At 53.3% G+C, this 57671-nt stretch carries 43 protein-coding genes (2 of these 43 cut by a window edge); 25 read left to right on the top strand and 18 right to left on the bottom strand.

Going from position 1 to position 57671, the window contains the following annotated elements; genetic code table 11:
* From QET40_RS04935 to QET40_RS04915, 5 genes are all read right to left on the bottom strand, one after another.
* Positions 1-9774: the 5' end (the start) of a hypothetical protein gene (locus QET40_RS04935; protein WP_280126058.1), read on the bottom strand. 22692 nt of this gene lie to the left of the window's left edge; the window shows 9774 of its 32466 coding nt (coding positions 1-9774); the start codon lies at positions 9772-9774; the stop codon falls past the left edge of the window.
* Positions 9775-10584: 810 nt separating this feature from the next.
* A complete protein-coding gene (locus QET40_RS04930) occupies positions 10585-11067 on the bottom strand; it encodes a GNAT family N-acetyltransferase (protein ID WP_280126057.1) in 483 nt (160 codons plus the stop codon).
* Between the two features lie 80 nt (positions 11068-11147).
* Complete coding sequence (locus QET40_RS04925) at positions 11148-12779, bottom strand: hypothetical protein (RefSeq protein WP_280126056.1); 1632 nt, start codon at positions 12777-12779, stop codon at positions 11148-11150.
* 190 nt (positions 12780-12969) lie between these two features.
* On the bottom strand, positions 12970-14043 hold the full coding sequence (locus tag QET40_RS04920) for a polysaccharide deacetylase family protein (RefSeq protein WP_280126055.1): 1074 nt from the start codon (positions 14041-14043) through the stop codon (positions 12970-12972).
* Between the two features lie 78 nt (positions 14044-14121).
* On the bottom strand, positions 14122-14850 hold the full coding sequence (locus QET40_RS04915; RefSeq protein ID WP_280126054.1) for an outer membrane lipoprotein-sorting protein: 729 nt from the start codon (positions 14848-14850) through the stop codon (positions 14122-14124).
* A 139-nt stretch (positions 14851-14989) separates the two neighbouring features.
* On the opposite strand from QET40_RS04915, the gene hemB reads away from it, so the two are divergent.
* From hemB to QET40_RS04880, 7 genes are all read left to right on the top strand, one after another.
* A complete protein-coding gene (hemB, locus tag QET40_RS04910) occupies positions 14990-15991 on the top strand; it encodes a porphobilinogen synthase (protein WP_280126053.1) in 1002 nt (333 codons plus the stop codon).
* 87 nt (positions 15992-16078) lie between these two features.
* Positions 16079-17062, top strand: a complete 984-nt coding sequence (locus QET40_RS04905) for a hypothetical protein (RefSeq protein WP_280126052.1) — start codon at positions 16079-16081, stop codon at positions 17060-17062.
* Between the two features lie 106 nt (positions 17063-17168).
* Positions 17169-18119 carry a hypothetical protein gene (locus tag QET40_RS04900; protein ID WP_280126051.1) on the top strand — a complete coding sequence of 317 codons (951 nt, stop codon included), beginning with the start codon at positions 17169-17171 and terminating at the stop codon, positions 18117-18119.
* A gap of 100 nt (positions 18120-18219) precedes the next feature.
* Positions 18220-21315, top strand: coding sequence for a hypothetical protein (locus tag QET40_RS04895; protein ID WP_280126050.1), 3096 nt, complete (start codon positions 18220-18222; stop codon positions 21313-21315).
* The gene (locus QET40_RS04890; RefSeq protein WP_280126049.1) at positions 21312-22379 is read left to right on the top strand and encodes a terpene cyclase/mutase family protein; all 1068 of its coding nucleotides are present in this window, start codon (positions 21312-21314) and stop codon (positions 22377-22379) included. The genes QET40_RS04895 and QET40_RS04890 overlap by 4 nt, the downstream gene beginning before the upstream one ends.
* On the top strand, positions 22369-23766 hold the full coding sequence (locus QET40_RS04885; RefSeq protein WP_280126048.1) for a hypothetical protein: 1398 nt from the start codon (positions 22369-22371) through the stop codon (positions 23764-23766). Before QET40_RS04890 ends, QET40_RS04885 begins: the two co-directional genes overlap by 11 nt.
* The gene (locus QET40_RS04880) at positions 23763-25196 is read left to right on the top strand and encodes a hypothetical protein (RefSeq protein WP_280126047.1); all 1434 of its coding nucleotides are present in this window, start codon (positions 23763-23765) and stop codon (positions 25194-25196) included. The genes QET40_RS04885 and QET40_RS04880 overlap by 4 nt, the downstream gene beginning before the upstream one ends.
* Before the next feature lie 60 nt (positions 25197-25256).
* On the opposite strand, the gene QET40_RS04875 is transcribed toward QET40_RS04880, so the two are convergent.
* Complete coding sequence (locus tag QET40_RS04875) at positions 25257-25730, bottom strand: hypothetical protein (protein WP_280126046.1); 474 nt, start codon at positions 25728-25730, stop codon at positions 25257-25259.
* A gap of 40 nt (positions 25731-25770) precedes the next feature.
* Entirely contained in the window at positions 25771-26316 is a 546-nt protein-coding gene (sufT, locus tag QET40_RS04870; RefSeq protein WP_280126045.1) for a putative Fe-S cluster assembly protein SufT, read from the bottom strand.
* A 158-nt stretch (positions 26317-26474) separates the two neighbouring features.
* On the opposite strand from sufT, the gene QET40_RS04865 reads away from it, so the two are divergent.
* From QET40_RS04865 to QET40_RS04845, 5 genes are all read left to right on the top strand, one after another.
* On the top strand, positions 26475-27254 hold the full coding sequence (locus tag QET40_RS04865) for a hypothetical protein (RefSeq protein ID WP_280126044.1): 780 nt from the start codon (positions 26475-26477) through the stop codon (positions 27252-27254).
* A gap of 105 nt (positions 27255-27359) precedes the next feature.
* Complete coding sequence (locus QET40_RS04860) at positions 27360-27722, top strand: anti-sigma factor antagonist (protein ID WP_280126043.1); 363 nt, start codon at positions 27360-27362, stop codon at positions 27720-27722.
* Positions 27723-27728: 6 nt separating this feature from the next.
* The gene (locus QET40_RS04855; RefSeq protein ID WP_280126042.1) at positions 27729-29705 is read left to right on the top strand and encodes a SpoIIE family protein phosphatase; all 1977 of its coding nucleotides are present in this window, start codon (positions 27729-27731) and stop codon (positions 29703-29705) included.
* Positions 29706-29857: 152 nt separating this feature from the next.
* A complete protein-coding gene (locus QET40_RS04850) occupies positions 29858-30211 on the top strand; it encodes an ATP-binding protein (protein WP_280126041.1) in 354 nt (117 codons plus the stop codon).
* Positions 30212-30235: 24 nt separating this feature from the next.
* Entirely contained in the window at positions 30236-30604 is a 369-nt protein-coding gene (locus QET40_RS04845; protein ID WP_280126040.1) for an STAS domain-containing protein, read from the top strand.
* A 114-nt stretch (positions 30605-30718) separates the two neighbouring features.
* On the opposite strand, the gene QET40_RS04840 is transcribed toward QET40_RS04845, so the two are convergent.
* Complete coding sequence (locus QET40_RS04840) at positions 30719-32026, bottom strand: hypothetical protein (protein WP_280126039.1); 1308 nt, start codon at positions 32024-32026, stop codon at positions 30719-30721.
* A gap of 20 nt (positions 32027-32046) precedes the next feature.
* Positions 32047-32640, bottom strand: coding sequence for a Holliday junction branch migration protein RuvA (gene ruvA / locus QET40_RS04835; RefSeq protein ID WP_280126038.1), 594 nt, complete (start codon positions 32638-32640; stop codon positions 32047-32049).
* 157 nt (positions 32641-32797) lie between these two features.
* Between ruvA and QET40_RS04830 the strand changes: the two genes are divergently transcribed.
* From QET40_RS04830 to QET40_RS04815, 4 genes are read left to right on the top strand one after another with little or no spacing between them, the layout of a single operon-like run.
* A complete protein-coding gene (locus QET40_RS04830) occupies positions 32798-33703 on the top strand; it encodes a ParB/RepB/Spo0J family partition protein (protein WP_280126037.1) in 906 nt (301 codons plus the stop codon).
* 26 nt (positions 33704-33729) lie between these two features.
* Entirely contained in the window at positions 33730-34692 is a 963-nt protein-coding gene (locus QET40_RS04825; RefSeq protein ID WP_280126036.1) for a M28 family metallopeptidase, read from the top strand.
* 22 nt (positions 34693-34714) lie between these two features.
* The gene (locus QET40_RS04820; RefSeq protein WP_280126035.1) at positions 34715-36706 is read left to right on the top strand and encodes a BatA domain-containing protein; all 1992 of its coding nucleotides are present in this window, start codon (positions 34715-34717) and stop codon (positions 36704-36706) included.
* Positions 36703-38913: a hypothetical protein gene (locus QET40_RS04815; RefSeq protein ID WP_280126034.1), complete on the top strand. Its 2211-nt coding sequence runs from the start codon at positions 36703-36705 to the stop codon at positions 38911-38913. The genes QET40_RS04820 and QET40_RS04815 overlap by 4 nt, the downstream gene beginning before the upstream one ends.
* A 41-nt stretch (positions 38914-38954) precedes the next feature.
* On the opposite strand, the gene QET40_RS04810 is transcribed toward QET40_RS04815, so the two are convergent.
* Positions 38955-39992 (bottom strand): hypothetical protein, encoded by a 1038-nt coding sequence (locus tag QET40_RS04810; RefSeq protein WP_280126033.1) that lies wholly within the window; start codon positions 39990-39992, stop codon positions 38955-38957.
* Positions 39993-40156: 164 nt separating this feature from the next.
* Here QET40_RS04810 and QET40_RS04805 point away from each other — a divergent pair, with 164 nt between their 5' ends.
* Positions 40157-41236, top strand: a complete 1080-nt coding sequence (locus QET40_RS04805) for a M42 family metallopeptidase (RefSeq protein WP_280126032.1) — start codon at positions 40157-40159, stop codon at positions 41234-41236.
* Positions 41237-41368: 132 nt separating this feature from the next.
* Here the strand turns inward: QET40_RS04805 and QET40_RS04800 are convergent, their stop codons facing one another.
* From QET40_RS04800 to QET40_RS04785, 4 genes are all read right to left on the bottom strand, one after another.
* Positions 41369-43639 (bottom strand): hypothetical protein, encoded by a 2271-nt coding sequence (locus QET40_RS04800; RefSeq protein WP_280126031.1) that lies wholly within the window; start codon positions 43637-43639, stop codon positions 41369-41371.
* 85 nt (positions 43640-43724) lie between these two features.
* Positions 43725-46157, bottom strand: coding sequence for a penicillin-binding transpeptidase domain-containing protein (locus QET40_RS04795; protein ID WP_280126030.1), 2433 nt, complete (start codon positions 46155-46157; stop codon positions 43725-43727).
* A gap of 62 nt (positions 46158-46219) precedes the next feature.
* Positions 46220-46846, bottom strand: coding sequence for a L,D-transpeptidase (locus QET40_RS04790; protein ID WP_280126029.1), 627 nt, complete (start codon positions 46844-46846; stop codon positions 46220-46222).
* Positions 46847-46956: 110 nt separating this feature from the next.
* Complete coding sequence (locus QET40_RS04785; RefSeq protein ID WP_280126028.1) at positions 46957-47409, bottom strand: DoxX family protein; 453 nt, start codon at positions 47407-47409, stop codon at positions 46957-46959.
* A gap of 132 nt (positions 47410-47541) precedes the next feature.
* On the opposite strand from QET40_RS04785, the gene QET40_RS04780 reads away from it, so the two are divergent.
* Positions 47542-48213, top strand: coding sequence for a ubiquinone/menaquinone biosynthesis methyltransferase (locus QET40_RS04780; RefSeq protein WP_280126027.1), 672 nt, complete (start codon positions 47542-47544; stop codon positions 48211-48213).
* Positions 48210-49715, top strand: coding sequence for an MATE family efflux transporter (locus tag QET40_RS04775; protein ID WP_280126026.1), 1506 nt, complete (start codon positions 48210-48212; stop codon positions 49713-49715). The genes QET40_RS04780 and QET40_RS04775 overlap by 4 nt, the downstream gene beginning before the upstream one ends.
* A gap of 48 nt (positions 49716-49763) precedes the next feature.
* Here the strand turns inward: QET40_RS04775 and QET40_RS04770 are convergent, their stop codons facing one another.
* From QET40_RS04770 to QET40_RS04760, 3 genes are all read right to left on the bottom strand, one after another.
* The gene (locus QET40_RS04770; RefSeq protein WP_280126025.1) at positions 49764-50162 is read right to left on the bottom strand and encodes a hypothetical protein; all 399 of its coding nucleotides are present in this window, start codon (positions 50160-50162) and stop codon (positions 49764-49766) included.
* A gap of 87 nt (positions 50163-50249) precedes the next feature.
* A complete protein-coding gene (locus tag QET40_RS04765) occupies positions 50250-50507 on the bottom strand; it encodes a hypothetical protein (RefSeq protein ID WP_280126024.1) in 258 nt (85 codons plus the stop codon).
* 145 nt (positions 50508-50652) lie between these two features.
* The gene (locus QET40_RS04760; RefSeq protein WP_280126023.1) at positions 50653-51030 is read right to left on the bottom strand and encodes a hypothetical protein; all 378 of its coding nucleotides are present in this window, start codon (positions 51028-51030) and stop codon (positions 50653-50655) included.
* Between the two features lie 96 nt (positions 51031-51126).
* On the opposite strand from QET40_RS04760, the gene QET40_RS04755 reads away from it, so the two are divergent.
* The 3 genes from QET40_RS04755 (at position 51127) to rplT (ending at position 54111) form a co-directional block, all read left to right on the top strand.
* Positions 51127-53265, top strand: coding sequence for an excinuclease ABC subunit UvrB (locus QET40_RS04755; RefSeq protein WP_280126022.1), 2139 nt, complete (start codon positions 51127-51129; stop codon positions 53263-53265).
* Between the two features lie 98 nt (positions 53266-53363).
* Entirely contained in the window at positions 53364-53573 is a 210-nt protein-coding gene (gene rpmI, locus QET40_RS04750; protein WP_280126021.1) for a 50S ribosomal protein L35, read from the top strand.
* Positions 53574-53727: 154 nt separating this feature from the next.
* The gene (gene rplT / locus QET40_RS04745) at positions 53728-54111 is read left to right on the top strand and encodes a 50S ribosomal protein L20 (protein WP_280126020.1); all 384 of its coding nucleotides are present in this window, start codon (positions 53728-53730) and stop codon (positions 54109-54111) included.
* Between the two features lie 214 nt (positions 54112-54325).
* Here the strand turns inward: rplT and lnt are convergent, their stop codons facing one another.
* Positions 54326-56248: an apolipoprotein N-acyltransferase gene (lnt, locus tag QET40_RS04740; RefSeq protein WP_280126019.1), complete on the bottom strand. Its 1923-nt coding sequence runs from the start codon at positions 56246-56248 to the stop codon at positions 54326-54328.
* 147 nt (positions 56249-56395) lie between these two features.
* Here lnt and QET40_RS04735 point away from each other — a divergent pair, with 147 nt between their 5' ends.
* From QET40_RS04735 to QET40_RS04725, 3 genes are all read left to right on the top strand, one after another.
* On the top strand, positions 56396-56629 hold the full coding sequence (locus QET40_RS04735) for a ferredoxin (protein ID WP_280126018.1): 234 nt from the start codon (positions 56396-56398) through the stop codon (positions 56627-56629).
* 80 nt (positions 56630-56709) lie between these two features.
* A complete protein-coding gene (locus QET40_RS04730; protein ID WP_280126017.1) occupies positions 56710-57138 on the top strand; it encodes a DciA family protein in 429 nt (142 codons plus the stop codon).
* Positions 57139-57236: 98 nt separating this feature from the next.
* Positions 57237-57671 carry the beginning of a tetratricopeptide repeat protein gene (locus tag QET40_RS04725; RefSeq protein ID WP_280126016.1) on the top strand. It continues 2256 nt past the right edge of the window, so only the first 435 of its 2691 coding nucleotides appear in the window; its start codon is at positions 57237-57239; the stop codon falls past the right edge of the window.

The raw sequence follows: 57671 nt of genomic DNA, 5'->3' as shown, positions 1-57671 counted from the left end.
AGACGTATCGCCGATAAATAGAGAACCGCCCTGAATGTACACGCCCTGGTCACTGCCGGATCCCAGGGTTATAACTCCCGTCATCGTCGTATCGCCGGAATTAAGAACGATTTTACTGGCCTTCTCCGACATCGTCAGATTATCCAAACTCAGGAAACCGATTCCATTGTGGTAGATTCCCCCATCTTTAATCGTCGTATCGTTAATGACAGCGGTCGCCGTATCATTCAAGACCAGGTTATCGGTAACAAACGCAACCGTGGCATGATCCAGATCAATGAATGATTTGGAATTGGCAATGATTCCCCCCAGGGAGACTACCGCCCCATCCGTCACGCTTAGTGAAGCCGAACCCATTGCGATATCAATCGATGGCTTCATGCTTAATACGCCGGACAGGATCATCGTGGTTTGTTCTCCCTCAATAGAAATCTGAGACCCCAAGGCAGAATAATCCCCGAACCCCGCAAAATAGGAACCGGATGAGATATTCAAATTGCCGCTTTGCTGGGTAACATTACCATTAACCAACATGTAGGAACTCCCGGACACAGACACATCACCTCCGAAAGAAGCCCCATCGACTAACAAATGCGACTTATTCTCAACCGTGACATTGCCGCTTCCCATGGTCAGCGTGCCATAAGAAGAAAGTCTGGACTCCTGTTGCAAAACCAGGTTTCCGGAAGTCATGGAGATCCCCTTGGCTTCCAATAACGAATTATGCAACAACTTCAGGGAAGATTCTTTCCCCATCGTAATCTGCCCCAGAGATCCGTAATCGTTGCCTCCGGAACCGGTACCGGGATCGAACACGAAGCTGCTCTGATCCGCAACTTTCGTTGAAGTAACGATAGCAAATTTGTTACCGGCGCCAAAGGTTACCGATTGGCAACCGACAGGCTGCCAATCGAACGTTGCTGCCTGGAACGTGTTTCCTGAAATACTTCCGTCTGAAGCAAGACCAGTATTAATGGCACCACGGAACAACAGGATAAGGCCGGAGGCATTCATCTCCATGTCCTTCAACTTGACAACTTCTCCCAATGCTGTCGTTCCATTGACAGCCCCCAGAATGATGTTGCCTATGCCGCGGGAGGAAATCGACGAATTTTCCAACGAAACTTGGCCGAACAAATGTACGGATCCGTTGGCACTCAACACGGCCTTATTCTTCAGCGTCGTATCGCCAAAGGTCTGGATCTTGCTCACGTTCAACTCGGAATTGTCAATCGACACATTGAAATAGCCGCCATCGACAACATCTGCACGGACGGTCTGTGCAATGTCGTTCAGGTTGACCAGTGACAAAGTAGGATAGGAGCCGCCCGCAGGAGTCAGAATGGACGACGACACGTTACCCAGATTGTATGCCTGTTTTCCAAGCAAGGCCATTACTTTGGCTTTCTTGGCTTCGTCAGAGCCCAAGGCATCCCATTCTCCCGCACTCAGACTGTTCTTCAGCCAGCCGCCCCAGACGCTTTCGTCATTGAGCCCTTCCAGATATAAATCGCCACCAAGAAGCAATCGGCTATTCAGCGAAACGCCGGCATTCGTCAGGACTGCCTTCCCATTGACATACCAGTCCGACGCCGATACGGAAGAACCGCTCGAAAGATACAAATTCCCCGTATTAGACACGGAAGAAGAAGCAGAAATAGTCACTTCATCCAATCTGAAATCACCGCCTGTCGCAAGATAGATACTGCCCAGGGATGCCGTCATGGAACCCGAGAAATAGGTATTGTCATCCCAATCTGTACTGCCGACAGTCAAATCTCCCATACCGACAAAAACCTCACCGCCCGTCTTTTTGCCATTCTGCCGCAAGACATCAATAGTCAGATGCCCTTTACTCAGGGAAAGGACGGAATCTCCGGACAGCGTCAATTCGCCGATGTGGCTGTTTTTATTCGCAATGGTGAGGATGGATCCCAGTCGCTTCGCAGCTGAATCATCCGCCAGAATGACTTTGCCAATCGTCTCCATGGAGTCGAATGTCAACGTACTGGCATCATTCAGAGTAATCCTTCCCTGCATGCCTGTTCCCGTATCCGTTCCCTGGACATCCAGGGCCGACGCGGTCGCCCCGTCATTCAAGACGAGTTCCCCCGAGTTAAGGGTCAAGCGCCCGAGGACATGGCTTGCTCCTCCGTTAAGAGTCAATCTTCTAGAAGTTCCCTGCCAGACGATGCCCGCATTGACGGGAGCCTTGATCGTCACACCTCCGTCATAAATCACGGCATCGGCATTCAAGTTCCACAACTGGGCACTAACGGAAGATCCGCTCCCCAGGAACATGAAGGCGTTATTCGTAAACTGCCGTGTTGCCGCAAACGTATTGGCAACGTTCTTGCCGGACGGATTTGTCTGATCAGCCCCATCTCCGATCACGGTGTTGACGAAAATATCACCCAAAAGTTTCAGGTTGTCTTTGCCGGACTGGATCAAGTTGTTATTAAACTCCTTAATGTCCAAAGATTGATCGAATGTGATATCCCCCTGTGCCAGCAGGGAGTTGCCGGACAGGACGCGTTCGTCTACAAGAATTCCCGAATCCGGAATACCGGAAAGCAGCATGCTCCCGGCTTTGGAATAAAACGTATTGCCAGAGACGTTTCTGACATCCAGGCGCAGCGCCATATCGCCCTGGGATGTCAATGTATTGTCGGTCACTCCATGAACCAAGGGTTCACCTCCGCTTCCCTCTGCAAGCTCACCCTGGAAACGGTAGGTAAAGTCAAGAGTTCCCGCCGATGAAGTCAGGATGTTGCCCGAAGCCGTAACATGCGTATTCAGAACGACCACCATGTCTCCCTTGGATGTCAGCGTATTGTCGAGGAATCCCAGAAGAGTTTCTCCATAGCTCTTCGTACCTCCGGAATGGTAGAAGAACCTCATGCCCCCCATCGCCGAGGTAAAGGTATTCTCCATGGCAAGCACGTTTGTCGACAATTCGATATCCATGTCTCCCCAGGAGGAAAACGTATTGTACCTAAATCCCGCACCGTGGATCTCCTTCTCTTCAAGAGACTCGCCCTTGAAGGACAAAGCTCCCTGCTGGGAAGTCAATTCGTTGCTGTCGAACCCGTTCTTGAAGCTCATGTCGAGCTTCATGTCATCACGGGAGGTCAGAGTATTGCTGTCGAATTTCGATTCATCCTCAAAACTCCGTCCGGCAAAGGACATGCCGCCGTTCAGAACGGTAAAGACATTGCCCTTGCTAATGATGCTGTTTTGGGTCAGGTCAACGGTGCCCCCGACCGTACCGCCTACAAATTCAAGATCCAGATTCATGCCCGTATTGGCCGTCAGGACATTGCCGTAAAAGCGGACATCGGATTGATCAACGGAAGTCTTGCTGCCATTCCAGGAAATGCCCTGGGTCTTGCCGGTGATTTCAATTTTGCCCGTCTTGGAAACGAGCGAGGAATCCTGCATGGCAAACCATCCTCCATCCCAGACGGCTTCATCGGCCGGTTTATCCTCGGGACGCTGGTAACGGGAAGCATAGATATTGCCCGTCATTTCCAGGGAACTGCCGGTAAGCGTCAGACGCGAGAAATCGGATCCATTGCCTCTGTCCGGATTCATGGCGCCGGTCATCGACAGGTTGCTGCCGTCGATCAGCAGAGTCCCGCCGTTGACGATATTACCCGTGTGCCCGGCCTGGGAAACCATATCGGCCAAAACGATGACGGAATTGTAGGCCGTGCGACCTTCGTCGGGAGATTCTTTCCCAACATGTTCGGTGACAATGTTGCCGAACACGTCTCCGTGAACCGTGCTCAGGAAACCGCCGCCGATATCGGTTACTTCACCGTCGACAATCGTGATCGTCGCCCTTGATGTCAGATTGCCATACGTACCGACGTCACCCATGAAGACGGCATGCGCCGACACGTTGACGTTGTCGTACAAGCTGTTCCCGGCGGACAAGTCATGCACGGTACCTCCATAAACATTCAAGGTATCAATGTCGACGGCCGCACTGCTCATGTCGAGTACGCCCGCACCGTTTTTGCTCATCGTGCCTCCGGTAACATTGCCCGTCAGGGTCAGGTTATCGACAGTGTTGACAGTTACCGGGCTGGCCGAGAAGTCGATGTTCTTGCTCGTCGTAATGGTTCCGGTAGCATTGGGAATATTGCTGATGAGTTCCAGCGCCTCACCCGTCGTACTCTTGACGAACAGGGTGCCTTGCGTCCCGATGGCATTGTCGGCGCCCAGTTGCAGCTTGCCGGCAGTCCAGGTAATGTCCGCCGTATAGTCGGCGTCCGTACCATTCAGGGTTTTGTTGAAAATTTTCGTACCGCCGCCCTCCATCAACAGGGACATGTCGCCGCGAAGTTCTCCATTCAGAGTAAACGTCGTATCGTTGGAAACACTGATAATCCCGGATGCCAGCACGATCATGTTGTGATCGTTCGCCGTGTCCGTACTGATCGTCAACTTGCGCGAGACATTCGCGTTATTCTGGGCCTGGTTGCTTTCCTCGAACAGCAGGTCTCCTTTGTAATTTCCGCTCACGATCGTCAAGTCGCCGAAACGGATACTGACTTCGTGGGGAATGGTACCTGATGAATAGCCGTTAGCATAAAGCTTGCCGAGCGTCACCATGGAATCCCCTTCGATGATGACCTTTTTAACGGAGTCGTTGATTTGGGATACGTCGGGATCAGAAACAGGAGGGTTATCAACAATTGTCAACTGCCCGCTCGTGTACGTCAGAGAAGTAGACGCAAAAAATTGAAGGGCATCAGCTGGCGTAGAATTGGTAATGCTCAGGTCGCCGTCAACCGTCACAGTCTTGCCTGTATCTCCGATTACCGTCACGGCATTGAGAATCACGTTGCCGTGGATCAAGCCCCCTCCCTGGACATCAAGGGTAATGTTGTTCGTATTAAAATCGGAACTGGTTCCTGCCGAATAGACATCGCCGAGAATATTACCTCCGGCCAGCGTCAGATAGGAATTGTTATTCATCTCGACGGAACCGGCCCAGGTATTGTTTTGATAAACGTACAACCGCCCTTCCTTGTTCAAGGTAATCGTACCCTTGCGGTCGCCCTTCGTATCAAGATAAACGGGATTCGTTCCGTCGGAACTGCCTAAATAGACATCTCCGTTCTGGATGGACATGCCTGTCATGTACAGGGGGGCCAAGACTGTCCCCTTTTCGGAACCGCTGTTAAGCAATTCAAAACGGACGCGATTTTTGGTACCGCCAATCGTCGCATCGGAATTGCCGGAGACCTTCACTTCTCCCAACTCTCCGCTGATTTGCTCAAAGAGGGCCTTTCCGTCACCGCTGATTTTTGTAGATCCCGATACGTGAACCTCCGTATTTTTAACCAGGTTGACTGCCCCTCCCGCATCGTAGCCGGTAAGGATTTCCCAGTTGGGAGTCGTCAGGCTCCCTCCCGTCATCGAGTTGGACAGGGATGTGAAACGCACCGTGTCACCGGAGACGATGCTTCCGGCTGTCATATCCAGGCCGCCTTCAAAATACACCGATTGGGAGGACTGGATATCGCCTTTCGTCGTCACCTTACCCTTGAACTGGATCGTGCCGGCTGAATTGAGGAAATTGCCTGTCCCGATGTTCGATGTCGTATCGACATACATGCCCGGGTTTCCGGCAGACAGGACATTCTGCAGACCATCGTTGTTTTTCAGGTCAATGGCAAATACACGGAACTGCTGTGTGGCTCTTACGGAATTCCCGGCCCCGTCAACCGTCAATGTCCCCAATGTTCCCGGGGTTGCGTCGTAAATGAAAATATTGTTAGCCGAAACGTTAATGTTGTTTCCCTTCAGGGAAACATCACCATACACGCGCAAATCGCTTCCCGCAGTCACCTTCGTTGCAACGGTTCCGCTTGACACTCCGTTGATCACCACATTGTGAATGCTGTTGACGTCGCCGACCTGGAGGTTTCTTCCCGCACTAACGGTAGAGCCCTCGTTGACAAGAAGCCCTCCATTGGCCATGGTCATGTTATAAACAGACGACAATTTCGCCCCGTTTCCGCTGACTTGGGCGGCATACTTAACTCCGCCATCTTCCTGGAAGGAAGTAATATTCAGGGCGTTTCTGGAGGAGAAAGTCGTGTTATCCCCTTTCAGAACAATACTCTTAACTGTCACGGAATCCCCCGTTGAGGCATTGCCGGCGGTCAATGTCCCGCCGTCGCTGCCCGTCACGTTTTGAGCCGTCATGGCTCCCTTGACGACGATCTCTCCCTGGTAATCCAAGTCCCCTTTGACAGTCAGGTGGGATCTATCCCTGGTAGCAGCCGGCCAGGGAGTTATCCCGTCTTCCTTGTAGATAGTGGCTTCTTGGGAAGTCAGAGTACTGCCTTTGGCAACGTTGAGCCCCCCTTCCACCGCAATGCCGGCCCCCTGGAAGGAAATCGTATTGTGATTGGCAGCATTTTTATCACCCAGAGTCAAGTCTCCATCAACCGTCACCACACCCCAGGCATTGACCTTCAACTGATCGGCATCCAGTGCTGTCGCGGATTTCAGGAAAAGGTTTCCATAACTCTCCACCGTATTCCGGCTGCCGTTGACCGTCAGTGAGCCTATCGTCATGTCGGTCTGATCCGGTTTGTTACCGCCTTCGGGATAGTCTTCCGGTTTTGGATTGTTGCTGTAAGTATAGTTCTTCTGCGTGGAAAGCAACGTGGAATTACCGTTCAGGGTCACACTCGCAGCCTCAATACCGCTGGCGGAACTGAAAAGAGAATCCGTCAACGTCACATTCCCGGCTTTGACTGGGGAAGCCGTATGATCGGCATCCGTTTTGTCCGTCAGGATCAAATCCGTGAAGGAAAGGGTCATATCGCTCCCGGAAGTCCCTGTCCCCAAAAGTTTTGAAGAGACAAGCATCACGCGTTCCCCTGTTTGCCCCGAAGTGGTCAGGGTACCACCGATGGAAATATTGCCCGTCCCCGTCCATTCCTGAGTAATCTCATCATACGTAGCGGCAATCAATTTGCCATTGGCTTCCAAATTGGCATCCCCCGTAATAACGATGTCTTTTTCCAAGGACTGAATCGTCCCGGTGTTAGCCTTCAAATCGCCAGTTACAATAATCGTGCCATTGGCCTGAATCGTCCCGGCATTGGCCAGCTCACCCGTCGAAATGCTTCCAGTACCATCCTCAGTTGACAAGGCTTCAAGAAGCCCTCCATCCTTCACATCCACGGCACCGGTAATAGTAATATTCCCCGCAGTAGATTCAACAAGTCCTGACGAAGTAAGAGACTCAAAATGAATGTATTTGCCAACACTCACGCTGGACGTCTCATCTACGGAAACAGCTCCCGCCGTCAAGGAGGAGGAAACATTCAGAGCAGATCCCGTCATTTCGAGCGTTCCCATCGTAGAAGTATCGCTACTACCGGTAAGGCTCATGTCGGCATTCGTCAGAGAAATGGTCTTGGCAGTATCACCCTGAAGCTGCCGGGTTGTAATCGTGACCGGTTTTCCGGCCGATCCATTGGCTGTCAAATCGCCCCCCAAGGAAATCGTGCCATTTGTTGCAAGAAGTGAACTTCCAGCATTCAGGGTGACATCACCGTTCAGAGTAATTGAACCGGAAGAGGATTTGATAGTGCCGGAATTAGTAACGGCTTCGTCAATAATCAGACTCTTTTGTCCATCCAGTATACTGGCATTCTTTATAACCTCAACCGTTCCCTTAATCCAAAGACTTTCTGTGGCGGTAAGATTGGAGGTTAAGTCAACATTCCCTCCAACCGTTATATCTTTGGCAGTAAGCATATGCCCCCCAGTGTAATTGCCGGCAACGTCAACGGTAACCGTACCCCAGTTACTAAATGAATTGAGAGTCATGTCACCACCAACTGTCAACGTGGAATTGGTTCCTAAATTCAATTTGGCATTGTTATCCAGAACCTCCAAATTGCCAGCCGTTTCCAACGATCCAAAAGAAGCCGTTCCGGAACCTTTCTCCAAAACGAGGGACTTCAGTTTGACATCAGCTTTTTTAACATTAAAGACGGCTCCTGATCCTTCTCTCAGGATCAAATCCATGCCGCTCCAATCATTGGCAGCCGTGTCTCCAAGAATAATTTTGGTACCGTTCAATTGAAGCGTTCCGGGAGTCGTCGTCCATGTCAAAGAATTGGCAGAAATGGTTCCGCCTCCGATCTCTCCTCCCGTATTCGCCAGAGAACCAATAGTTAGGTTCCGGGAAGCGCTGATATTGAAAGTATTCCCGGCCAATGTCACAGCTCCGGTCAAAGATATGTTGCTGGCCTTCAGAATACCGGATACCTCTGTAGCGCCGCTCAACGTCATATTTCCGGAATCAGACGACAAAGAGCCGGAGATATTGGACGATCCGGTCACAGTTACATCACTCGTCGTGACAACCGTCCCTCCGACGACCAAGCTATCACCATTCACAGCCAGGCTTTTAGCCCACATGCTTCCATTGAGGACGGCGTTGCCGCCGGTAATGACATTGCGTCCAGCTGAACTTCCCCGGACATCCCATGTTGTCCCGGCATTAAGTGTCAATCCGTTTGCAATCGTGATATCCGCACCATTACCTGTTGTCGTTAAATAGGCGGAGGAATTCAACGAAAGGGAATTCAGGGCTATGGCTTCCAAAGAGGAAAGGGTCAACTTCGTACCATTGAGGGAAAGGTCAGAGGAACCGGAGCCCCCATTGAATGAAGCAGCCGTGATGGTACCGGCGCCTAGTGTCCAGGATTGAGTGTTCAGAGTTCCGGTCAAATTCATACGGGAACCGGTAACAGTCTCCAGGGTATGCACAGTCAGGGAATCTGCGGTCAAACTCCCGTTTCTTCCCATATTGAGAGATTGGGCAACGACACTCTGCCCATTTGCATTCAAGGTCCCGGAAAGCTCAATGGTCCCATTGGAAGCCGTCACGGTTCCACCAGCCGTCACGGTTCCGGCGATTGCCATGCCGCCGTTCGTCGAAGTCAGAGTTCCCTTGCTGGTCAAACTTGTCCCGGACCCCGCACTAATATCGCCCTCCGAAGTAACGGCTCCAGCTGTCAAAGCTCCGTTGCCGGTAATGGCCAATGAATTGACGGACAGGTTCCCCTCCAGGGACAAATTCGTCCCGTCGACAACCATGTCGCTGTCTCCCATCCCTCCGTTGAAAGATTGGGCCAGAATAGTCCCTCCTGAACTCAGTGTCCACGATTGCGTCGTCAATCCCCCCGACAAAGTAATCGTTCCCGCATTCGACAATGCACCCGACACGTCCAAGTTGGTTCCTGTCAATGTGGAGGATGCCCCCAATGTAAAATCGCCCCCCACCTTTACATTGCCAGTAGACACAAGATTTCCGGTTGCCGTCATCGCATCAGTGACTTCCAGACCATCAAAGGTCAAGGTCTTCCCTGCCGCTGTAACCGATACAGATTCAAACACTGAACCTGCCGTCGCAATATTCCAGTCAAGCGCACTCGTCAACGTAAACGAACCATAAGTGGCTTTTTGACCAAAAATCACTTCCTGCAATCCTGTCCTCTCTTCGAGAGAGGACGGATCCTGATCTCCGAATACAAGATTGTCGTGCGGAAGCAAATCCTGCCGGTGCGGGCTATCCGGAATGTCCGGACTAGGATTCCACCAATTTTCAACAAAGGAACCGCCGTTTTCACCGTACCACGACAGGGTGGCAGACTGGACAGTGTAGGAGAAAACCGCAAGAAAACTGGACAGCAACGCAGTTCTTAAGGGGAGGGGAAGGCGAATTTTCATAAATCTGACTAGTTAGAAGGTACCGCACGTAGTCTGACGGTTTTAACATCCGCTAATTATTTGTTTTGTAATTAATTTATTTAAATTGCCTATTTTTATAAATTTTCCAATTTTTCAACGTCTGTTAAAATTTATTTTCAAAACACGCAAAACAAAAGATTAAAATTAAATACAATGCATCCGATAAATGGACACAATATATTATATATCAATTTATTATGAAAATATAAAATAGAGAAAAGGGCGAGATTCGATTAAATCAATGCATCAATCAATAAAACATACACGAAAAAACAACACAAACGTTTGTTTATAATGCCTAAATCCATCGCTTTTACTAGCCCGTGGTTGAGTTAGATAGAAAGAGAGAAGGGCGTTTTTCATAAAAACATCAAACTAAATGTGTCTTGCCGGGTTGTTTATCCTTGTCAACGGATGTTAAATCCGCTAGTTACAAACAATATATCCGATATTTTTATTATCTTAAATTTACAAGAAACATTTCTCTATTCATTATAAAAATATCATCATCCTATTAAAGGGCTTATATTTGCAGAAAAAACTCTTATGAAAAAGACGACAGAAATGAAAATTCACTGCAGTTATTTGTCATATGATGGATTTAACATCAAAAACAATACATATTTATGGGCATTCATAAAATACCCACATTTCCGCATCGGACAAAAGGAGAATTCCGATCAGTTAAATCTAATATCCATCATGAAGTTGGATATTTATTAGCCAGGACACCATATCACAACTTCTTCTGGATTCTCTCATGATTTCCACGAGAAAGGGAAGCCGTTCCTACAATTCCGGATCAGGCAGAATATCGATATAGATACCGGGAGTACTGCCTTCCACCGGAACTGCACCGACGGTTTTGGCATAAAACTCCGCCGGACCAACACCTCCGATAAAGGCGTAGGCAAACCCCATGTCCCTCAGGGCACCGAGGGCAGTCACCAGAAGGGCTTTGCCAAGTCCACTCCTGCGTACGGAAGGATCGGTTCCCATGGGGCCAAGGAAACCGCGAGCCGTTACATCGTAGCATGCGAAGCCGACAATCCGGCTGTCGCACGTGGCAATGAAGCATGAAACGGGTTGACGTCCGAAAGCGACCTTCGTTTCGCTGACCCACTTGGGGCTGAACGTCCTTCCGACCCAGTCGGTCACGATATGGCGTTCGTAGGCGCCCGGACGACGGATCAGAATCCCCTGCCCCTTCAGTTCGTTGATCGAGGAGGAAACGTCAGGAAGGTCGTAAAGGCGAACCAGCATGTCAAACATGGAATGATGCTATACGGTTCACCGCCTGCCGTGAATCCCAAAATGACAAACTCGCGGAAAAACATGCGCCCGGCACCACCCTATCTGGGCTGTCGCATGGCGGTCAGTTTGTAGAAAAGCTGGTTGTGCTCGGCGAGGAGAGGGGTGATCTGGTCGGCGCTGACAGCCACCTGTCCCCGGATATCGGTGTAGAGCTTGCGATAGTCCACCAGCCCTCCCATGGTCGCGAGAAACAGGGGTTCCTTCAAACCGCTGACAATGGCCAGGTGCATGTCTCCGGCAGCATCCTCCAATTGGCGGATCAGGCGGATTTTCACGAAGATGAGAGCCAGGGAGGACAGAACCCAGAGGACGGCGGCACAACCGACCAGGACGAATCCCGCGGAGGATTCCCCGAGTCCTCCGAGAATGCCTCCGGCGGCGATCAGCAGGAAAATGATGAAAAGTTGCTTGTACATCCACTTTTCCTGCCCGGCATACAATTTCGACAGACAGGACTTCAATCCGAAATCATTGAGAGGCTGGTAAACGGCACGTCCCAGGCGACGGCGATAGGTGTCCAGACTTGTCTGGAGGCGTTCTGCCGGGAAATCTCCGATGTCGCACTCCATCTGGTCCTGAACGCGGGGACGGATGGAATTCCAGTGCTGGGTGCAGGCCGTCAGGAACTCGCGGTTGTAGTACTCCTGGCGTTCTTCGATGCTGTGGGAAATTTGTTTGTAAAACCAGTTGTCAATGCCCGCGGCCATGTGGCCCAGGCAACGGACGCGGTTCAGGGAAAGGACATAGCCAAGCTGTCTGGCCGTTTTGCGGGCCAAGCGCGGAACAAACTCCTGAACGAGAGTAGACATGGCTTCCAGACGTGTGGGAAGGATGCGGGCCATCTGGTTGCAAACGGAGTCGATTTCGCTCTCGATCCTGGCCAGGAACCCCGAGTCCATACGCAGGAGGCGATCCTGGTTGCGCAAGACCTGTTTCTGTTCTTCCAACAAGGATGCCGTTGCGGCGATCACCCGGGCGTTCATGCCGAGGGAAGCCATCCTGACGGCCAAAATGTGGTTGACGCGCCGGGTCAGGGCATCGGCTCCGTATCCTTTCTGGCTCCCCCCTCCGCAGACGGGAAAGAGAGGTGGTTCCGTATCAAGATAACGGCGGCAGTCCTCGCGGACAATGTCTTTGACGTTCTGGATCTGGTCGAAACTACACTCGTCGGGATGTGTCACGGCAATGATCATCCGGGTGTAGTATTCGGGGGGGAACCGGGAGATGAAATCCCACGCATTCCGGGAATACGGCATTGTGGCGGAAATCACCATGATGATGACATCCGATCCTTGGAGAGCCTCCTGCAGGAGATCCCCTTCCTTGTCGAAATCGCGAATGCTCGTATCAATAAATTCGACATCACGCAGCTGAGGCAGAGGATAGTAGGCGGCCTCCTCCCCCTGGGCAAGTTCTCCCGAAGCATGAACGTCGAACCTCCAGCGAAGGACGGGAACGCCGCGCGACATCCTCCCGAACGTATCCTCTTTGGGAGAAACCATCAGGTCCAGTACGGACGACTTGCCGGCACAGGTATCCCCGATCACGGCAACGGCCGGAATGCGTTCCGCCGCCCGCAGCGCATCTCGCAACGGCTCTTCCGCCGGGAAAATACAGTCGTCCCCCAGTTTGCTGGAAAAATCAAGGGCGCACTCAGCGATGTTGCGCACGTGATAGGATAAGGCATGTTGTCCCTGTTTCAGCATAGGTCGGCGCGGAATGTCTGGAACCCTGCAGCATAAAAAAGAGCTCTTTGAGAACCACCTCAAGAGCTCTTGTGTGATGCTTAAGGCATTTTAACCATTTCACCGGCGCTTGTCTATGCCAAAACCGGGAAAAAAGGGCAACGCCAAGCGAAGATTATTGCTGAGGTACAGCACCGGAAGTTCCCGGAGTCACGGCAGGTTCGTCCGCATTTTCGGCGGAAACGGGAGCGACGGCAGGTTGCCGGGGAGCATCTTCCTGCTGCATTGAGGGTTCCGTGACCGGTTGTTCATGGATAGACGGAACAACTGCGGGAGCAACGACAGGAGCCGGAGCCGCCGGTATGACGGGGACAGACGGGGCAGGTGCGGATACACCCGCCGAATTGGCATAGCGCTGGCCGATGGAGATCAGTTCGGAAACAGTCACCAGGCGGAACCCCCGGTTTTGCAGGCCACGCACAATGCCTTCCACGGCATCTACGGTGGACGCGTGGATGTCATGCACGAGGATGATCGATCCGGGCTTGGCACCATTGACAGCACGGGAAATTACCGTGGAGACTCCGGGCTTGCGCCAGTCGTTGGTGTCGACATCCCAGAGGATCGTCTTGTAGCCGAAGCGTTCATGCATCCATGTATAAAGCCCGGCATTGACAGCTCCGTAAGGAGGACGCATCAGCTTGGGGGAGGAGCCGGTCGCCTTGCGGATCGCCTCGTCGGTTTTTTGAAGCTGGGCTTCGCAGAGCGGACGCGATGTCTTGGTCATGCAAATGTGGTTCCATGTGTGGGATGCCGGTTCATGGCCTTCGCGAGCCATGCGGCTGACGATGCCGGGGTAGCGATTGACGTTAACTCCCTGCATAAAGAAGGTACCCTTGGCGTTGTAGCGATTGAGGATATCCAGAACACGCGGAGTCAGTGTCCCGTGAGGCCCGTCGTCAAAAGTCAGGGCGACGACTTTTTCCGGAACATTCACGCGGGAAATGCGCACTCCGGGCACCTTGGGAGCCTGAGGGGCAAACGTCGTGTTTTTGGCAACGACGGGGAATTGCTGGCTATTCCCGGTCCGATTCTTCGAAACAGGAAGCCTGTGAGCAGGCGTTATCTTGGAAGCTGGGATGGATTCCGTTGCAGGCGTTACATGAGCTTCGGGTGAAGTCCCTTTTTGGGAGGAGCAGGAAGACAACACCAAGGCAGCCGCAAGAACAGTGAAAAACGTATATTTCATGACAAATTGGGGTGAACTTGTTTACCTTCACTGAGGGGACATGTCACGCCGTAATTGATATTTATTCAAAAAAGCCGATCATTCCGGAGAGTTCATATCGATATAATTAACGGAGACCGTTTTCCGTGAATCGTTCGTGTCGCGAACCTCAACTTTCATTTGTTTGAAAAACCAGGATCCGTCCTTCAGTTTCATCACGGACGTCAGCAGGAAACGCTTGGCCAACTCCCCTCGGGCATCAATGCCGTCGATCTGCCACATTCCGCCGTTTTCTTTATCAACCCACACGCGCACCCAGGCGTACTGACCGAGGGAGGGAGTCGGGTTCTTGAGTTGGACGATCCAGCAAAGACGTCCTTTGACGGTGGATGTCGCTTCGCTCTCCTGAAGAATCCGGGCTCCAGGCCAGTACAGGAAACGCATGGATAAATCCTCGTAGGTAATGTCCGTTTCAGGAATGGGAGTCGAATACATCGCCTTGGGGAGAGCCACCATTTTGCCGTCCTTCTGGTATTGGAGTTCCTGCCCTTTCTCCTTGAATTTGAGATCGAAGCGTTCCCATACGTTGTTTTGGAAATACTGGAAGCACATCAGTTCGCCTCGCAAACTGATGTTGAAAGGTATCTTCACGCTACGCCGGCGAATCTGCCCCTTGATATCCTTGTTCTTCTGGAGGGTCGCAGTCTGACGGAGGCTTTTCATCAAAGCGTCTGCATTGGGTTCCTGCGCATCGGCGGGACCGCATAACAACGCACCGGCACACACCGCCAGAGCCAATCGGCTGCATTTGATCATCAAGGCATTCATATCTGCTCCGTGACATACATGCACGAATGCCTGCGGAAAACACCAAAATGAGTCACCCGGCAAGATTCTTTCCGGAGGTCAATTCCATGGAGCCTCACTTTATTCTTCACTCGCGGGAGGAGCATCGCATAATGGAGGCATGTTCAACCTACCCATCAGGCCGCGCCGGAACAGAAAAAGCGCCGCCATACGCGACCTCGTCGCGGAAACGCATCTTTCCCCTTCTCAATTCATTCTGCCCGTCTTCATTCATGAATCCGACGAAGACGTCCCGATTGAGTCCCTGCCCGGCTGCACCCGCTGGAGCATCCCAGGACTCGTCGAGGAAGCTAAACGGCTCATGGATCTCGGCATTACATCCGTAGATATTTTCCCGGCCGTGCCCGATTCCAAAAAGACGCCCGGAGCGGAGGAGGCTTACAACCCCGACGGTCTCGTCCCGCGGGCTATTGTCGCCCTCAAGGATGCCCTGCCCGATCTGGTCGTCAACACGGACGTCGCTCTCGATCCGTACAACACCGACGGTCACGACGGCATTGTCCAGTTCTACCCCGACGGCAGTTATGAAATCCTCAACGATCCCACCATCGAGGTTCTCTGCCGCCAGGCGCTCTGCTTCGCCGAAGCCGGGGCGGACGTCATCTCCCCAAGCGACATGATGGATGGGCGCGTAGCCGCCATCCGCTCCGCACTCGATTACGAACACTTGGAAGACGTCTCCATCATGGCCTATACCGCCAAATATGCCAGCGCCATGTACGGTCCTTTCCGCGGGGCTCTTGAGAGCGCTCCCAAAAGCGGTGACAAAAAGACCTATCAAATGGATCCGCGCAACCTCCGGGAAGCACTGCGCGAAGCCGCACTCGACGAAGCGGAAGGAGCGGACATCCTCATGGTGAAACCCGCCACGATGTACCTCGACGTCCTCCATGCCATGCGCCAGACGACTACCCTCCCCCTGGCCGCCTATCATGTCAGTGGAGAATACCTCATGCTGAAAGCCGCCGCCGCCTCCGGCTGGATCGACGAACAGGCCGCCGTGCTGGAAACTCTCACGAGCATCCGCCGCGCCGGTGCCGACATGATCCTGACCTACTACGCCGCCCAGGCCGCCGCATGGCTCCAAGGACGCAGCCTGTAAAAAAATGAGGGTGTTTATTCGCAAGAAAAAGCTTGTATGGAGCTCTCATTGTGTGATGATGCCAGACACGAGACCATTCTATTGCTTATGAAATATAGCCGCATCAGTTTGCTTGCCGCCGCATTTTTTGCAACGGGCCTTCTGGCTTCCGGCGCACCGGAAGATACCTATGCCGAAGCGGATTCGCTCATTTGCCTTTCCAAGATGCTGGAGGGTAAAAAAGCCTACGCCGACGCCCATAAAAACATCACCCAGGCCATCCAGACCCTCGGATCCCTCAAGTCCTCCAGCCCGAACTGGAAACCGGACTGGGTGGAACGCAAACTCGCCACAGCCCGGGAAGCAGAGGAAAGGCTGGCTCCGCTGGCCAAGGAAAATCCGTCCTCCACAGCCGATCTCTGGAAAGGAGCCGATTATTCCGTCCCCCCCGCACCTCCCAGCAAACTCAGCAATGTGGAAGAATCCCTCAAGCCGACGATGAATGCCGCGCTGGGATACAGGGCTCCCGTAGAAGTCATGGAAGGCAGCCCTCACGCCGCCTATGTCGAGTCTGACCCGCATTATGCCCAGTACCAGAAGAACCTGCGCATCCAAAGCCGCAGCCGCCAGAAATCGTTGCGAGTGGCGGCACCGGCCGACAGTCAGTCCGCAGAGTTGGATCGCATCCGCCAACAACAGGAAGCCCTGGCCCGCCAAAGGCAGGTCATCTCACAGAAACAGGCCGCTTCCAATCCCGCCATTCGCAGCCGCTTCGCTCCAGCGCCCGTAGACAACGCCGCCAACCAGGCACGTCTTCAGGCCCTTGCCGCAGAACAGGCAAAACTTCAGGAGAAGGAACGCCAGTTGGAACAGGAACGCCGCCAGGCTGCCATTGACGCCGAACGCCGGCAGCGCGAGGCAAACCAGCGCCAGGAAGCTATTCGTCAGCAACAGGCTATCGATGCCCAGCGCAGGCAGCAGCAAATTCAGCAACAAATGCAACAGAAGGCCCGGCAGCAACAGGCTAGTCCCTCTCCCAAGCCCGCACCGGCACCCACGGAAGGAAGGCGTTCCCGGTTCCGTATCGGCTAATCCACCGCTTTCTGAAAATACCAGCATTTCCATTGCCCCGTCCAGCCACGGGGCAATTTGCTATCAAGCCCGGCATCCATCCAGCCCACAGCACATTCCATCGACCATGAATGCACACGCAGGACTTTTCCCGTCAATCCTTCTTGCCGCCCTGTCCATAACGATTTCCCTTCCTTCGGCAGCCATCGCCCAACAGGAACAAAAAATCGAAACGCAATCTCCGAAACAGGCCCGGAAAGCCATCGAACTTTTCCTGAAACGAACCGCTCTGAGGATCATCGAAATGGAGTGGACTTTCGGGTATGAAAACAGAACGCCCACGGAATCCGACCGCGCTCGCGTTATGCTCTCCGGAGGAATATCCGACTGCCCGCCCGACTTCCAGGAAGCCTGGATCAAGCAGACCCGCCACCCCGGCAGAAATTACGCCGCTCCTCTCCTGCGCCAGTACGGAATCTCCATGGCGGAACTCAGGAACGAACTGTCCCGGGAATTGCGAAGAATTGACTCGCGCGTCCGCCCTCCCATCCCCCTGTACGACGATGAGGAAAAACCGGAACGTTTCGATCCGATGACCTGCGGGCCTCGCGATGCCATCCTCGCCGCCGTCGCCAAGCTGGATGCCAAACTCTCCGGAATCGATCCCGCTCAAGCGGCCGTCTGGAAACAGGCAATCCACGACGTCATGATCGAGTTCATGCTTTCCTACATGGAAACCGCCGTCTGCATGAATGCGGCCGGCATTCCCCGGGACGACGTTTCCAGAATGTTCAACGCTATTAATGTACAAGCTTGTCCCGAAGACTTTCGGAAAGCCTGGGCGCACGACATCCCCTACTTCTGCAACGGACAATTCAATTCTCCGGAACTCCGTCTCTCCCCGGTATGCAAGAAATACGGTGTCGATGAAGCAGCCATCCTCACCTACATCCGGAAAAAAATGCAGGAATGGGATATCACGACACCGACCGCCGCCACACAACCACGCTTCCGCGATGACATGAAGGATCTCCGGAATAACATCCTCGCCGGACGTAAACCTGCCGGTGGAAAATGACAAAATTCCCCCCTCTCTCCTTGCGGCAGCGCTCCATGCCACGGCAGATGCGACGCACTCCGTTCATCCCGCAAGAGGACGAAGTAAGGATATTCCGTTCATGACACCGCCGCCAACAGGAGACATTCCCGAATCCCTGATTGCACAAATCCGGGAGTTCCGCATGCGCCTGTTCCGTACGAGGGCTTGCGAAGCTCTGGTCGTCTGCCCGACTATTGCGGCGGCCTGTTATCTGGTTTTCTTCCTGTCCGACCGTCTCTGGGACACGCCGGGTATCCTGGCGTGGGCATGTATTCTGCCCGTTTTCCCAGGGATTCCCCTCTATCTCTTTGCCTGGTGGTTAAAATGGTTTCGCACGGAGAGGACGCCACGCCAGCTGGCATTTCTGCTAGCCCGCAGCAATCCCGCCCTAGGGGATCGTCTTCTGGGAGTCATCGACCTGGCATCGTCCACGCCGGACGAGACGGTTTCCCCCCGTCTGAGACAGGCCGCCATCGTCCAGAACGCCCAAGAACTGGCTGGAAAGGATTTTTTCTCCGGTCGTCCGCGAAAATCCGTTATCACACGGGTATTCCTTCCTGTTTTTCTGATTGTAATTGCAGGTTCCGTATTTTTAGCCTTCCCGGATGCTGCCGGGAACGCGTGGCGCCGATGGGCAAACCCGTTTCATCCACCGGAACGTTTCACCTTTACCGTCCTGGAGCCACTCCGAACCCGCCTCATCGTCGCCCAGGGAGAATCCTGGCCCATGGAGTTCCTCCTCTCCTCGGCCTCATCTCACAGGCCGGAAACGGCTCACTTCCGATTGGACGGCGGAACATGGAATGAAATCGGCCTTTCTCCGGACAAAACGGGGTACCGCTTCACTCTTCCCCCCCTGTATCAGGCAACACGCATGGAATTCTCCGCCGGAGATACTCTTCACCGCCTGAAAATCATCCCGCAGCCAAGACCGGGCATGGAACGAGCCGAGGCAGAAATCACCCCACCCTCCTACACAGGCCGCCCGCCTTACCGGGAACCGATGAAAGCCGGGGCCATTCCTGTACCGGAAGGAAGTACAGCCGACATCCGTGCCACGGCCACACGCCCCCTGCTCCGGGCATCGTCCTCGCCGGACGACCGTCCCATCCGCATTGAAGGAAAAACGGTTACTATCTCCGGAATCTCCATGGAACGTGAGCCGCAGGAATGGGAATTGTCCTGGACGGATACGGACGGTCTGCAAACATCCTCTCCACGCCATCTGACGCTGACCCCGGTCGAAGACCGCCCTCCTCGTGTCCTCCTACACGAAGATCTTGACAATAAATATATTCTGGAAAATACATCCATCCAAATATCCATTGAAGCCACGGATGATTACGGCATCCGGGAAACAGGTATCTCATGGGTCGGAGAACAGTCCCTCGGCCAGTCGTCATCCCCCGGAACCTCGACGGAAAGAATCCTCAAACCGGGTTCCCCGACCACAACAAGCATCACGGAACACATGGTTTTCCGGGCTAAAGATTTAGGCATTTCACCCCAGCGCGTCGTCATCCGCGCCTTTGCCTCGGACTACTCCCCTCATGGGAAACGCGTCTATTCCGACCCGTTCATTCTGTACATCCTGACCCCGGAACGCCATGCGGAAATGATCCGGCATTCACTGGAACGCCTCATCGGCGCCCTGGAAGAATTGTCCCGTTCCATGGATTCCATCGGAGACGAGACCAAGAGCATCCTCCTAGCCGACCGGAAATCTGATAACAAGGATCTCCGGGAGAAAATCCCCGAACTCGTCCAACAGGAACAGACGAACAGGCGCCAACTCTCCGACCTCCTCCGCCAGGGTGAAGCCATCTTCCGCGAAGCTACACTTAACACGCAAATCGATCCGGACGGTATGAAGCGCCTGATGGATTCCATCCGGCAAATGTCCCCGCTCCCTGCCGGTACCATGCGCAATGCCCAGAAATACTTCGAACAAGCCGCGGAAACCGTTTCTCCACAGGAAATGGAATCCACTCTAAAACAGGCAGATAGAGAACACGAACAGGCTGTCGAAGCCATCAAAACCGCTATTGCCTCAATGAACGCTGCCACCAAAAGCATGGAGGCCGGCACCTTCGTCGCACGCCTCCGACATTTATCGAAGCAAGAGGAATCCGTCAGCCGCTCACTCGCCTCCTACCTCCAGACTACCGTAGGACTTCTTCCCGACGAACTCCCGCCCGCAGCCAAACGCAACATGGAAGCTATTGATGCCCTCCAGAAGGCCACGACACGCAACCTGGGCTGGATGCTGGAAGATCTGGCCTCCTACCGCCAGCGGGCCACCCACCCCATCTACGGAGACTTATACGAAATCATGCAGAATTCGGAAATCGTCCGTCGCATGGAAAACGTATCGGAATACATTGCATCCTCCCAGTCCGGCGTCGGGATCGAACATGCTCTCCTCCTTTCCCGGGCTCTGGAACACTGGGCCCGTCTTCTGGATGACAGTAAAAAAACATCCCATGCAACAGGCGGAGGCAGCGGCATGGCCGGCTCCGGTGGGGGAGAAATCTCCCAATCGGCCTTTGAGCTCACACTCAAGCTCATGTTCATGATCCGCTCCCAGCAGGATATACGCCTGAGAACGCGAGCCATGGAAGAAGAACGGAGGGAACATCCCGACCAGTCTCGGGATACCTCCGGCCTGGCCCGTGAACAGGATGAACTCCAGGCAGATACGATGGACATCATTTCCGAACAAACCGACCGCAACGTCATCGCCCTGCTGGAACAATGCCGCCATGCCATGAACGATGCCGTCGACGAACTCGAAGCCAACCGAACGGGAGGCCCCGCCATCGCTGCACAAACGGAGGTCATTGAGTTGATTTACCAGGCAGCCCTCCGCATGAACGGCGGAGACAACAGGCAGGAGGAAAATGCCGGAACTTCCACCCTCATGGATATGATACGCCAAATGCTTGGTCTTGAAACCGATTCCGTGCATAAAAAGACGTCCCCCTCATCATCTCCCGGTGCAGGAACGGGCAGTTCCGGTACATCGCCGGAAGGGAATACGCCGATGCCGGACGACGATCAGGCACCTGTTCACAAAACTAGAAGTGTTCCAAAGTCAACCGGCTCCGGAGCCGCCGACATGCCCGAAGAATTCCGGAAAGCCCTGGACGCTTATAACAAAACGCTGCAAGAATGAAGCCCTCCAACTTCCAACACGGTCACATTCGGAAAGCACGGTTCGTCCGGTGCTTCCTTCTGCTGATGTTGTCCGGGCTTGGCGCGCTTCCGTCCACAGGAAGCCCCCGGGAGCAAGACGGACAGGAAAGAACCTTCACTCGCCTGACTCGAACGGACGATACCATCCCCCCTCAAGTAGAGTATATGTACGTCAAGGCTCTCGACTTCCTCAAACGAGAACAAAAGGAAAACGGCACCTTCGACGGCACCTACGGAGACGACCCTGCCGCTGCAGCTTTTTGTCTCATGGCTGTTTTGGCACACGGGGAAGACCCAGTTTCCGGGCCATACTCCGAGCTGGTACAGCGATCCCTGGATTTCATTCTCTCCAGCCAATCGTCCGAAAACGGCATGATCGGATCCACCATGTATTCCCACGGTTTCGCCACTCTGGCTTTAGCGGAAGCCTACGGAGCCATTCCAGACGATCGTCTGGGACCTTCCCTGCAAAAAGCCGTCGAATTGTCTCTGAAAGCCCAGTCCGTCAACCCTCTGGGAGCCTGGCGCTACGATCCCACCAGTACGGACGCCGATACGAGCGTCACCGGGTGTATCCTCGTTTCTCTCCACGCCGCAGCCAATGCAGGCATTGAAGTCCCACACAAAGCCTTGGACAAAGGATTACAGTTCATGGCTTCCTGCCGGGATTCCAAAGGGATTTACGGCTATACCTCTCCCGGCAGCGGCAGTATCGCCGTCTCGGCGATCGGATTGCTGACTCAGGCTCTTGCCAAAAAGCATGAAGAGCCTTCCTTCCAAGCCACCCTGGCCTTCCTGAAATCGAAACTCCAGACGAGGGAAGATACCTACCCCTACTACATGGAATACTACATGGCCCAAGCCCTCTTCCATGCCGACGAAGAAATATGGCGGGCCTGGAACCGCCGCAATTTCCGTCTCATGGCCGCTTCCCAGGCACCGGACGGATCCTGGTCCGGAATGCGTTCCCCGGGATATTCGACGGCATTCGCCCTGCTCTCTCTGGCAGTCAACTACCGCTTCCTGCCCATTTATGAAAAATAGGCTTTCATTCCCCATTCTGTTCACCTGTACAGCCTCCACCCTGGCATCCGCCGTTCAGGTGGATGTGATGATGGAAGACGGATTCAAGGCATCCGGGGAATTGATAGCCCTGGACGCCCCTCAAGATTCACTCACGATCCTCCCCACCGGCAACGGAAAAACGCTTTGGGACATCAAGTTGTCCCAGATTCACTCCATCCACATGGAACAACCCCGGAAGAACACGCAAGACAAATACCCGGATATTATCGTCCTGCGCGGAGGATGGAGGGAAATCCTCCCTGCTTCCTTGAAATCCATCGAGCACGGGAAAGCCGTCTTTACCAGTCCCTACCGCCATGGAACCTCCGTTATTCCCAAGAATCTCATTCGGGCTATCAAACTGAACGACCCTAAACTTTTTCCCATCCTGGCCGATCTTCCGTCTTTCGATATCTTCTGGATCCCATCCTATCAAAAAAGCCTTCAGGAACAACAGATGCAATGCCTCGAAAAGGCCAATCCCAATCATCAACCGGGTTCCAGCCTTGTCTTGCCTTCCGGCACGGAATGGGGCAAAAACATGGATCTCAACGCTGCTTCGTTCGATTTACGGATTGACGTTTCCATTCCTCTTGCCGGGTCAGGCAGCGGCAGGAAAGACCGTCTGGTCCTCTTCTTCGGAGGGGACGGCACGCGTTCACCCATGAGCAACCCCTCCGGTCTCTACCTCCATACCGATGGAGTTGCCTGGAAGCTCTCTTACAGCGACTCTCCGCTAACTTCCCATACGATCAATTCCCTTCCCATCCCCAAACCAGGTTCCCGTCATCGTCTTTTCCTGAGCGTTACGGAAACGCCCCGGGGCACCTCGTTCAGTCTCTCGGCGGACGGTCATACCCCGCGTCGCACTGTCGTGCCCTGGGTGGCTCCGTCCGGTACTTGGTTCACGTTCGCCATCCCTCAAGGTCAAGTGGAACTCTACGGACTAAGGTTGTTCAACAAGTGGGACATCGCCTCCAACATCCTGCCTTCAGACAACACCCGGGAAGACAAAATCAATACAACGGACGGCAAGACCATCGTCGGAGACATCACTTCCTACCAAGACAGAACCAACGTCGTCACCATCAAAACGCCTCAACGCCCGATGGAAATTCCGTCTGAATACACCTCACTGATGGTCTTTTCCAATGCCGATATATCCTCTCCTTCGGACAAAGACACTGAAGGACGCGACTCCGTCGTTCTCCAAAACGGAGGCCGTTTATACGGTTCCATCCGTTCTCTGAACAAGGGCATCCTGATCCTGGATCATCCCATCCTGGGCACCCTCACGATACCCGGACAGGACATCAACCGCCTGGATTTCTTCAATCAGGAACCTCCTACCCGCTCCACGCCATGACCTCCGCTCTCCGATTGCTTGTTTCGGCTGCAGCCATGCTGGCGGCAGTCATCCTTCCCGCACATGCGGCGGCAGGTAAAGCCATCGTCTTCTTCCGAAACGGCTCCACAATCCCCGCCATACTCGACAGGACGGAAACTCCCCGCAGCGGCGGCTCACCGTCCATCATCCTCAACTCTCCGGTTCTCAATGCCCCCATTTCCACCCTTCCCTCGGAGCTCAAGGAAGTCATCCTGCCGGACAATGCAAAAAAAGGAGAGGGCCAGTGCATGATCAGGCTCTTCTCCAACGAACAGATCTCTGGAGAAATCAACACAGTTTCCTCCTCCGGTACAACTATCCGTCCCCTCTGGGGAGAGGATATCAGCCTCCCCTCCGAAGCCATAGCCTACATGAATATCAACAATCCCGGATCCCTGCTCTATTCGGGAACGGAGGATATCTCAGGTTGGAGCGGCTTCACACCTCCTTTCCCGACACCGCCGCGTTCGTGGTCATCCTACAGGGGCACCTTCCTTTCCATGCCTCCGGGAGGCATCATTGCACGTGATGTCAAGCTTCCCCCTGCCATCCATATTTCCATGGTCGTGCAAGGCAATCCGTTTGTCCGCTTCCTGATGCACATATGGAAGGATGTCAAAGCACCAACCGCCGATAAAAACGGTTCCTATGTGGACTTCTACCTGCTCAACGACGTTTTTCAAATTACGGAAATCGTCCGTTCCTCCATCAATACAGTTGCCAACGACCCCATCTCCCAGAACCGGGAGGAAGATGATCGGAAGGCGCAAACTCCCGTCGCCCTGGATCTCTTTGCCGACAGGAAAGCAGGTTATTACTGCTTCTACGTCAACAAAAAACTCGTTAAACAATGTACGACGGAAGAAATCTCCCCCGGAGACGAAAGCGCCCCATCGGGAGAAGCCCCTTCCGAGTACGGTACCGGATTGTCCCTGGAATCCTTCGATTCGGTCCTGCTCATCAGTTCCCTGCGCATCACGCAATGGAACGGCAAATACCCAGGAGACGAACTCCTGCCACCGGAAGAAAGACTGCCCATTCCACGCCCCGGAACTCAGGACAACGACATGGCTCTTCTCGTCAACGGCGATGTGCTGAGGGGCAACATCCGGCAACTCTCCGGCAAGGAACTCCTCATCCAATCCGACCTCTACAAAATTAAAGTGCCTCTGGATAAAATCATCCAACTGCGCATGCAGACCAAACCGGACCGGACAGAAAACGCCTATACGATTGCAGGCAAACCTATCTTTTACTTAACGGACGGTTCGATCCTTCGTGGCGAACTAGAGAAAATAGAAAACGGTTCCTGGACAATTTCCAGTCTCTCTCTCGGTTCCGTCACCATTCCGGACACCATGTTTTCCCGGATCGTCTTTCCGGAAACACGCTCCTCTCCCTCACGATAATCTTCTCTTTCCCGGACAATATCCGGGAACTTCCGTTCATCTTCGAAAAAGATACTTCCCTTAGACTTCGCGCGGAGGAAGGACAAAGCCGAAACGATCAATTCCGTGCCGGGCGCACTCCTCCCACAGAGCCTTTTCATAGGGCTCGGACATGGCGCGTTTTTCCTCTTCGGTCATGGCTTCGAACTTTTGAGAGCCGAGGAAGTGAAGGAGGGACATGTCCGCCATGCGCGTCACCAGATCGTCCCAGAAAACGTTGTCACGGTATTCATTGACGCAATCCCCGAGAAACGAATGATCGAGGTATTCTTTGGTCAGGTAGTAATTGCGCCCGTCGGGAGAAAACTGAACACGTGAAGAGAATTTCGGATTCTTTTCCAATTCCGCAAGGACTTTGTCACAAACAGCACCCCAGGCATTAAACTCGCGTTCGCGCCCCTCGTCGCGGATTGGCTCCGCCACCATCATAGCCAGGTAAGCCATGTCGGCCAGAATCATCAATTCTTCACCAGTCAATTTAATCTGTGTACTCATGTCTTGCTTGAAAAAAGAACCTCGCGGCAGCCAATTCGAGTTACATCAGCCCCAGTTTCATCCGGCCTTCTTCACTGACCATGTCCTGGTTCCACGGGGGATCCCAGATCATTTCGACATCCGCTTCTTCCACTCCGTCAAGGGCTTCCACTCGGGACTTGGCTTCGTCCATAAGATGGGGGCCCATGCCGCAACCGGGAGCCGTCAAAGTCATCTTGACGGCAACGTGATGCAAGCCATTTTCCAACCGGGTGACAATAACATCGTAGATCAGTCCCAGATTGACGATGTCGACCGGGATTTCAGGGTCATAAATACATGAGAGAGTTTCCCATATACGATCTTCCAGAGAGGAATTTTCCCCCAGACCACCGGAAGCAGGAGCATCTTCCTCCTCTTCCATGCCCAAGGCATCGCTATCCTCCTTGGATAGGCGCATCAACCCGGCATCGGTCGCCACGGTATAGGAGTTGCCGAGAGTCTGGGTAATGTACACGCGGGAACCGGCAGGAAGCGAGATGGAGCTTCCACTCGGAATTTGAATTCCGGATACTTCTCTTTTCAGTTCGACCACTTGGTTTAACATAATTTTCTCGCCGTTGAGAGTGCCGGAAGCAGGTCTTTTTGACAATCTCCTTTTCTGTTCTCCAACCGGATTATTTCTTTTTGAACAATTTGCTGGCCCGCCCTCTCAATTTCTAGTAGGAGCCAACGGATTACTTCCCTGCACACCATCCACAAAATATGAAATACTCCATCTTCATCCTTTCCCTGCTGGGGATGTTTTCCGCTACTGCCGCAACAACAACGACAGTCGTCCCCATGACGCCTTCCCTGCATCTTCCCTTTTGCCGGGACTGTCTGTTCATCAACCGTCCATTCCCCCCGGAGGATATTTCCATGGATTTCCGTGCCGGCTGGGGCAGCAAATATGAATGCGAAGGCATCAATGCCTGGGAAACCTCCTACTCGTTCTACATGGCTCAGGCCCACTTCGATCAATTATCTTTCACAACCTGGTATGGAGTCGCGGACAATGCCAACCATGCCGAATTCAAACTCCGGCTCGACTACAAGCAGGACATCGGCCACCTGACGGTCAATCCCTGGTATGAACACAGTTTCGTCGCTCCCGGCGAATACGGAGTACCCCGCCCCGGGTTGGAACTTACATGGCACTTCAACGACATTCTGTTCGCCGGTACCAACTTCTATTGGCAGTACAACCGGGATAACACCACGTTCCGCGGATTTTACGCCGCCTTTGCCGGAGGACATTACGAACTGACCCACAGGCTCTTCCTCGATACAACCGTCCGCTATGGCTACAATGGAGGGTATGTCTCCTCCGTCGACCACCACGGCTCTAACAACATGGACTTCAACTCAACGTTGACCTGGACGTTTTCCGACAGAGTCTCCCTGGATGTCTTTGCGAACTATTCCCTGGCTCTAACGACGGTCAAACAAAAAAACCTCGGTAACGACTTCTATTACGGAGCCTCCCTGAGATTCAATTTTTAGGCAAAAGATCAAGAAAGCATAATATCCCATTTCATTTTCTTCTCTTCTTGCATCAATACTAATTCCGATTTAGGATAAAAGAGTCTAGGAAATGACATTCATCGCATGAATCTGGAAATAACACATACGCCTCTGGCTGAAATCGTTCACCTAGCCGGAAGTCTCGACTCCCAAACGACCAATGTGCTCATGAATAGTCTTGTTCCATTCTGGGAGACTCTGGACAGAGGACTCATCTACAACATGAGTAACTTGCAGTACATGAACAGCGACGGATTGCGCCTGCTCGTCATCACTGCCAAAACGCTGAATAACAAAAAATTGCCATTCGCCATCTGCAACCTCTCCGAATTTGTCACAAAAATAATCAATGTATCGATGTTTTCCGATTTTATCTCCGTATATACTACCGAAGAGGAGGCCTTGGCGGCCATGACCTCCGGAGTACCACCCCGCACCCTGCCCTGACGCCCCATGGTTATCATTGATCGATTCCGCAAAGCCATCAAGCGTTCCTTTGTTCTTAAATTGAACATGGGCATCATGGGAATTATCCTGGTGTGCTTCGTGGCCATTGCGGTCATCCTTGGCAAGCAATCCGCTTCTCAAATGGAAAAAACCCAGATGGAGCATGGAATTCTGGCCGTTAACCGCGCTGCCAGCAAAATCGACATGCTGATGGTCCATACGGAGAATATCGCCAAAATCAACGCAGCCTACATTGAAGCCGTCAAAGATCCCGAACTTCGTTACAAACTTGTCCAGCGTATCGTCTTCCGGGGAATTACACCCTTCATCAAATCCGATCCATGTATCACGGGTGCCGGCGCGGCCCTCAACCCCAATTTCGAGGAAGGCAGCAAGCTTCCCTGCTACAACTTCTTTTACAACTCTATCACGGACAAGCACGAATCCACGAAGGAAATTCCTCAGGATGTTTATACTCAGTCCCGTTGGTTTATCAAAGCGGAAGCGCCCGACGCCAAGCCATTCTGGATCCGTCCCGAATCCTTCCCGGAAACCAGTGCCAAAAAAAGCACGATCCTATACGTCGTTCCCATGTACGAACGGGAGAACAAGACTTTTATCGGCTGTCTTTTCATTGAGCTCACTCTCAGGGAAATCGAGAAAGCCCTGGACAATATTCACATGGACGGGACCGGATTCTGCTTTATTTGCGACCGGGATGGAAACTACATCATGCACCCTTCCCGCAATGTCGAACAAAATGGCAACATCGCCCAGCATTTCGGATTCTCCATCAATGAGACCGAGAAAAAGGAGATGATCCAGAACATTCGGGACGGCAACGAATGTGCCTTTCACCTGCCCATCTCATCTGTTTACAAACACGGAGAATTCATCTTCATCACTCCCTGCGAAAATGGTTGGTCGATGGGATTCGCCGTCTCAGGAGACATGATCTGGAACAAAACGAAACAGCTCATCCTGCTGGTGGGCCTCTTCAGCCTGATTACCGGCACGACGGTTTGCCTTCTCGTGTATTTTTTTACCAAAAAATATAGCAAGTCCCTCATTGCCCTCAGCAAGGCCGTCAAAGATATCGGAGAAGGCAAATTCACCGTCCCCATCCCCAAATACAAGGACAAGGATGAAATCGGACTCCTGACGCGGACATTCTCGAACATGCAGATGGAACTCCTCTCCTATCTGCACGAACAGGAACTCAATATCATTGCCAAACAGGATTACCAGACCGATCTTTCCGTCGCCAAGAAAATCCAAATGAGCATCCTGCCCAAGCTCACGCACGAATTCACCCGTGATCACAATTTTCGCATCGGAGCCACCCTCATGACAGCCAAAGGTGTCGGAGGAGATCTTTACGATTTCTTCATGGCGGACAAAAACCATCTCGTCCTGATCATCGGGGATGTCTGCGGCAAGGGGATCCCCGCCGCTTTGTTCATGGCAGTCACCCAAACTCTCCAGCGCGGCATAGCCGTTCCCACAAAACGCGTCGATAAAATTGTGACGGAACTCAATACGATTCTCTACAATAACAACGATGCCAATATGTTCGTCACCTACTTCTGCGCTATCATGGACATCAGGACTGGCCGCATAAGCTACTGCAACGCCGGACATAACCCCCCCTTCATCCGCAAGGAATCGGGAGATCTCATCGAACTGTCCGTCAGAAACGGACTTCCCATCGCCATCTTCCCGCAGACCTATACCTACTCGGAAACAGTCCTGAATCCGGGAGACACACTCATCCTCTACACCGACGGCGTCACCGAAGCTTTCAATCCAGACCAGGAACTCTTTGGAGAAATCCGCCTCAAACAAGCCATCGCTTGCGCCATGAGCTCGGAACCAAGTTTCATCATCGACACCATCATTCGGCATATGAACCAGTTCGTCCGTGATTATGAACAATCAGACGATATCACAATTCTGGCCGTCACCAGAACCCAGGAACCATAAGCCTGAAAGTTCTAACGGCAGAGTTGTCTAAAAATTGCCGAAATACCTTGCATTTACAACGATCTTAAATTAAAAAACAGACAATGCAGGTTCAATCCGTTCATCAATTTAAAACCGGGTTCTCCAATGGGACCCAAGGGCTTTTTGATGCCATGGATTCCGCGGAAAAAGCATGTCAACAACACGGTGCCGATCTCAGATCGACTAACATAGTCAGACTCTGCATCGAAGAACTCGTCACCAACGCCCTCAAATACGGCTCCGACGAAAACACCCGTGTGACAGTCTCAATTACTTTGACTTTTTCCCAAGACAACATCCTGCTCATTATAGAAGACGATGCTCGACCCTTTAATCCATTGACCGAGGCTCCCAATCCCAACCTGACGGAAAAGCTGGAAGACCGGGCTATCGGAGGGATGGGTATTTACCTACTCAAAAACATGACTAAAAGCATGTCCTACCAATACAGCGAGCATAAAAACATCTTAACGATCTCCATTTAACACCCAAACACTAACAAGTACGATATGAGTCTTAACATCAGCACTCAGGAACGCAGCGTCGGACACTTTGTCATTTCCCTGTCCGGCAAACTGGATACGGAAACCTATTCCAAATTGGAAAATCTCATCAATAATCTGACAGAAGATCAAGTCAACTCCATCACCCTGAATATGGCGGATCTCACCTACATCAGCAGCATGGGGTTGCGCGTCATCATTCAAACGACAAAGATACTCAAGGAATGCCACGGGCAACTTATTATCACCAATGCCACTCCCCCTATCCAGGCTGTTCTGGAAATCGCTAAAACTCTCCCATCCCTTTCCATCTTCTCCTCCACGGCAGAAGCCGATGCTTATCTGGCCAATATCCAGAAAAACACGATCAAATAATATTCCGTCCACTTCTTCCCCCCGAGAAAACGGACAAACAATTTTGTGAGATCTGCAATGCTGTCGGGTTTTCCGTCAGCATTGTTTTTTATTTAGAGAGAAAGGATATAGAGATCATTCCCCGTCAAGGCAGCAAGGTACCAGGACGGCATCCCGCATCCCGTGGATTTTCTTTTTATCCTCCGGGGCAATCGTTGCCAACGCACCGCCCAAAACGACTTCTCCCGAAATACTACGATAGTAGTAGGGACACAGGCGGACACGCCCTTTCATCGTCCATAAAGCCCCCGTCTCTCTATCGTAGCAGGGGTGTTCCACTACTTTGCCGGAATGAAACTCCTGCATGATCCAGGGAGAAGAGCCGAACTGGGACAATGCCTCATCCAAGGCTTCCGACCATTCGCCAGAAGGCATATCGTGTCCTATAAACACCCCGCGAGCGCCCCAGGCAAGTTCATTGAACCCGGATATTTTAAGGACGAGGCGCCGTTCTTTCTGACTCATGGACGCTACCTCCCTCCAGTCATGTACATGAAGCCACGGTAGACAGGCCTGGGGCGGCAGGGGGGAAGGATCCACCACCCAGCCATGGGGTACCAGTTCGTTCATGCGTTCCAGATAAGCGCCACGCATACGGTTTTTCCATTCCTGCCGCAAACCGGGAGTATGGAAGAGAGCCAGCCACAACTTCTCCTCCAGATGCGGCACGGGAGGAGGAGATAAACGGATATGCCCGCCGGACGCCGCCTCCAGCAACTCACGACTGCCGGGAATAGCATCCGTATCGAACAATTCAAAAAAGCGGTACACGCATCGGCCTTCCCGCATTGCGTAAGACTCCGCAGGGGAACAAGAAAAGCCTTCCCCGAGAACTGAAGCGAAATATTGCATCTCAGCCATGTAATCGCCGGATTCCCTGGAAACGACAATATCAGCTCCCTCGGGATGCGCCAACCTGAAACCATCAATCATTCCGTCGCTTCCCCCCAGGATATTCCAGCCGGCAGCACCGTACAACCGGCTCAAAAACGTTGTTACACCCTGCCCACCCGGCACGGAATCCAGCTCAGTCACGGCCCATCCTTTTTCCGTCAGAATCAAGTCCGGCCTCATGACGGACGGAACCGCCTGGATCATCGTCCGCGACCGCTGGATATCCACCAGCCAAGACGGTTTCCCCTGATCCAGCAACGGAGCCAGCCATTCGTGTCTCCTGCCCTGTGCCGAGGCATGATACAAGGCATTGCAGGCATCGTAGAACCGGGCCAGGATAACGCCCAGACCTTTCAGGAACTTCACCTGTTTCTTGTCCAGCCGAAAAGGCTCCGGAGAAAGCATCCAGGTCACATCTCCGCGGAAAAGCCCTCCATTTGGGAAAGCTTCCTTCAGGCTCTTGAAAGACAAACGTTCCGGAGTTCTCATATCCGTTCCTTGATCAAACATCAATTCAAAGAGCGCAGGGCGGCACGAATCAATTCATCCGTAGGCGAATCGGGACTCGTTTTGAGTTGGGCAGCTATGGCCTTGCGGGCTTCCACCTGCTTGAACCCGAGAGCCACCAAAGCCAGTTCCGCATCACTGGCTGCCAGGCTCGTCTCTCCCTGCGCTTGAGCTTCCCATGTCGCAGCAAGCCCGATTTTGTCTTTAAGTTCCAGGACAATGCGTTCCGCCGTCTTTTTCCCGACCCCCTTGGCTCGGGCAATTCCGGAGATATCGCCTTGGACGACGGCAGACTTGAACTGTTCCACATTCATCGATCCCAGAATGGCAATAGCCGTTGCCGGACCAATGCCTGATACGCGATCGATCAACAACATGAAAATATCCTTCTCCGCCTCGGTCGCAAACCCGTATAATGTCTGGGCATTCTCGCGAATATGTAAAAATGTCTTCAACAGCAATTCCCGGCCCGGCAGAGGATTCAACGAATCAAAAGTGGACAGGGGGACCGTCACCTCATATCCGACCCCATGGACATCCAACAGAATCCTCTGAGGCATTGCCTCCGCTACAATCCCGCGCAAGAAAGCTATCATACCCGGCAGACTGCCACCAACAATCCGCCTCAAACAAACAAAAAACGCGACAGTTTGCAACCGCTGTCCCGATTCCCACCATAGATGCCGGGAAAATGAGGCGGCACAGTAAAAGTCCATTGAAAGCCGCCGCGACTTCTTCTATACTGCCCGGGCTATGCCGAAACCCGCACTTGGTAAAGGACTGGGCGCTCTCATTACAAAGCAGGGCTCGAAGGAATCTGTTGACAGTTTATCTGTTAAACAACCGGGGGATATTGTACACCATTTGCCTCTCGACAGCATCCATCCCAGTTCACTCCAGCCACGTTCCGTCTTTACCGAAGCCCAGTTGGAAGAACTCCGAGAATCCATCCGCGAACACGGTATCATCCAACCCCTGATCGTGCGGCGCAAGGATTCCGGCTACGAACTCATTGCCGGAGAACGACGCTGGCGTGCTTCTGCTTCCCTCGGGCTTGAATCCGTCCCGGCCATCATCCGCGAAGCCTCCGACCGCGACGTTCTCGAAATGGCGTTGATTGAGAACCTGCAGCGAGAAAACCTCAGCCCTCTTGAAGAAGCATCCGGCTACCTCCGGCTCAAAAACGAATTCAAACTCAAGCAGGGAGACATCGCCCAGCGGGTCGGAAAATCCCGCGCCTCCGTCGCCAACAGCATCCGCTTGCTCGATCTCTACGAAGACGCTCGGAAATTGCTCGCCGACGGTTCACTCAGCGTCGGCCATGCCAAGGCCCTCCTCGGCGTCAAAAACGAAGCTGACCAGAGTAAACTAGCCCAAGAGTCAGTCATGAAATCCTGGACCGTGCGCCAAATCGAGAAAGCCGTCCAAACGTATCTCAACCCTCCAGACCCTATTCCTCCCTCCCGTAAACCGGCCAGCCCGGGCTACCGCAAGATTTGCTCGTACCTCTCCCGCCAGATTTCGGCACCAGTCAACATTTCGTCTCACGGAGCCAAGGGAACCATCGAAATTTCCTATGCCGACCGCAGTGACTTCATGCGCATTCTGGAACTTTTAGGCATTGAAATGGATCCGGACGTATTCCCCTCATCCCGGTAATACAACGGAGGAAAAAAGGCCTCGCCATGACGAACCGCATCCTTACCTGCATCCTCTTCCTCCTTCTGTTTGCCTGTGAACAGAAAGAACGACCCGTCACGGCTACGGCTGCACCGAATGCCGGCAACGCCCCGGAAAAACTTGTCGATTCCCCCGAATTTTCCGGTGATAACGCCCTCTTCCACTCTCTGAAGATCGTTTCCTTCGGAGAACGCCATCCGGGTTCTCCGGGAGCAGCCCGGCAACTCGCCTATCTCAAGGACGAACTTGCCCGGCACGGTTGGAGCGTTCAGGAACAACGCTTCACATCCCCCACCCCGTCCGGAGAAAAAAACTTCGTCAACCTTCGGGCCAGATTCGGCAACAAGGCGGACTTCTCCAGGCCCGCTGACGGCATCGTCTCCTGCCACATCGATACCAAAACGGAAATCCCCGGTTTCGTGGGAGCCAACGATGGTGCTTCCGGAGCCGGAGCCCTGCTGGAACTCTCCCGAATCCTTGCCGGAACACCTGGACAAGCCTCCCGCATAGAACTTGTTTTCTTCGACGGAGAGGAAAGTTTCGGCCGCCACATCACGCCGGAAGACGGTTTGTACGGATCACGCTACTATGCCGGCACCCTGCGGGATTCCCTTCCGGTCTGGATGATCAATCTGGACATGGTCGGACGCCAGGGTATGAGAATCCGCATCCCTTCCGATACCCCCCTGCCTTTCTACCAGCTCTACTCCCGCGCCATCGACGACCTGAAACTGCCGTCTCGTTCCTGGGGAGTCGCCAGTACAACCATTATAGACGACCACGCTCCCTTTCAGGAACACGGCGTAGCCACCATCAATATCATCGATGATTTCAGCGAAGGCAACTGGTGGCACACTGCGCACGACAGTCCGGATATCCTTTCGGCGGATTCCCTTCACCAAACAGGACGCATGACGCTTTACCTGTGCGACAAGCTTCTGTCCCCCGGCTCCCCGTACCCTCGTTGAGAACCAGTCCCCGCTGCCGTTTATGTCATTCACGGATCCATGGTTGTTCTGGGCTCTTCCGGCAGTAGCCATCCCGGTTTTGATCCACCTGATCAACCTGTGGAGACACCGTTCACGGCCATGGGCAGCCATGGAGTTTCTCCTGAAAGCGACCCGTGAAACGCATGGAGGCAGGAAAATCCGGCATTACATCATCCTGTGCCTCCGCATGCTGGCTCTTCTCCTGCTGATTGCCGCCATGGCGCAGCCTCTCCTCAGCCCCTTCCTGGGTTTCAAATCGTCCGGTGTCCAGCGAGTCCTGTTAATTTTGGACCGTTCCGCCTCAATGGGAACACGAAGCGATGGAACAACAAGCCTCCAGCAGGCCATCCCGCCCGTCATTGCGGAAACCATGGAAACCCTCAAAGGAGCACGCCTCATCATGCTAGATTCCGTCTCGTGGAAATTGCAGGAAATCCCAACCCCCGAAGCCCTTGCAGGCAGTTCGTCCACATCCACGACGGATACTGCATCGGACATCCCCGGTCTTTTCATGAAGGCGGCTGATTTTCTTAAGGACACCCCTGGCGGCAAAACGGAAATATGGGTAGCGTCCGACATGCAGATTTCCGACTGGATGCCTACGTCGCACCGCTGGGAATATGTCCGTTCATCACTAGCCGCTCTTCCCAACCCGCCCAGTATCCGCATCCTCGCCCTCAGAGACAGGCCGGCGTCCAATCGCGGCATCCGCATCCATGACGCCGTCCGGGAAGACAATGCCCTCATTCTCGACTTTACGGTCACCCGGTACGATTCGGGAGACAAGGACCGGGAACAGATTCCCCTCGTCCTCTCCCTCAACAATATCAGAACCGAATTGAACATCTCCGTCTCCGGCACCTCCACGCGACTTACCCGCAAAATCCCCCTGCCGCCCGGCATGGAATCCGGTTTCGGATACTTGAGTTTACCGGATGACAGCCAGCCCAGGGACAATACAGCCTATTTCGTCTTCTCGCCTCCCCCCGAAATCCGGGTGGAAATCATGGCGCAGACCCCGGACATTGCCGGAATCCTCACTAACATGGCAGCTCCACCCGGTATCGAAGGCATGAAAGCTTCCTCCACGTTACTGCCAGTCAGACTCCCGCTTCTTCTGGATAAAACGCCTCTCGTCATCTGGCAGGGACCGTTCCCCAAAGACAACAAAACGGCCAACCTTGATGCCTACACCAGAAACGGCGGCACCATACTTTTCCTTCCTCCCGTGTATGAACCCAAGAATGCGGAAGAAAGGAAATTCCTCGAAGTTACCTGGTTGCCCCGGGAACAGGCGCCGGAAGACACCTATTTTCGCATCACCGCCTGGGATCGCGAATCGGGCATCCTCCGCAACGGCAGGGACAAAAATCCTCTTCCGGTATCCGGAGTCAGGGCCATTGTCCGCGCGCCCATCCACGGTACGGGTGAGACCATCGCCACTTGGGACGACGGCAGCGTCGCCCTGCTGCACATCCCCAATGGAGAAGGAGATGCCTACTTCCTGGCAACAGCACCCGATTATACCTGGTCCAATCTGGCTGACGGTCATCTCCTCCTTCCCGTCATCCAGCGCCTCGCCAGGCAGGGAGCAGACCGTTTCCTGCCCCAGCTCTCACTTCACGTTGCCGATGACAGACTCCAGCCCTCACCGGACGAAAGCAATCCTCAAAGGCTGGATGACAAAGCTCCCCCGGAAGGCCGCATCTCTCCTTGGATCATGGCAGGAATATACCGCATGGGAGAAAGAAATTTCAGCACCAACATCCCACCGGGAGAATTGACGAAGGAGCAATTGCAAAACGACGCTCTTTCATCCATCTTCCAAGGGCTTCATACCAGCCTCCTGGGTATCCACGGCAGCGAACCTCCCCTTGCTGTCGAGATCTGGAAGCCTTGCCTTCTGTTGGCCCTCTTCTGTCTGCTCGCCGAAGCCATTCTCCAGCTTCCCGGATCTACCAAATCCGGAAGACACCGTTCCCGGCACCCATGAACATTTTTTCCATGCACCTCGTCTTCCATCCCACATGGTTCTCATCTCTGACCGTCCCGGTCATCCTGGGTACGGCGGCCATGCTATGCCTTCTGGCTTGGAAACGCAGGCGCGGTACGGGTATCGCCCTACTGGAAGCATTGCGATTCTTCATCATCACATCTATGGCCATCCTGCTGTTCCAACCGGAATTGGTAGAAGAGACGCCTCCTTCCCCTCACCCCGTCATTCCCGTCCTGCGGGATGCCTCTGCCTCCATGCAGACCAGAGACGTTTCCCAAGGACGAGGAAAAGTCATTTCCCGGCAGGAACGGGCACAACATATCATCGCCGGCAGACTCCAGGGACAATTGCCGGATGGAACACAGCTTCTCCCCATCGAATTCTCCGGTCAGTCCGATGCCGTGGATCACCTTCCGGACGGAACGGATCTTTCCCGGCCACTGGAGGACATCCTTCAATCCGCCGATAATGTACGGGCTGTCGTCCTTGTTACGGATGGTTTCCATAATGCGGACTCCCTGCCTCTCGTCGCAGCCCAGAAGATGCGTCAGAAGGGAATCCCGCTCATTGCAGTACCGGTCGGTTCCGAGAGGGCTTTGCCCGATATTGCCCTGGCGGAACCCCGCATCCCAGGTTATGGAATTGTGGGAGAACATGTCCAAATACCCTTCACTGTACGCAGTTCCATGCCAAATGACGCCGACTTGAGTATTACGTTGGAATCCCTTGACACAGGAATCAAAAAGACGCAATCCCTTCACCTCGAATCGGGACATGAACAAGCTGCTTCAGCCCTCTGGAAAATTACAAAAACAGGCCCGGAACGCCTTCGCCTGGCAGTCTCTCCCATCCCCGGTGAATCGGATCGTGAAAACAATTCCTTCGATTTCACCATCGACGGGCGCCAGGAAACGATCAAGGCACTCGTTATCGACACTCTCCCGCGCTGGGAATACCGCTTTATCCGCAACGCCCTGTCGCGAGATCCTTCCGTCGAAGTGCATACTCTCCTTTTTCTCCCCGGCCTGCCCCATCCTGGCAAAGGAGAAAACTATCTGGAGCGTTTCCCGGAAAGCCTGAACGAACTCGCCTCCTACGACGTCATCTTCCTCGGAGACGTCGGCATCGGAGACAAGGGACTCACCATCAAACAGGCGGAACTCCTCAAAGGACTTGTGGAAAACAGAGCCTCCGGACTTATCTTCATCCCAGGCCCTCAGGGCAGGCAGATGCAACTCCTCGAATCTCCACTGGGAGAACTCATGCCCGTCATCCTTGATACCTCGCATCCCAAGGGAACACGCATGTACGAGCCATCCCCCCTCGTTCTGACCCCCGAAGGCAAGGAATCCCTCCTGACTCTCCTCTCGGACAACAAAGATGACAATGAAGATATCTGGCGCAACCTCCCCGGTTTCTACTGGTACGCTCCGGTAGAAAGAGCCAAGGCCGGAGTCCAGGTTCTGGCCGTCCATTCCTCCGCCAACAATGCGTATGGCCGCCTGCCTCTACTCGTTACCCAGCCAGCCGGAACCGGGAAAGTCCTGTTCATGGGAACGGATTCCGCCTGGCGCTGGCGCCGCGGGGTCGAGGACAAATACCACTACCGATTCTGGAGCCAGGTGGCGCGATGGATGAGCTACCGCCGCAATATCTCTGCAGGTTCACGTCTTCGTCTTTTTGCCGTTCCGGAAATACCGGAACCGGGTGACACCGTCAGCCTCACGGCTATGGCCTCGGACACCTACGGTTCCCCGATGAGCAATGGTGAAATCCTGGCCGATATTACCGGACCAAACGGCAACACCAGCCGCATCCAGCTCCGTCCCTTGGAAAACACCTGGGGTTCCTATGGCGGAAGCTTTAAAATCAACGAGCCAGGCCAATGGACCGTCCGTTGCTTCTGTGCGGATACCCCCGATCACTCCCAAAGCCTCACCTTCCCCACATCCCGGGTAATCCGGGAAAAAACCGGGCTGCCCGCCAACTTGTCCCTACTCAAAGAAATGGCCTCCGTCACCGGAGGAGTATTCGTAGATTCCGACGACCAGCTCCGCAACCTCCCGGAGCTCCTTCGCCGCCTGCCTCCGCTAGCCCCGCAGATCCGCGTCATCCCCCTCTGGAACAATCCCTGGGTTCTCGGAACATTCATTGCCCTGCTCACAATCTTCTGGATTGCCAGAAAACGGGCCGGAATGATCTGATCCTCCCTTCTCCGCCCACCCAACAGTGGGAGGATTATCAATTAACGGGTCTTCTCATAAGTCTGTCGGTCAAGTTCATTGCCATTCGTAAAAACAAACAACTTACCGTCCAGAATGCAAAAATAACGCACCTTGCCATCAGAGGATTTGAACGTATGGCAAAAACCATGGGGAGACGATGTAACGTAGGAATAGCTTATGTTCGCGCTCTTTCCCGGCGAAGAGCAAACGACCTTGCCATCAGGAGATATCGTGAAAATTTCCTTCTTCCCGGTTCCCTGCCAGGTTCCCACGAATTGATTGGCGGGCCATTTACCCGTGACCGGCGCCATTGAAGAAAATTGAGTTTTTTCCTTATTAATCATCTCATGTAGGGTAAATACGTCATCCATCCGTCCTTCATTCACCAGCTTGATGCGGATTTTCTCCAGTTCATTGATGTACTTGGCGGACAATGGCCTGCAATACTTTTTGCAATTCGCCTTGTATTCATTTTCCAACCTTGCCAGGATATCCTGTTTTCCCGTTTCCTTGTCCGCCTGCAGGTTGAGAATCGTTACACCCCAGCGGGAAAACACACCCAAGGTTTTTTCATCAATCCGTATCCACGCGCGCTTAGCATCGGAGTTTTGAAAGACAATATAATCGGCCGATGATTTCGCAGGATCCATCACTTCAGGCGTTTTGTTCACCTGTTTGCCGGGCAAATGCTCGACAAGAGTATTGTCGTTGTCCAGCCAATACAGATTGTTTTTATAATCTCCCCATACTCCAGGAATTGCCACTCGAGACTCTTTTTCCTCCTGAACATCAATATTTCCCGGCTGTTCCAACTGATTGATCTTCTTCTTGATCTGGATCATAGTATCCCAGTCGTCCGTTTTCATTTTTGCCTTGAGAAACTGGTTCAACCTCGTCTTGTATTCTTCCCGGGCACGGTTAATCATCGCATTGCTGGCCTTGGTATAGGCTTCGTACACGCCGAGAGCTTCCTGGGGGACATTGTCTACACTATCGCCGCCTGACGCCCAGACAAATCCGCCGAGCATGGAGAGGACGGCAACCGGATATTTCATCATATTCATCGTATTTTTCTATACTGCACATCTCCTGATTTTCCTGTCAAGGAGATTCATTCCGCACAATATTCCACGTTCATTCCTTGTCGACATGAGGAAAATATCCTATAAGTCCCTTTGGGATCTCCATCAAGAGTTTCCCGGGAACAACCACCCATTTTGTTATGAATGATGAAAGTATGGAATTTTTGACGGAATTGCTGGAAACGCCGAGCCCTACCGGGCTTGAATTCGAAGCACAAAAAGTATGGGCGCAGGAATTGGAACAGTACGCGGATGAAGTCGAATGCGATGCCTACGGCAGCACTTGGGCCAAATTCTTCGCGAAAGACGCCAAGGCTCCTACCCTCATGATTGAAGCACATGCCGACGAAATCGGCTTCATGATCCGCTACGTTACACCGGAAGGCTTCCTCCGAGTCGAACGCGTGGGTGGCTCCGACATCGCCATCGCCCGCGGACGGCGCATCCGTTTCATGGGGACTCAAGGAGAAGTCGTCGGGATTACAGGCAACACGGCTATCCACCTGCGTGGCGGCGAGGATACCGTCCCGAAAACATGGGATATCTTTGTCGATGTCGGAGCATCGTCTGCCAAGGAAGTGGAAGAAATGGGCCTGCGGGTCGGCCACATCGGCGTCTATTGCGATGGTCCCATGTTGATGAACGGCAAGAAACTCGTCTGCCGAGCCTTGGACAACCGCATCAGCGGGTTCATCCTCTCCGAACTAGCCAGAAAATTGAAAAAGTCCAAAAAGGAACTTGCCTGGAACCTCGTACTTCTCAATGCCGTCCAGGAAGAAGTGGGTGGTCATGGAGCTACTATGGCCACGTTCAGAATCCGGCCGGATGCAGCTATCTGCCTGGATGTCACTCATGCTACCGATTCCCCCGACCTGAGCAAGGACAGGTACGGCGATATCAAACTTGGTAAAGGTCCCGCCCTCACCTTTGGTACAGCCAACCATCCCAACGTCACGGCACGGCTGGAACTGGCCGCTGACAAATCCGGCATACCCGTCCAGTTTGAAGCATCAAGCCGCTGCACGGGGACGGATACGGATTCCATCTTCATCTCCAGGGAAGGGGTTCCATCCGCCCTCGTTTCGATTCCCCTGCGCTACATGCATTCTCCGGTAGAAACGGCCGACCTTGATGATGTGGACGCCACGGTAGAGTTACTCCACGGCTTCATCAAGTCATTGAAAAAGAGCGACGACTTCCGTTATTCCCTCGGCAAGTAAAAGCCCGGTTTTATTCACCGGCCTTTCCTGGCTCAATAATCAATCATGAATTCAAAAGGGTCATCGGCGAACAACCGATGACCCTTGCATTTATTGAGTCTAGACCGGAATCTTCCGGGCACGAAACTGCTTTTATTTAGTGGTTTCGAAATAGAAACGTTCGACAATCTTGCCGTCTTCCTGGGAAACAGAATAGCGGATACCTTTGACATCCTTGCTGATGGCATTAAGCACATCGGCGACAGTACGCAAGTTACGGGCAATATCACTATCCGGAGCTGTCGTTTCCATCGTCTGAGCCCAAGTGCCGGCAAACTTCGCCCACGGATCCGAATCCATGCGGATACACGCACCCAAGGGACCGTATACAGTCGGCACGATGGCACTTGCATCGGGATGAAGGGAAGCCTGAACGACGGGAGCAATGAAGTTGCGGGAGGTACTAGCGGCAACCAGGGAGTCACTCACGGCAAGAACCGGCATCCAGTCATTGCCCGTATTCGGGATCGGATAGGAGTAGAAGGTCTGACCATCCGGGCCTTTTTCTTCGGTCGGCTTGGCGAGATCCACCTTGCCGGTCAGAGGCTGGAGGATAGCCTTGTTGGCTTCCAAAGCCTTGCTGACGTCAGCCCATGCGGAGGAGAGTTTGGACATATCCGCCACACGAGCGATTGAAGTGATGCGGGGAATACGGGCATTCTTGGCGAAGCTTTCGGGAATCTCTTTGTTACTCGGAAGCATGCCCTTGAAGTCCATGACTATTCCCTGGGCAGGCTCATACCCGGCATCGGCCTTGCGAGAAGCATTCCAAATCGAAGAGATCAAAGGCACGAACGGTTTGACTGCATTGCAGCATTCATTGACCTCTTTGCCCTTGTTCGTTTTGACCGTTGCCAGTAGCTCCAATGAATTCCAGGCAAATTCGCCAGCCTGACCGCAAAGGTTCATGAACACATTCTGGTAATCGGGAGCCAGGGAAATAACCATGGATAAGGCATTGTCCGGCACGTTCAGCAGGCCGCTCATGGAAGCAGCGGAATGTTTCCAATCGTAAATATTGTTGGTTCCGGTCTTGATTTCACCCATCAATCCTTTGTTCCACCAGGAGTAGAAAGATACGGGCTGTGTCACATCGCAGAAGTCATACATCGCCTGTTCACTGGCATTCAATGCCTTAATATCACTGCAAATCTGATCGATTTTCGCTTTATCAAGACCATGCTTTTGCTGGGCCGTAACCAATGCATTGACAACTCCATTCGTCTGCCCTTGGGAATAGGCTTTGGAAATATCCATCAGAGATTTCAAGAGGGGGGACGTTGCAAATGAAACGCAAAATGCCCGGGAATCCAAATGTCCGTCTACGAAAGCAAATTCCTGTTTACCGAGGATGGATTCGGCGGGAGATGCAGGAAGTGTCAGTTGCTTGGGATTGGAGCAGAACACTGCCATACCGACATTACCCTTGAAACCGACAAGCAGATGCAGCTTGGCCGTTGAAATCTTGTTGATAATCTTGTTAACCGTAGCTGCATCCATTCCGCTACCGGCGAGGGCAGCAGCAACCATCTTGGAGGCCTTGGGGCCATCCAGCTTGACGCCGGAAAACGATACGCCGCCAGTTTCCGCAGTACTCGGCATCAATGCTCCCTGGCTCATCATACCGGCCATCATTCCCAACTGGGTAACAGATGTCTTTACTTGAGTAGCGGCTTCCTCATCCATTTCCACGGCAATGAAAACAGGAGCGGTTCCCGTTTCTGATTCCAAATCAATCTTGTCAAGCAACTCAAGTCCTGCAGAGACGAGCTGCTGAATAGAAGCAGGATCCATCTTTAGAGACTTTCCGGGAGCTGAGAACAATCCATCCGTCATCGTATTGATATTCTGGCTCTGTGTAATTTCGCTCACTTTTTGTAGCACAGGGGCCAGTTTGGTGAATAAGGCCGGCATGTCCGAACCTCCGGCAATCACTACATTCTTCACAGGAACGGAAACTTTCTGTTTGACCGTTACCGGAGCCGCAGGAGAAGCGTTGTCACCACCGGCCATCAACTTGGTCGTATCCACTTCCGTTTCTGCGGGGACAGCATTTTCTTCTTCACTCGTGTCAGGACTAGCATCTTGCTTAAGCTGGGAGGCGGAATTGATGTACTCCCCCGTATGGGATGCCATAAACGACTGCACCACGGAAGGTATATCGTACAGGGCATAAACACAGGAACTTTCCGCCGGGACTAAATCCAAAAGAGCCAGCTTGGCGGAACGTTCCGCCGGAGTAGCCGGTTTAACCTGGGGAGCCTGGGGCACGGGAGGTTCCTTCGGGCCTTCATCCTTACAGGAAGTGAGACAGCAGGCCGCCGCAAAGGGGACCGCAAGATAACGGTATGTGTGCAGTTTCATACTACACACAATATGGAGCAAGCAGGATCAAGTTGCAAACAACTTCTGCGCTCCTCTTCCGGAATTTCCAGAGTCGGAAATCAGACTACAGTGGCTCCGCCACCGGAATATCGTCTTCTACAGGAGGCATTACCGGCTTCGGAGCCTCTGCGGGAACGGGGGATTTTCTCAAATTACGGGGAATTTGTCTGGGCAGTCCGGGTATATAATCCGGGTCTCCGGGCTGGGGATACATGCTGGGACTTGTATTTTCCGCCGGGACAGAGGCGGAACCAGGATTGACGGGAACCATCTTCTTGTTGGAATCCGAGGAATCATCCACCTCTTCGGATAACTGAGCCGCAGAAATAGGTGGAACATCCATGCCGGAAGCAGGCTTGGCTGCCCCGGGGTCGGGCTCATCCGCCGGCACGGCAACGGGAATGGCGGTTTCCGGGTTGAGCTCAGCCTTAACGTCTTCCTTCACACTTTCAAAAAATTCCTTCACAATCGGGGCAGCCTTGGCGCCTCCGCCGATTCGTTCCCCTGGAAGACCTTCATAAAGCACGGCATAGGCATACCGAGGATTATCGACTGGCAAGAACCCGGCAAACCAAGCCAAACGGGAGTCATCCTTCTCAGGCCCCCACTGGGCCGTACCGGACTTCCCAGCAATGGACGTATAAGACAATCTAGCATGGCGGCCCGTCCCACCTTCTCCATTGACCACCGCATCCATACCCTTGCGGACGACGGCAATCTCGCTGGCATATTCGGTCAGGGGAGTCTGAATTTCCGGGTTGGCCACATAAATGACATTGGCGTTGCTATCTTGAATCTGTTTGACAAGATGAAGTTTGGGAAGGCCGTAGCCGTTGGCAATACCCGCCATGGCATGAGCAACCTGCAAAGGGGAAGCCAGCAACACACCCTGCCCAATCGACATGTTGACAACATCTCCCGACATGAAGTTGCGGTGGTGGCGCTGGATCATGTATTCGCTATCCGGTACCAACCCCTTGTAATCCGGGATGGGCAAACCGGTCTTGGAACCATAACCAAACAACCGGGCCGTATCCAAAAGCCTGTTGGCCGAAGATACGGACGTGTTGCCCAAGCGCATAGCCGTCAACGCCATGAATATGTTATTCGACCTAGCCAGGGCGCGGACACAGTTGATATACCCTTCCGGAATCTTGCTCCAGTTCCGGAACGTATGCTTGCCGATCTGGATGGATGCCGGACAATTGACTGTCGTATTGGCATCAATGACGCCGTATTTCAGAGCTGCCATCACCGTAATCACCTTGAAGGTAGATGCCGGAGGATATTTACCCTGGAAGGCACGGGAAAGAAGAGGCTTGGAAGGATGAGTGCTCAACGCCTCAAAATCTTTCTGGGATATGTTGGGAATGAACAGGTTGGGATCATACGATGGAGTCGATGCCATCACAAGGACTTCACCGCTCTTACAATCGATGACGACCATGGCGCCGCGCCGGGCTCCCTTGCCCAGAGCCTTTTCCGCCTTCTTCTGCCAACTGAGATTAAGAGTCGTCACAAGCGAACCGCCGGGCTTGGGACGCGATTGAAGTTCGTCGAGAATTTTATTGCCATCTTCATCGAACATGAGGCGCCACACACCGGGCTTGCCGTTCAATGTATGATCATATTCCTTTTCCAGCCCTATGCGGCCTTCCGTCTGTTCCCACAAGGGATCCATATGGTTGATCGGCCCGGATGGCAACTTTCCCTTGGAGCCGACATACCCGATAATGTGGGCGGCCATTTCCTTGGCGGGGTAATATCTGATGTAAATGGGCAGGAGTTCCAGACCACGCACCTTGTCCACCTGGGTACGGATTTTCTCCGCCTCATCGTCGCGAATTACATTGGTCACAGGCAGGGGAAGCCAACGACGGTCCTTGTAATGCTGCCACAATTTTTCATCGGTAAATTCCCAGGTTTTTCCTGTAATTTGATGCGCTTTTTCAAGGCAGGAACGCCCGAAACGAACAATATTCTCACGGTCTTCGTTTTCAAACTGTCCGAAACGAAGGGCAAGCTGATAGGCGACTTTCGTCTGGGCGAAGGCTTCCCCGTTGCGATCCAGAATCTGACCTCGCGGAGCAGGGATAAGCAAAGCCATCGTACGGGCCGACGTGCGGGTTTTGGCGTAGGATTCGGTCGCAGCCTGGGACTGATCCCCCTTGACTCCGGAAATACTTATTTTTTTTCCGTTTCCAGCGCCATCGTTATCACCCCGCTGTTCCTGATCGGGAATAGGAACGAAAGAAGGGGAATCGTCCAGGCCTTCCTTCTCCCCAGACGCCGTATCTTGCCTGTTGCCGTCATCATCCAGACGGACGCTCGAAACGATCTCGTCTTCATCATCGTCATGCGCGGACGGTTTGACAGGAGCAGGCTTGTTCTGCTGCGGTTTCACGGAAGATGACGGAGCTCCCGCCGCAGGCATGAACAGCAACAGCCCGGCCGACAGGATAGCAACGCCAAGACGAGTAGGAATCATCCGTAACATGACTTATGATAATGGCAGACGCACCCGGGCAATTCAACCCCAAACCCTGTTGCAGACGAACATCAGTCCTCGATCACAACGCGCGTCCCTTCCCCGCACTTCTCAAAAAGATAACTGCAAGCTTCCTGGGGAATGCGCACGCATCCGTGGGAATCAGCATCGCGCAGGACACGGCCAACATGCAGGCCATAGCCATCTTTGATCCGCATCCACAAAGGCATGGAAGCACCAACGAACTTACCGCCGGAGGGAACGGGAGACGAAGATGTTGCATCGGAATTCACGCAGTCGCCGGATGCATTGTACACGCTGCCATAGGAACGGGAACGGTAATCCCGGACTTTTTCGATAATGCGAAAACTGCCCCTCGGGGTTTCGTAAGAGGAACGCCCGGTACAAACCGGAAAATCCATAGCAATCTCGTCGTTCACGTATAGAGCGCCGCGCTGAGCTCCCAGGCGCACCACGATTTTGCTGTTTTCGGTATTTGCCTTTTCAATGCGCTCGTCATGGTACCAGACGTCGCGCGTATCACGATAGTCGGAACGATTGAGAAAATCCTGATAACTTGCGCCTATGCGCCCATCAGGCAATCTGTTCGGGTCGGCCTTATCCTGCATCGACGAGCAGGAAGCCCACATCAATACAGAAGCAACGAGCAAAATACTTGTCAAAAAACGACATTGCATGACGACGCGCGTTTAGCGTGCAGGAGAAATAAAATCAAGTCCGATTTTACCCGGAACCCTCCGCCCTTCGAATTTTCCCTCAGGACGGAGTCAACGGGCGTTCCAGAAAGTTATTTCCTGTCCAACAGAGCATCCAGGGAATATTTTCCAGCCCCCATCAGCATTAGGGCAAGTGCGGCGCCGACATACAAGATCTGATATTCGATACCTTCTCCTGACTGGTTGCCGTACCAATTCATGAAGAATCCATGATCCCAATTGTGCGTCATGGCTACGCCCATCGTAATCGCCAATCCCAATGCGGCCAGACGCGTCAACAACCCGGACACAATCGCCAGAGGAGCAAAAAATTCCGTCAGGATGGCAATCCAGGCCAAGGGCGCGGGAATACCCATGCCTCCCGTAAAAGCGGACAGTGTTGCATCAAGGCCTCCGCCACCGAACCATCCAAGTACCTTCTGGGCTCCGTGAGGCCACATGGCCACCCCCAAAGTGATACGCAGCAATAATTGTCCTGCAGATGTGGCGCAAGGGCAAGTTCCAAAGAGATATCCCGGTTTCATGTCGTTTTCCCCGTATGATTATTTATAAGAAATAGAATTATTTCAGTGTTAAACAATCCCCGCAAAGAATTCGTTGAAAAGAAAATGAATTCACGCTTGATTCCCTCCTCTTTTCGATGTGAACTACTCGCCATGCAAAATCCGGAGTTTGTCAAAAATGCCTTTGCATCCATTGCTCCCAGGTATGTCGCCACCAACCATGTTCTGAGCATGGGCATTGACCTTCTTTGGAGAAACCGCGTCGCTCAAATTGTCTCGGAATGGAAACCGTCAAGGCTCCTGGATTTGGCTACCGGAACGGGAGACCTGGCCTTGGTCATGCAACATGCCATGCCGGATACGGAAATTACCGGATCCGATTTCTGCCAGCCGATGCTCGACATTGCGGCAGCCCGCGGTGTTGCCAACATCGTTTGCGCCGACGCAATGGATCTGCCCTTCCCCGACAAAGGATACGATGCAGTCACCGTCGCCTTCGGCCTCCGCAACATGGCGGACTGGTCCGGCGCTCTGAAAGAAATGAAGCGGATGCTGCGTCCGGGAGGCCACCTGCTCATCCTCGACTTTTCGCTGCCGTCAGGGCTGTTGCGCGCACCGTACCGCTGGTACCTCCACCGGATTCTGCCGATGGTGGCCGGATGGATGACAGGGCACCGAGAAGCCTACGATTATCTTGCCCGCAGCATTGAGGATTTTCCCTGCGGCGAGGCAATGTGCAGTCTGATCGGCCAAGCCGGATTCATCGACGTTTCCGTTGAGCCGCTCAACGGAGGAATAGCCAGCATTTACAGGGGGGAAGCATGAGTGCAGGCGACGCAAGAGAAGGAGTAATCCGCGGTAAAATGACCCGCGGACGTCTCGGGGGGAAACTCGCGGGACTCACGCTTCCCCGGCAAATCTGGATGATTGCCTTCTGGCCGTTCCTGGAACAGGTCATCAGCTTCTTTATCACCTCCTGGGATCTTTTTATCGCTACGTCCATCGGTACAAACGCGCAGGATACCATGTATATTGCCGATGGCATGGGAGCCAGCGTTTTCCTCGTCTGGCTTGGCTTCGTCATGCAAGGTGCCGTCGGCATGGGATCGACGGCTATCGTGTCGCGCATGACGGGAGCCCGCGAATACAGAACGGCCAACCACGCCGCCTGCCAGGCCGGTATCCTCGGAGCCATAGCCGGAGTCCTTTCCTGCGGATTGATGCTCATCGCCAGCAAAATCATGGTCACGTACATCCTGACCATGACGCCGGAAGCCCAGGCCTATGCCATGCAGTACATGACGATCGCCTCGTTCACGGCGCCATTCAGCGGAGTTGTCTTTGCCTTGAATGCCGCCCTCCGGGGAGCCGGTGATACGCGTCTACCCTTCAACATCATGCTTTCGGCCGGATTGCTCAACGTCATCTTCGGCCTCATTTTCATTTTTGCCCCTGCTCCCCTGGGGGGATGGCGCATCGCAGGCATTGCGGCGGGAACCTTGTGCGGATTCGCCGCCAGCCTGATTTTCCTAATACTCGTCCTCTACAAACGCCGCAACAGACTCTACGAAGGAAGGGCCGAGACAGACCTGGACTCCCTGGCCCACGCCCATGGACACAACTTCGTCCCGCCCATCCATTTGGACGGAGAAAGCCTGAAGCCGGATTGGAACATGCAGGGACGCATCCTGCGCATCGGACTTCCCCAGGCCATTGAGGTCTTCGGCATCTGGGCCATTCAGATGTTCTGCCTGTCTATCATCAGCAAACTCCCCATGCCGGGAGCCCTCGGCGTACACAACATCGCCATCCGCATCGAGTCCATGAGCTTTCTGCCCGGTTTTGCCATCGGCATGGCTGCCGCTACTCTCGTCGGCCAGTACCTGGGAGCCCGCAATGCCTTGCTGGCCCGCATCACCATCCTGAAGTGCATCAAGTATGCCGTCGTATTCATGGGAGTTCTTGGCGCGATCTTTTTTATCCTGCCCGGACCATTCATCGAAATCTTCGCCAAGGGAAATCCCGAGATGATCGATTTGGGAATTCCCGTTCTTCGGACAATGATTCTGGTGGAACCTTTTTTCGCGGCCTGCATCGTGATGAAGTCGTCGCTCCGCGGAGCCGGGGACACCAAGCGGGTAATGCTCATTTCCTACGGAGTCATGGGATTCTTCCGCGTCTTCGTCACATGGCTCTGGTTCACCTTCTTCCCCTCTACCATGACCTTGTGGGGAATTTGGCTGCTCTTCGCGGCTGAATCTGCCCTGCAGTGTTTCATTTTCTACAAGATTGTCCGCGGGAAAAGCTGGACTAATCTCAAGGTGTAAGGAATATCTCCTTCCCCCGAAGAGAAGAAAGAGGGGAATGGCGGGCAATCAGTAGATTTGCATCAATTCTTCATTCATCGGCACAACATCTGATGACGAACCGATATCGTCTCCGCCGTGAGTCCCTTCTTCTTCGCGAACGTAAATGACCTCTACTCGGGTACCCGCATCACGGGACGAAGACTTGTAATTGACTCTGGGTTCCAGGATGACAACCGTATTGCCGCCCATAGCCGCCGCCCGGCTCTTAAAGTACCGGACGCGCTCCGCATCGCTATAATCCATGTTGAGACGCGGATTCGTACCGGGCGCCGGAGTAAACGATCCGACATGGACATAGGGGCAGGATGGGAATTCATCCATCAAAAGCACTTCCTCGGCATCAATAGGATCTCTGCGCTTGCCATCGGCTACGGGCTCCCACCTTCCGCCATCGGAACTTCCCATGCTGCAGGACATCAACATTCCCGCGGTCAGTATTCCGATGCACTTTCTGAATGGATCATTCATAACCCGCTTCAATGCAATGCGAGGTCAATAGTCAAAAGGAGGAGTAAAAATACACTGGAACACTTCCTGACCGTTATGAAGCACGCGCACGATCACACGTTCCGGCGTGCGCTTGACATCGTAGGCATCGTGTTCCTGAGGGATGGAAGTAGTCAAACTGCTGTTCCTGACCAGGAGGACATTTTGACGAAAGACCCCGACAACGGCATGGTTACTCATCTTATACATCATATCGTAATCATGCGTCGGCAATGTGATGGATGGTACCTTCTTTTCGTTCACGGCTGCGGAGATACTACTCAGAGGCCGGTAGGTGTCAATGCATTGCTGAAAAAATCAACGATCTCGTTTCCCGGTCATTCCGGAAGAACAAGCGGCAGAACCATATGTGCCCGTAAAAAAGGAGAGACCAATCGCTCACCCCGGATCAGCTCCCGGCAACGGTTCCGATAGAGTTAATGGCTTTAAGAACAAGAAGGTCTGCCATGCCTATAGAAATAGCCAGACTGATCATTCTCTTAGCCGTCCATTCCTTCCGCGTATAAATCAGGGCGATGGCTCCGCCATGAACCAAGAGGGAAGCAATCACACTTCCAACCCAGGGAAGACTGATTTTGGCAAAAACAAACGCCAGGGGATATGTAAAAAACAGGAAGATGTTTAGCAAACCCAGAATACTGTCCACCGGCATCGGCATCTTGTCGGCCAGTAAATAGGCATACACGCCTGACGGAGACATGACACAAAGGATGAGCGTCAGAAGCGATCGTTTGGAGTACCTTTCCGTCTGCGTAGGTATGTACATGGGCATTATGTATGCCTCCGACGGCACTTTCTTGTCAAACGGTAAGGGTGTCCGCATGCACTTAACCACTCTCCGCCTCCTTCCGACATTCAAGCCATGTCCTTCCACCTCGACACCTCCTACCGCCCGTCCGGAGACCAGGCCCAGGCCATCGGCAAACTGTGCAAATCCCTGGATGCGGGTAACAAACACCAATGCCTGCTGGGAGTTACGGGGAGTGGCAAGACGTTTACAATGGCCAATCTCATTGCCCATGTCGACAAGCCGACCCTCATTATTTCACATAACAAAACGCTGGCAGCCCAGCTTCATTCGGAAATGAAGGGGTTTTTCCCCGACAATGCCGTCGAGTACTTCGTCTCCTACTTCGATTTCTACCAGCCGGAAGCCTACATTCCGCGCACGGATACCTACATTGAAAAAGACTCCGCCATCAATGACGAAATCGACCGTCTCAGCATCAGTGCCATGACATCGCTCATCACGCGACGGGACGTCATCGTCGTCGCCTCCGTCTCCTGCATCTACGGCCTGGGTGCTCCGGAGGACTACGCCCACCTCATCGTCTCCATCAAACAGGGCCAGATCATGGACAGGGACGACTTCCTCAGGCAGCTGGTCGTCTGCCTTTACGAACGTAAGGACTTCGAATTCCACCGGGGCACGTTCCGCGTCCGCGGAGAAGTCGTGGAAGTCTATCCGGCGGAATCCGACGGTACAGCCGTCCGCATAGAATTCTTCGGTGATGAAATTGACCGGATTTCCCTCATTGACGCCGAAACCGGACGCGTGCGAGAACACCTGCCCACCTACGCTTTCTTTCCTGCCAAGCAATACGTCTCTCCGCCCGACAAACGAGCCGTCGCCATCCGCAACATTCGCGAAGAACTCGACGAACAGGTCGCCTTCTTCGAAAAACAGAATAAATTGCTCGAAGCACAACGACTGAAAATGCGTACGGAATACGATCTGGAACTCATTCAGGAACTCGGCTTCTGCAAAGGCATCGAAAACTACTCCCGCCACCTCTCCGGACGTCTACCCGGCAGTGCTCCATCAACCCTGCTCAACTTTTTCGGCAACGATTTCCTGACGCTCATCGATGAAAGCCATGCCGGTGTCCCGCAAATCGGAGGCATGTACGAAGGAGACCGCAGCCGCAAATCCGTCCTCGTTGAGCATGGATTCCGCCTCCCCAGTGCCATGGACAACCGTCCCCTGCGTTTTGAGGAATTCATGGAGAGGCAAAAACAGATCGTCTATGCTTCGGCTACCCCCGGTCCGTTCGAACTCATCAACTGCCGACCGGACAACAAAACCTTCATCCCCGTCAAACGCAACAGACGCGGAGCGGACATCCCGGAAAACTTCCGCGGCGTCGTGTTCGATTCCCCCAAGGACATCCGCGTCAACCCCAGCCCTACGAGCCAGCCAATCGAAGAATTCGACCCCACCAAACGATCGACACCTCTGATCGTCGAACAAATCATCCGGCCAACCGGACTGCTGGAGCCCACCATTACCCTCAAGCCCCTCAAAGGACAAATCGACGCTACTATCGAACTCTGCCACGACCGCGCCTCCAAAAACGAACGCGTGCTCGTCACCACCCTTACTAAAAAAACGGCGGAAGACCTCACGGAATATCTCAAAGGCATCGGGTTGCGAGTCTCCTACATCCACGCCGACGTCGATGCCGTCGAACGCGTGGAAATCCTCCGGGAACTCCGCGCGCACAAAATCGACATTCTCGTCGGCATCAATCTCCTGCGGGAAGGACTCGACCTGCCGGAAGTATCCCTCGTCTGCATCCTCGACGCCGACAAGGAAGGCTTCCTGCGCAATGAAACATCCCTCGTCCAGACAGCCGGACGCGCAGCCCGCCACATCCACGGAGAATGCGTCCTGTTCTGCGATGTCGTCACAGACTCTATCCACCGCCTGCTGGAGCTCACCGATTACCGCCGCTCTATCCAGCAAGCCTACAACACTGAACACGGCATTGTCCCGCAAGGCGTCATCCGTCCGGTCCAAGGACCGCTCAGACTCTATGCGGACGATGATGAAGGTTCCTCCCGCGTCGCCGAAGATGAAACGGGATACGGAGACACACCTACCATCGAAGAACTGGAAAAAGAAATGCGCCAGGCTGCCGCCCACCTTGAATTCGAACGCGCCGCCATCATTCGCGACCAAATCAGACAACTTAAGGAACAAGGAACTTCCCGGACGTGATTTTTCCCACCTTCCGGACAAAAAAAGTTCTTTTCTTTATCTTTTCTTAACCGTTTTAGTCTTGCCAAGACCTAATTTAGGCGTATAATTTTTCCACCATGACCCGCAAAGGTGGTATCAACAAAACACGCAAGGCTGTCGCCAAGCGTTTCAAGGTAACCGGATCGGGCAAGGTTCTGCGCCGCAAACAAGGCAAGCGCCACATCCTTCAGAAGAAATCCAGCAAGCGCAAGCGCCAGCTTGGCAAGGCTGCCCTCGTGGATGAAACGCAAGTCTGGGCAATCAAGCAGAATCTGCCCTTCAACTGAAGAACCATAGAAACGCTCGCAACAACCGGGCATTCCTCCCGCTGAACGGGGGGCCTTCGTGCAGCCTTCTTCCCAAGTCAGGAAGATAAGAACAGGCGAGACTGCAAGGAGGTGAGGAAGAACAGTCTGTTCAAGATAGAAATAGAGATAAACTATGCCACGTGCCACAAATGGACCGGCCTCCCGTAAGCGCCGCAAGCGTATTCTTTTGCGCGCCAAGGGTTTCCGCGGATTCCGCAGCAAACTCTTCCGCTACGCCAAGGATGCCGTCTACAAAGCATGGCAGTATGAATACCGTGACCGCAAGAGAAGGAAGGGCCAGTTCCGCCGTCTCTGGATCGCTCGTATCTCCGCTGCCGTTCGTGATCGCGGTTTGACCTATTCCCGCTTCATGGAAGGCCTCAAGGCTGCCAACATCGAGCTTGACCGCAAGGTTCTTGCCGACTTGGCCGTCGCCGACGAAGCCTCCTTTGACGCTATCTTCGCCCAGGCGAAGAGCGCCATCGAAGCCAAGGAAGGTGCATCCCTCCGCGCTTAATCACACTGCTACGAAAAAAATTAACAGTAGGGGGTTTCGTACGTGATGTACGGGACCCCCTACTTCTTTGTTCCATATCCCGTTTCCTTTTAGGCCGGATATTCTCAAGCAGCAATAAAGTCCAGCCCAAAAGAAGTGATTTTCCTCCCATCCTTAACCTCGATAAGGCAGAGGAAGACATCTCCCCTGGCTTGAGACCTGAAAAACAACCCTTTTATTTCCCGGATGCCGCCGGAGACCGGACGAATTTTCCATCCTTAATGACGGGTTTTTCACGGTTTTCAGAATTAGGTCTATTCCCGTGCCTCCAGTAGCGCAGGAGAAGAATCAGGATGGAGAGGCCACAGAGAACCACCGCCCAATCTCCCAGCAACGCATAGAGAGTCATGCCGGTGAATGTAATGGGCAGACGGGCATACATGTAGCCTTTCAGGAAGGGACTGCCATCAGCATCGCGAATGTCGGCTATCACGGCGCCATTGGGAGCCAGAGCAACGCTCACCCCCGTATTGGCGGCACGTACCATGGAACGCCGCAATTCGATACTGCGGAAGGCGGCATTCCTCCAATGCTGTTCGTTAGCCCAGGAATGGTTGAACCATCCGTCGTTGGTAACATTGACAATCACCTGGCTTTCCGGGCGGGCAAACAACCTCACAAGCCTGCCGACCGTATCTTCAAAGCAGATAGTCGGAATGGCCTGTACATGAACCAGGCTCCCCGGTACTATCGGCAGGGAAAGAGGATCGGTAGATTCCCCAGACGTAAAATTGCTACCCATGGGTGTCCCGGCTGAAAACTCGAATGCCTTTTCCAGAACTGGGAGTTCCTTCCTAAAAGGAATGTATTCTCCAAAGGGCACGAGATGAATTTTGCGATAGGTTTTCCGGGAATCAAAGTCACTTTCCAGAGCCATCAAGGTGTTATACATCTCGGCTTTTTCCAGATTCTTATCCCAATAGGCCTCATCGGCGCCGGTCAGCAGGATAAAATCCATCGGCACTTCCTTGCGGACCTGCCCCATCAGACTGTCGGAATTGAAAAACCATTCATTGTATTGGCCGGGAACAACCAAATCTCCCGTTTCCCTGGAAAAATTGGATGAAGTCGGCAGAGAACTCTCCGGCCAAATGATCCAGGTGGGCTGTTCAAGCTGGACAGTTTCGCAAATATCGGCTTTGCGAAGGGAATTCTCCTGAAGTTCCAAACAAGCGTCGCGCGTAGCTTCGGCCATTTCCAAATAAATAGCCTCCCGGTTCTTGGGATTCCATTTGTACTGCTGCGTCAAATTACGCTGAACGGCAAGAACGGGAAGCACTCGTTCATTCTTTTGTCCAGGAGCATACGCATTGGCAAGCATCATCCCCCACAGGAAAACGATGACAAGGAATAGAGTCATGGCAAAGAAATCCCACGGCACGGTACGCCGCCCTTCTCGCAGCACCATGATGCCCAGTCGACGACCAATACACCACAGCCAGATATTCACCATCGCCGGAATGAAGGATAAAGCTGTCACACCGACATATTCCGCCATCTGAGCAAAAGAAAGTCCGTTGTACAGCGCCACGCCCATGCCGTTCCAGCCGAATCCGGTGAACACCCATCCCCGAAGCCATTCCATACAGACCCAGAGAGCGGCACCCATCATAGCCGCCTTGACGGTCACTTTCATGTCAATCCCGCACCACTGCGCCCATTTTGCTTTGCGTTCCTTCCAGGACACGGCGACAGCAGGCGGTTCCTGCCGGAATGCCGGGCGCAGAATCGTCCCCATCAATGCCGTCCAAAGAGCCGGATATAATGAGAGGAATATTACTAGGAACACGTACCCAAGAGTACTTACTTCGTTGATCCACCAGAGGCTTCCTCCAAAAAAGACAAGGCCGAAGATCCATCCATACAAAGCGTAAACAATCAGTCCATTCCAAGCTTTCCTGGGGCGACCTGACCAAAGGGGAATTAGCAGAGGGATCAGGGAAACCCAGATGAGAACACCCTGGTCCAGCGGAGGGAATGAAGCAAACATCAAAGCTCCGGAAACGAGACTCAGAAGAAGACCTCCCCAGACGGGGAAAAATCCTGTTTTTTGATGATTCTGGTCGGAATCCTGGCTGGATGGAAATGATGATTTCATAGGCGGCAAACGCATGCAGACGTCCGGAAACGGATGTCCCGGCACAAACATTCTTTCATACTTGCCCCCCCTGCAACAAAAAAAGATTGCCAAAGTCGAACAAATACTGAATTTGTAAAAACGTTCACCACTTAACTCATCATCAATATGGCTGATATAAACGACAAAAACGAAGGCAATGTTCCCGGTAAGTTCTATGTAGATTCTTCCTGCATCGATTGCGACCTGTGCCGCGAAACCGCCCCCAATAACTTTGGCAGAAACGACGACGAAGGCTACTCCATCGTCATCAAGCAACCTACCGGCGCAGAAGAACAAAATGCCTGCGAGGAAGCCATGGAAGGCTGTCCCGTGGAAGCTATCGGCGACGACGGCGAATAAAAAACCGGCATTTCGATCTGTTTCATTCCGGAGCCCGGCAGGTTGCCTACAACCACCGGGCTTCTTTCGTCACCGCCCGCATGCCGGAAAATCCACAAGAGAAATCCCCCTCCGATCCGGACTCCTCCCCTGTAAGGAGGCGTTACCGCTCCACGGGACTTCGCAACCAGGACCAGGCAATGGCCGACTGGTTCGGCGTTACATCCGCCGAAGACATGCGGAAACCGCGCAGTATGGAACACATCCTGGCCGAAGTGCTTTCCAAACTCCCACTGGACGGTCCGTCTGTAGATCCCGAAACCCTCCGCGAAGGCTGGAAACGGGCAGCCGGCGACTTTATCGGCAGCCAGGCGGAACTCGTCTCCATCGCCAGGGGAATAGCCACGATTCATGTTCTCCAACCGGCCATGCGCTACCACATGATGCAATGGCAGGGAGCCCTTCTGGAAAAGCTCAGAGCTGAATTCGGACACAATACCGTCCAAACCGTTCGTTTCCGCATCGGATAAACGCAGCAAGACGTGGAAAATCCTTGCCTGATTGCAAGATTGCGGTTGAATTGGCTGAACTGCCACATTCCATTCCGCCCCATCTCTCTTCCACTTCCATGAAACCTCGACTGTCCGGATTAGCCGTCTGCCTTATTCTTCTGGCTTGTTCGGTCCCGGTGATTGTCCGGGCACAAGACGGAGCTCCCGTTTCATCGTCTTTCAGTGCAGTCGGCAGCGACCCAAGTGAACTGTACTACCATGCATGGAAAATGTGCGATGAAGGCGAACGTCTTGCAAAAAAACAGCAATACGTCGAGGCCATCCACAAAATCAAGGATGCCTCCACGATCATATCGGCTATTGCACGCGACCATCCTCAATGGAGGACTTCCATGGTAGCACGCCGTCAAAAACTCCTTCAGGACAATCTCAGCAGCTGGACGGCTCTTGCCAAAGAGCAAGCAGCCAAACAAGGAAAAGAAGCCGAGCAGCATGCTGCGGAACAAGGTGGAGCCCAAAGAGTAAGAGGCATCCCTTCATTCGAGGAACTG

The sequence above is a fragment of the Akkermansia sp. N21169 genome, assembly GCF_029854675.1.
Taxonomy (GTDB): domain Bacteria; phylum Verrucomicrobiota; class Verrucomicrobiia; order Verrucomicrobiales; family Akkermansiaceae; genus Akkermansia.
The sequence above is the reverse complement of the archived record's forward strand: the minus strand, read 5'-3'. Positions and strand labels throughout refer to the sequence as shown.

Bases quoted from the DNA above. Each gene is read 5' to 3' on its own strand.
- QET40_RS04775 (WP_280126026.1), top strand. From the start codon at position 48,210: ATGAGTGCAGGCGACGCAAGAGAAGGAGTAATCCGCGGTAAAATGACC.
- QET40_RS04770 (WP_280126025.1), bottom strand. From the start codon at position 50,162: ATGGGAAGTTCCGATGGCGGAAGGTGGGAGCCCGTAGCCGATGGCAAG.
- QET40_RS04915 (WP_280126054.1), bottom strand. From the start codon at position 14,850: ATGAATGCCTTGATGATCAAATGCAGCCGATTGGCTCTGGCGGTGTGT.
- QET40_RS04880 (WP_280126047.1), top strand. From the start codon at position 23,763: ATGACCTCCGCTCTCCGATTGCTTGTTTCGGCTGCAGCCATGCTGGCG.
- sufT (WP_280126045.1), bottom strand. From the start codon at position 26,316: ATGTTAAACCAAGTGGTCGAACTGAAAAGAGAAGTATCCGGAATTCAA.
- rplT (WP_280126020.1), top strand. From the start codon at position 53,728: ATGCCACGTGCCACAAATGGACCGGCCTCCCGTAAGCGCCGCAAGCGT.
- QET40_RS04805 (WP_280126032.1), top strand. From the start codon at position 40,157: ATGAATGATGAAAGTATGGAATTTTTGACGGAATTGCTGGAAACGCCG.
- QET40_RS04795 (WP_280126030.1), bottom strand. From the start codon at position 46,157: ATGTTACGGATGATTCCTACTCGTCTTGGCGTTGCTATCCTGTCGGCC.
- QET40_RS04855 (WP_280126042.1), top strand. From the start codon at position 27,729: ATGGTTATCATTGATCGATTCCGCAAAGCCATCAAGCGTTCCTTTGTT.
- QET40_RS04905 (WP_280126052.1), top strand. From the start codon at position 16,079: ATGAAATATAGCCGCATCAGTTTGCTTGCCGCCGCATTTTTTGCAACG.
- QET40_RS04760 (WP_280126023.1), bottom strand. From the start codon at position 51,030: ATGTACATACCTACGCAGACGGAAAGGTACTCCAAACGATCGCTTCTG.
- QET40_RS04875 (WP_280126046.1), bottom strand. From the start codon at position 25,730: ATGAGTACACAGATTAAATTGACTGGTGAAGAATTGATGATTCTGGCC.
- QET40_RS04900 (WP_280126051.1), top strand. From the start codon at position 17,169: ATGAATGCACACGCAGGACTTTTCCCGTCAATCCTTCTTGCCGCCCTG.
- rpmI (WP_280126021.1), top strand. From the start codon at position 53,364: ATGACCCGCAAAGGTGGTATCAACAAAACACGCAAGGCTGTCGCCAAG.
- QET40_RS04860 (WP_280126043.1), top strand. From the start codon at position 27,360: ATGAATCTGGAAATAACACATACGCCTCTGGCTGAAATCGTTCACCTA.
- QET40_RS04790 (WP_280126029.1), bottom strand. From the start codon at position 46,846: ATGCAATGTCGTTTTTTGACAAGTATTTTGCTCGTTGCTTCTGTATTG.
- lnt (WP_280126019.1), bottom strand. From the start codon at position 56,248: ATGAAATCATCATTTCCATCCAGCCAGGATTCCGACCAGAATCATCAA.
- hemB (WP_280126053.1), top strand. From the start codon at position 14,990: ATGTTCAACCTACCCATCAGGCCGCGCCGGAACAGAAAAAGCGCCGCC.
- QET40_RS04890 (WP_280126049.1), top strand. From the start codon at position 21,312: ATGAAGCCCTCCAACTTCCAACACGGTCACATTCGGAAAGCACGGTTC.
- QET40_RS04920 (WP_280126055.1), bottom strand. From the start codon at position 14,043: ATGAAATATACGTTTTTCACTGTTCTTGCGGCTGCCTTGGTGTTGTCT.
- QET40_RS04800 (WP_280126031.1), bottom strand. From the start codon at position 43,639: ATGAAACTGCACACATACCGTTATCTTGCGGTCCCCTTTGCGGCGGCC.
- QET40_RS04810 (WP_280126033.1), bottom strand. From the start codon at position 39,992: ATGATGAAATATCCGGTTGCCGTCCTCTCCATGCTCGGCGGATTTGTC.
- QET40_RS04865 (WP_280126044.1), top strand. From the start codon at position 26,475: ATGAAATACTCCATCTTCATCCTTTCCCTGCTGGGGATGTTTTCCGCT.
- QET40_RS04885 (WP_280126048.1), top strand. From the start codon at position 22,369: ATGAAAAATAGGCTTTCATTCCCCATTCTGTTCACCTGTACAGCCTCC.
- QET40_RS04820 (WP_280126035.1), top strand. From the start codon at position 34,715: ATGTCATTCACGGATCCATGGTTGTTCTGGGCTCTTCCGGCAGTAGCC.
- QET40_RS04850 (WP_280126041.1), top strand. From the start codon at position 29,858: ATGGATTCCGCGGAAAAAGCATGTCAACAACACGGTGCCGATCTCAGA.
- QET40_RS04825 (WP_280126036.1), top strand. From the start codon at position 33,730: ATGACGAACCGCATCCTTACCTGCATCCTCTTCCTCCTTCTGTTTGCC.
- QET40_RS04930 (WP_280126057.1), bottom strand. From the start codon at position 11,067: ATGTTTGACATGCTGGTTCGCCTTTACGACCTTCCTGACGTTTCCTCC.
- QET40_RS04735 (WP_280126018.1), top strand. From the start codon at position 56,396: ATGGCTGATATAAACGACAAAAACGAAGGCAATGTTCCCGGTAAGTTC.
- QET40_RS04845 (WP_280126040.1), top strand. From the start codon at position 30,236: ATGAGTCTTAACATCAGCACTCAGGAACGCAGCGTCGGACACTTTGTC.
- QET40_RS04815 (WP_280126034.1), top strand. From the start codon at position 36,703: ATGAACATTTTTTCCATGCACCTCGTCTTCCATCCCACATGGTTCTCA.
- QET40_RS04785 (WP_280126028.1), bottom strand. From the start codon at position 47,409: ATGAAACCGGGATATCTCTTTGGAACTTGCCCTTGCGCCACATCTGCA.
- QET40_RS04755 (WP_280126022.1), top strand. From the start codon at position 51,127: ATGTCCTTCCACCTCGACACCTCCTACCGCCCGTCCGGAGACCAGGCC.
- ruvA (WP_280126038.1), bottom strand. From the start codon at position 32,640: ATGATAGCTTTCTTGCGCGGGATTGTAGCGGAGGCAATGCCTCAGAGG.
- QET40_RS04830 (WP_280126037.1), top strand. From the start codon at position 32,798: ATGCCGAAACCCGCACTTGGTAAAGGACTGGGCGCTCTCATTACAAAG.
- QET40_RS04730 (WP_280126017.1), top strand. From the start codon at position 56,710: ATGCCGGAAAATCCACAAGAGAAATCCCCCTCCGATCCGGACTCCTCC.
- QET40_RS04840 (WP_280126039.1), bottom strand. From the start codon at position 32,026: ATGAGAACTCCGGAACGTTTGTCTTTCAAGAGCCTGAAGGAAGCTTTC.
- QET40_RS04895 (WP_280126050.1), top strand. From the start codon at position 18,220: ATGACACCGCCGCCAACAGGAGACATTCCCGAATCCCTGATTGCACAA.
- QET40_RS04780 (WP_280126027.1), top strand. From the start codon at position 47,542: ATGCAAAATCCGGAGTTTGTCAAAAATGCCTTTGCATCCATTGCTCCC.